The sequence below is a fragment of the Streptomyces sp. SID13031 genome (genome assembly GCF_010548305.1).
In the GTDB taxonomy this organism is placed as follows: domain Bacteria; phylum Actinomycetota; class Actinomycetes; order Propionibacteriales; family Kribbellaceae; genus Kribbella.
The window spans coordinates 108,154-158,226 of sequence record NZ_JAAGLV010000020.1 but is presented as its reverse complement, the minus strand read 5'-3'; the positions used below and the strand labels follow the sequence as shown (position 1 = coordinate 158,226).

General features: G+C 68.6%; 32 protein-coding genes and 1 pseudogene (1 of these 33 only partly in view). 22 read left to right on the top strand and 11 right to left on the bottom strand.

What is annotated here, in order from left to right; all coding sequences use genetic code 11:
* The first annotated feature begins 140 nt into the window (after window positions 1-140).
* Complete coding sequence (locus tag G3I17_RS32495; RefSeq protein WP_164601779.1) at window positions 141-1,931, top strand: HNH endonuclease signature motif containing protein; 1,791 nt, start codon at window positions 141-143, stop codon at window positions 1,929-1,931.
* Window positions 1,932-2,011: 80 nt separating this feature from the next.
* On the opposite strand, the gene G3I17_RS32490 is transcribed toward G3I17_RS32495, so the two are convergent.
* A complete protein-coding gene (locus tag G3I17_RS32490) occupies window positions 2,012-2,608 on the bottom strand; it encodes a TetR/AcrR family transcriptional regulator (protein WP_164601777.1) in 597 nt (198 codons plus the stop codon).
* A 111-nt stretch (window positions 2,609-2,719) separates the two neighbouring features.
* Between G3I17_RS32490 and G3I17_RS32485 the strand changes: the two genes are divergently transcribed.
* The gene (locus tag G3I17_RS32485) at window positions 2,720-3,502 is read left to right on the top strand and encodes an SDR family NAD(P)-dependent oxidoreductase (RefSeq protein ID WP_164601775.1); all 783 of its coding nucleotides are present in this window, start codon (window positions 2,720-2,722) and stop codon (window positions 3,500-3,502) included.
* Window positions 3,503-3,505: 3 nt separating this feature from the next.
* Here the strand turns inward: G3I17_RS32485 and G3I17_RS32475 are convergent.
* Both G3I17_RS32475 and G3I17_RS32470 read right to left on the bottom strand, forming a co-directional pair.
* A pseudogene (locus tag G3I17_RS32475) lies at window positions 3,506-4,458 on the bottom strand (GrpB family protein).
* A gap of 166 nt (window positions 4,459-4,624) precedes the next feature.
* Window positions 4,625-5,833 (bottom strand): aldose epimerase family protein, encoded by a 1,209-nt coding sequence (locus G3I17_RS32470; RefSeq protein ID WP_164601770.1) that lies wholly within the window; start codon window positions 5,831-5,833, stop codon window positions 4,625-4,627.
* 229 nt (window positions 5,834-6,062) lie between these two features.
* On the opposite strand from G3I17_RS32470, the gene G3I17_RS32465 reads away from it, so the two are divergent.
* From G3I17_RS32465 to G3I17_RS32455, 3 genes are all read left to right on the top strand, one after another.
* Entirely contained in the window at window positions 6,063-6,662 is a 600-nt protein-coding gene (locus G3I17_RS32465) for a cysteine hydrolase family protein (RefSeq protein ID WP_203591059.1), read from the top strand.
* 7 nt (window positions 6,663-6,669) lie between these two features.
* On the top strand, window positions 6,670-7,647 hold the full coding sequence (locus G3I17_RS32460; protein ID WP_164601768.1) for a DJ-1/PfpI family protein: 978 nt from the start codon (window positions 6,670-6,672) through the stop codon (window positions 7,645-7,647).
* Between the two features lie 85 nt (window positions 7,648-7,732).
* Window positions 7,733-9,874: an MMPL family transporter gene (locus G3I17_RS32455; protein WP_203591058.1), complete on the top strand. Its 2,142-nt coding sequence runs from the start codon at window positions 7,733-7,735 to the stop codon at window positions 9,872-9,874.
* A gap of 42 nt (window positions 9,875-9,916) precedes the next feature.
* On the opposite strand, the gene G3I17_RS32450 is transcribed toward G3I17_RS32455, so the two are convergent.
* Window positions 9,917-13,117: a glycoside hydrolase family 3 N-terminal domain-containing protein gene (locus G3I17_RS32450; protein ID WP_164601766.1), complete on the bottom strand. Its 3,201-nt coding sequence runs from the start codon at window positions 13,115-13,117 to the stop codon at window positions 9,917-9,919.
* A 198-nt stretch (window positions 13,118-13,315) separates the two neighbouring features.
* On the opposite strand from G3I17_RS32450, the gene G3I17_RS32445 reads away from it, so the two are divergent.
* The 4 genes from G3I17_RS32445 to G3I17_RS32430 all read left to right on the top strand — a co-directional run bounded on the left by G3I17_RS32445 (window position 13,316) and on the right by G3I17_RS32430 (window position 28,249).
* A complete protein-coding gene (locus tag G3I17_RS32445; protein ID WP_164601764.1) occupies window positions 13,316-14,539 on the top strand; it encodes an MFS transporter in 1,224 nt (407 codons plus the stop codon).
* A complete protein-coding gene (locus tag G3I17_RS32440; protein WP_164601762.1) occupies window positions 14,487-24,974 on the top strand; it encodes a non-ribosomal peptide synthetase/type I polyketide synthase in 10,488 nt (3,495 codons plus the stop codon). The genes G3I17_RS32445 and G3I17_RS32440 overlap by 53 nt, the downstream gene beginning before the upstream one ends.
* Before the next feature lie 170 nt (window positions 24,975-25,144).
* A complete protein-coding gene (locus tag G3I17_RS32435; RefSeq protein ID WP_164601760.1) occupies window positions 25,145-26,989 on the top strand; it encodes a S8 family serine peptidase in 1,845 nt (614 codons plus the stop codon).
* Window positions 26,990-27,286: 297 nt separating this feature from the next.
* Window positions 27,287-28,249, top strand: a complete 963-nt coding sequence (locus G3I17_RS32430) for an LLM class F420-dependent oxidoreductase (protein WP_164601758.1) — start codon at window positions 27,287-27,289, stop codon at window positions 28,247-28,249.
* Between the two features lie 68 nt (window positions 28,250-28,317).
* Here G3I17_RS32430 and G3I17_RS41835 read toward each other — a convergent pair whose 3' ends face one another.
* Together G3I17_RS41835 and G3I17_RS32420 are read right to left on the bottom strand one after the other, a co-directional pair.
* Window positions 28,318-30,162 carry a glycosyltransferase family 39 protein gene (locus G3I17_RS41835; protein ID WP_164601756.1) on the bottom strand — a complete coding sequence of 615 codons (1,845 nt, stop codon included), beginning with the start codon at window positions 30,160-30,162 and terminating at the stop codon, window positions 28,318-28,320.
* Window positions 30,163-30,403: 241 nt separating this feature from the next.
* Entirely contained in the window at window positions 30,404-31,783 is a 1,380-nt protein-coding gene (locus tag G3I17_RS32420; RefSeq protein ID WP_164601754.1) for a lytic murein transglycosylase, read from the bottom strand.
* 293 nt (window positions 31,784-32,076) lie between these two features.
* On the opposite strand from G3I17_RS32420, the gene hemL reads away from it, so the two are divergent.
* The 9 genes from hemL (at window position 32,077) to G3I17_RS32375 (ending at window position 40,727) form a co-directional block, all read left to right on the top strand.
* The gene (gene hemL / locus G3I17_RS32415; protein ID WP_343238493.1) at window positions 32,077-33,390 is read left to right on the top strand and encodes a glutamate-1-semialdehyde 2,1-aminomutase; all 1,314 of its coding nucleotides are present in this window, start codon (window positions 32,077-32,079) and stop codon (window positions 33,388-33,390) included.
* 40 nt (window positions 33,391-33,430) lie between these two features.
* Window positions 33,431-34,054: a histidine phosphatase family protein gene (locus G3I17_RS32410; protein ID WP_203591077.1), complete on the top strand. Its 624-nt coding sequence runs from the start codon at window positions 33,431-33,433 to the stop codon at window positions 34,052-34,054.
* Window positions 34,054-34,623, top strand: a complete 570-nt coding sequence (locus G3I17_RS32405; protein ID WP_164601807.1) for a TlpA disulfide reductase family protein — start codon at window positions 34,054-34,056, stop codon at window positions 34,621-34,623. Before G3I17_RS32410 ends, G3I17_RS32405 begins: the two co-directional genes overlap by 1 nt.
* Before the next feature lie 3 nt (window positions 34,624-34,626).
* Window positions 34,627-35,370: a cytochrome c biogenesis protein CcdA gene (locus G3I17_RS32400; RefSeq protein ID WP_164601750.1), complete on the top strand. Its 744-nt coding sequence runs from the start codon at window positions 34,627-34,629 to the stop codon at window positions 35,368-35,370.
* Between the two features lies 1 nt (window position 35,371).
* Window positions 35,372-36,997 carry a cytochrome c biogenesis protein ResB gene (locus G3I17_RS32395; protein WP_164601748.1) on the top strand — a complete coding sequence of 542 codons (1,626 nt, stop codon included), beginning with the start codon at window positions 35,372-35,374 and terminating at the stop codon, window positions 36,995-36,997.
* On the top strand, window positions 36,994-37,983 hold the full coding sequence (ccsB, locus tag G3I17_RS32390) for a c-type cytochrome biogenesis protein CcsB (protein ID WP_164601746.1): 990 nt from the start codon (window positions 36,994-36,996) through the stop codon (window positions 37,981-37,983). Before G3I17_RS32395 ends, ccsB begins: the two co-directional genes overlap by 4 nt.
* Before the next feature lie 2 nt (window positions 37,984-37,985).
* Window positions 37,986-38,237: a DUF4229 domain-containing protein gene (locus tag G3I17_RS32385; RefSeq protein ID WP_164601744.1), complete on the top strand. Its 252-nt coding sequence runs from the start codon at window positions 37,986-37,988 to the stop codon at window positions 38,235-38,237.
* Between the two features lie 262 nt (window positions 38,238-38,499).
* Complete coding sequence (locus G3I17_RS32380) at window positions 38,500-39,111, top strand: TetR-like C-terminal domain-containing protein (protein WP_164601742.1); 612 nt, start codon at window positions 38,500-38,502, stop codon at window positions 39,109-39,111.
* Window positions 39,112-39,173: 62 nt separating this feature from the next.
* Window positions 39,174-40,727 carry an MFS transporter gene (locus G3I17_RS32375; RefSeq protein WP_164601740.1) on the top strand — a complete coding sequence of 518 codons (1,554 nt, stop codon included), beginning with the start codon at window positions 39,174-39,176 and terminating at the stop codon, window positions 40,725-40,727.
* 61 nt (window positions 40,728-40,788) lie between these two features.
* Here the strand turns inward: G3I17_RS32375 and G3I17_RS32370 are convergent, their stop codons facing one another.
* Together G3I17_RS32370 and G3I17_RS32365 are read right to left on the bottom strand one after the other, a co-directional pair.
* Window positions 40,789-41,271, bottom strand: coding sequence for a GNAT family N-acetyltransferase (locus tag G3I17_RS32370; protein WP_343238492.1), 483 nt, complete (start codon window positions 41,269-41,271; stop codon window positions 40,789-40,791).
* 43 nt (window positions 41,272-41,314) lie between these two features.
* Window positions 41,315-42,331, bottom strand: a complete 1,017-nt coding sequence (locus G3I17_RS32365; RefSeq protein WP_164601735.1) for a M48 family metallopeptidase — start codon at window positions 42,329-42,331, stop codon at window positions 41,315-41,317.
* Window positions 42,332-42,436: 105 nt separating this feature from the next.
* Between G3I17_RS32365 and G3I17_RS32360 the strand changes: the two genes are divergently transcribed.
* Entirely contained in the window at window positions 42,437-43,558 is a 1,122-nt protein-coding gene (locus G3I17_RS32360; RefSeq protein ID WP_164601733.1) for a PLP-dependent cysteine synthase family protein, read from the top strand.
* Here the strand turns inward: G3I17_RS32360 and G3I17_RS32355 are convergent.
* Window positions 43,555-44,427 (bottom strand): 1,4-dihydroxy-2-naphthoate polyprenyltransferase, encoded by an 873-nt coding sequence (locus G3I17_RS32355; RefSeq protein WP_164601731.1) that lies wholly within the window; start codon window positions 44,425-44,427, stop codon window positions 43,555-43,557. The two genes, G3I17_RS32360 and G3I17_RS32355, sit on opposite strands and share 4 nt — an antisense overlap.
* A gap of 89 nt (window positions 44,428-44,516) precedes the next feature.
* Between G3I17_RS32355 and menE the strand changes: the two genes are divergently transcribed.
* From menE to menD, 3 genes are read left to right on the top strand one after another with little or no spacing between them, the layout of a single operon-like run.
* Window positions 44,517-45,620, top strand: a complete 1,104-nt coding sequence (gene menE, locus G3I17_RS32350; protein ID WP_164601729.1) for an o-succinylbenzoate--CoA ligase — start codon at window positions 44,517-44,519, stop codon at window positions 45,618-45,620.
* Window positions 45,617-46,543, top strand: a complete 927-nt coding sequence (locus G3I17_RS32345) for an o-succinylbenzoate synthase (RefSeq protein WP_164601727.1) — start codon at window positions 45,617-45,619, stop codon at window positions 46,541-46,543. The genes menE and G3I17_RS32345 overlap by 4 nt, the downstream gene beginning before the upstream one ends.
* Window positions 46,540-48,207, top strand: coding sequence for a 2-succinyl-5-enolpyruvyl-6-hydroxy-3-cyclohexene-1-carboxylic-acid synthase (gene menD, locus G3I17_RS32340; RefSeq protein WP_164601725.1), 1,668 nt, complete (start codon window positions 46,540-46,542; stop codon window positions 48,205-48,207). The genes G3I17_RS32345 and menD overlap by 4 nt, the downstream gene beginning before the upstream one ends.
* On the opposite strand, the gene mptB is transcribed toward menD, so the two are convergent.
* On the bottom strand, window positions 48,194-49,663 hold the full coding sequence (gene mptB / locus G3I17_RS32335; RefSeq protein ID WP_164601723.1) for a polyprenol phosphomannose-dependent alpha 1,6 mannosyltransferase MptB: 1,470 nt from the start codon (window positions 49,661-49,663) through the stop codon (window positions 48,194-48,196). The genes menD and mptB overlap by 14 nt on opposite strands.
* Window positions 49,664-49,768: 105 nt before the next feature.
* Window positions 49,769-50,073, bottom strand: partial view of an ABC transporter permease gene (locus G3I17_RS32330; protein ID WP_164601721.1) — the end only. 460 nt of this gene lie beyond the right edge of the window; 305 of the gene's 765 nt are visible here — the last part of the coding sequence; its start codon lies off the right edge, out of view; the stop codon is at window positions 49,769-49,771.

Below are 50,073 nucleotides of genomic sequence, written 5' to 3'. Positions count from 1 at the left end.
CCGAACCTAAAGCGCGAACACGTGCGCGTCGCTCATTTCACGGGCCAACACACCGCAAAGCCCAACCAGACAACAAAAAGACCCTCCTCGGTCACCGGCAGACCCACAGAAGCCCGAGGAGAGCCACGTATGCTCGATTCATGAGCAGGCATCCGAGCGATCAGCCGACCGGCGGGCCACCGCGCCCAGTGCGGCAGGTTGCCGGGCGGCCCCGGCTGGAGTGCTTGATGCGGTACGACGTGGAGGGCGACTCCGATCACGGATCGTTGCTGTATGCGGCCGTTGTCCACCAGGACACCGCGCAGCTGACCGGTCACGGGTGGCTCGACCGGCTAGAGGCGATCGGCCTGCTGAAGGCTCGCCTGGCCGCCTTGGAGGCCGAGGCGGTTGCCGGGTTCGACGACTCCCTGCAGGGTGTCTCAGCAGATCTGGGACACCGCCGCCCGGCACCGGGCGACCGGCCCGCAACCGCGGGTGAACGTCGCTGGATCGCCGGTGACTTGCGGTCGGTCGCCGACGAGATCGCCCTGGTCCTCCAGGTGCACCGTGGACACGCGATGCGCCGGATCCACACGTCTTGTGAGCTCGTCCACAACTTCCCGGCGACTCTGCACGCACTGACCGAAGGCATCCTGACCGAACGGGCGGCGTTCACCATCGTGGACGAACTGTCGGTCCTGGACGACATCGACGACATCCACGCCGCCGAAGCCGCGATCCTGGACTGGGCCCGGAACAACCAACTGGCGGGCATCAAGAAGGCCTGCCAGCGCGAGGCCGCCCAGCGGTCCCCGGCCGCGGCCGACAAGGTCCACCAGCGCGCCGATGACGAGCGATCCGTGCGGATGCACACCAACGACCTCGGCAGAGCCGACCTGGTCCACGACCACGATGCCGTCGACTCTGCCGCGGTAATGACCAGCCTGTCGCGCGCCGCGGTCCACCTGCGCCGCCAGGGCGACACCCGCACCATGGACCAGCTCCGCAACGACATCGCCCTCAGCCGTCTCCTCCCGCGCACCAAGCGCCCCAACCACACCTCTGCCGACGCCGAGCACCCCCAGAGCGCGGCGCGCCACAACGACGGCAATAGCAATAGCAATAGCAATAGCAATAGCAATAGCAATAGCAATAGCAATAGCAATCCTGGACCCTGCGCCGATCGCGGACCTTCGCCCGATCACGACCTGTCTCGCGATCGCGAGGTGATGGACGAGACAGTGGTCGGGGCCGACGCCGCTGTCGTCATCCATGCGACCGGGGCCGAGGTGCGCGCGCTGATCAACGGCGAGGAATCCACCGGAGGCGAGGCCGACCACCACGGCCCCATCCCGCAGAGCTCGCTGCACAAGCATCTCCTCAGGGCCCTCGCGCGCACCCTGCTGCCGAACCTTCCCGCCACCCCCAACAGCTCCCGCCCAGGCGCGGCGATCCACCGCGCCCGCACCGCCGACACCGAAGCCCGCATGGCGAACGCCGACGCCGGTACGACGCCTGCTGCTGCTCCCGCCGCCGCGACCTGCAGCGGTGGTTCACGCATCGAAGTCCAGATCACCGACCAACCACCCCCGAGTGATCCCGACCGATACACACCATCAGCAGCATTGGACAGGTATGTCCGGCTGCGAGATCGCGTTTGTCGATTCCCGGGCTGCAATCGGCCTGCGGAATTCACCGACCTCGACCACCGGACCGCATTCGCCGCCGGTGGACGCACCACCGCGGCCAACCTGTGGTGCCTGTGCAGGCACCACCACCGCCTCAAGCACGAAGGCGGCTGGCAGATCCACCCCAACCCCGGCGGCAGTCACACCTGGACCAGCCCCACCGGCCGGCGCTACCGCAACAACCCCGCCACCCCCTGGCTCCCGACCTGCCCCACACCACCACCATGGCCATCAACAGACGATCCACAACCGAACCAAACCTGACGTGCTGGGGAGCCAGCGCCCGGGAGCGTCCCGCTGAGCTCCCAACCCTTTGCTCCACGTCCCAGCGGGTCGCCGTCGGCTCAGAGCTGGGTGGCCGGGGTGCCGACGCCGTGCAGCAGGGTGTCGATCAGTTGGGTTGCGAGCGCATCGGTGTCGGCGTCGGCTGTGCCGGTGTTCGAGACGTCCTGGCAGACCTCGTGGATCAAGGCGTAGTACACGCGGCGCGCCCAGACCGGATCGACGTCCGCGCGGAGGATGCCGATCTCCTGGGTGCGGCGGAACAGCTGGTCGCAGCGTTCGACCACGCCGGCGTGGATCCGCTCGCTCTCGCTGCCCTGCGCGAAGGCGCTGTTCATCGAGAAGCCCCAGGAGATCTTGACCTGCAGGACGTTCGCCGTCGCCTGGTAGAGCGCGACCAGCGGCGGTGACGACTCCGGCCGGGCCGCGTCGACCGCGTCGGCGAGCTGCTGGGTCGCCCACGTCGCCATCGCCGCGATCAGCGCCTCGCGGGTCGCGAACCGCCGGTGCACGGTCGTCCGGGCTACCCCGGCCGCGGCCGCGATGTCTTCCATCGTCGCCGCCGGGTTCCGGCCGAGGGTCCGCTCGGCGGCCTCCATGATCGTCCGCACGGTCCGTTCGGCGTCCGCGCGCAGTGGACGGGCAGCTACTTCACTCATACCTCAAAGACTACTCCAAGGTCGCGCCTTCCTGGTTACTTGCAACAATGGTGTTGCATGTAGTACGTTTTCGACATCACTCCAGATGCAACTAGCGAGAGGCTTCCGCTCATGGATCTCCAGTTGAAGGACAAGACGGCTCTGGTCACCGGTGCGAGCCGGGGGATCGGCCTGGCTGTCGTCGAGCACCTCGTCGAGGAGGGCGTCCGCGTCGTCGCAGCGGCCCGCACCAGTACTGCGGAGCTCCGGGCGACGGGCGCGTTCGCAGTACAGGTTGACCTGTCGGACGCAGCTGGGCCGCAGCGGCTGGTGGCATCGGCGCTCGAGGAGCTCGGTGAGATCGACCTGCTGGTGAACAACGTCGGGGGTGGCGACGGCGATGGGACGGCCGGGTTCCTCGACTTCCAGGACGAGGCCTGGCAGCAGATCTTCGACCTGAACTTCTTCGCCGCGGTCAAGGTGACTCGGGCGGCGTTGCCGAGCCTGATCCGGCGGTCCGGCGCGATCGTCAACATCTCGTCGAACGGTGCCCGGATGCCCTCCGCCGGACCGGTCGCCTACACGACGGCGAAGGCCTCGCTCACCGCGCTGGGCAAAGCACTGGCCGAGGAGTTCGGACCGCAGGGCGTACGGGTCAACACCGTCTCACCCGGCCCGGTCCGTACTGCGCTGTGGGAAGACCCAGCCGGGTACGGCGGTCAGCTCGCGCGGCAGCTCGGGATTCCGCAGGAGCACCTGCTCGCGGGACTGCCGCAGCAGGTCGGCATGCTGACCGGTCGCCTGATCGAGCCCGCCGAGGTCGCGGCGCTCGTCGTCCAACTCTGCTCACCCCGGACGGCAAGCATCATCGGCGCCGACTATCTGATCGACGCCGGCTCCATCAAGACGGTCTGAGGCTCAGCTTTCCCAGACGGGTACGGCCGGCAGGCCGCGGCGCCGGCGGGCCTCGTCGGTGAGTTCCTGGATCAGGCCGGTTTTGGCGGCGGTGTAGTCGAAGCCGGTGAGGCCTTCGGCGGCGAGGCGGCGCTTCAGTTCGGAGTACCGGCGGACGGCGTCCGGGGTTCGGCGGAGGTGGTCGCGGAGGATGCGCTGGTTGAGGGTGTCCCAGACCTCGGTGGGGAAGACGTGCAGGTTGTGGGTGAGGATGCCGTTCTGGACCTTGGTGTAGGTACGGCGACCGGGTGGGCCGGCAGGATTGTGGTGGAAGCGGTGCTGCCGATGTGCTCCAGTTCGGTCACCGTCTCACCGAACGCCTTCCGCAAGTCCTCGGCCACTGGTGCGTACTGCGCCGCCCACGCTTCGTCGTACTCCGCCAGAAGTGTCATCCGGGGAGGCTGATCGGGGAGAAGGTTCTCCGGTACGCCGTTGGGGTGGTCGCCGGCGACGGTGGGAGCGGTGATGAACTGCGCCTGCCCACCATCGCGATGCGGCGCCATCACCAGCCGCCGCGCGACGTTCCCCGCCACTGCCGAGCCATGATCCCGACGTACCAGATGAAGACAAAGATCCAGCCCAGCGGTCACTCCCGCCGAGGTCAGCAGATCCCCATCGTCGAGATAGAGCACGTCAGTGGCCACCTCGACCTGCGGATACTCCCGAGCCAGCCTCTCCGCATGCGCCCAGTGCGTCGCAGCCACCCGGCCATCAAGCAATCCAGCCGCCGCCAACGTGAACGCCCCCGTGCAGATCGACGCGATCCTGGTCCCCCTGAGATGCGCCTCCCGCACGGTCGCCAGCACCTCGGCGGACGGAGCGTAGGAGGCTGGCACGATCAACGTGTCAGCCTCCAACGCATCGTCGAAGCTGTACGGCGCCTGCGCGCGGAAGATCTCCACTCGATGCGCCCGCATGGTCGTACCGGCCCGGTCACCACACACCCGTACGTCGTACAGCGGCTCGCCGCCGATCGGGTCGTGCGCCGCCGCGAAGACCTGGCAGGCGCCGGCTACCTCGAGCGCGACTGCGCCTTCGATGGCGAGCACCGCGACGATCTGCATGGCTCGAATGTAGTACCGGCTACTTGGTGCCGAAGGTGTAGATGGTGGTGGAGGTGAAGGTTTGGCCGGGGCGTAGGACTGTGGAGGGGAAGGTGGGCTGGTTGGGGGAGTCGGGGAAGTGCTGGGTCTCGAAGGCGAAGGCGTCGCCCTGGCGGTAGGCCTTGCCGCTGATTCCCGAGAAGGTGCCGTCGAGGAAGTTGCCGCTGTAGAACTGGGCGCCGGGCTGGCTGGTGTGCACGGTGACCGTGCGGCCCTCGCCGGGCTCCCAGAAGCGGGCGGCGAAGCGGAGGCCGTCGGCGCCTGCCTTGCCGAGGACGAAGTTGTGGTCGTAGCCACGCCCGATCACCAGTTGGGGGTGGTCGTCGCGCAACCGCTTGCCGATCGCCGTCGGGGTGTTGAAGTCGAACGGCGTACCGGCCACCGGCGTGAGCTCGCCGGTCGGGATCAGGCCGGCGTCGACGGGCGTGTACTTCGGCGCGTTCAGCTGCAGCACGTGGCCGTCGATCGACCCCGAGCCTTCACCGGCGAGGTTGAAGTAGACGTGGTTCGTCAGGTTGAGCACGGTCGGCTTGCCCGCGACGGTCGCCAGGTAGTCGATCCGGAGGTTGTCCTGGTTGTCGAGCGTGTACGTGACCGTGCTGGTCAGCTCGCCCGGGAAGCCCATCTCGCCGTCGGGGCTGACATACGTGAACGCGACCCCGACGGTCGAGGACGACTTGACGACCTTGGCCTTCCAGACCCGCTTGTCGAAGCCGATCGTGCCGCCGTGCAAGGCGTTCTCGCCGTTGTTGACGGGGATCTGGTAGTTGTGGCCGTCCAGGGTGAACTTGCCCTTGGCGATCCGGTTGCCGTAGCGGCCGACGGTGGCGCCGAAGTACGGGCTGAGTGCCGCGTAGTCGGGCAGGTTGTCGAAACCGAGGCTGATGTTCTCGGTCCGGCCGCGCCGGTCGGGCGTCTCGACGCGCTGGATGGTGGCACCCCAGGTCAGCATCGAGATCGTCGTCCGGCCGTTGGTGAACGTGTAGACGTCCACGGCCTGACCGTCGGGCGTGGTGCCGAAGGGATCCTTGCGGATCTCGAGCCGACCGTGACCGTGTTGCGAACCCATGGCGGCGACCTTATCCGGCGTGGCTTCGGCCCCACCGGCCAGCGCACCGGCGGCGGCAGCGCCGAGTCCGAGCGCACCGGCGGTTCGCAGAATTTGCCGTCGGGGCAGATTGTCAGGCATGGAATCCCCTCACTTGTACTGGGCGGTGTCGGCGCGGGAGAGCGTGCACATGGCCGACCCCGGCACTGTAAGCAGGGTTGTCCAGTGTTTGGAATAGTTTGTAACGGTTCGAATTCGTCCGATGACTGGCCGATAGCGGCCAAGGTGGCGGTCAGGCTGACCGGATCCGTCCGGTCCGGGGCTGGATGGAGCCTTACCGTGGACCGGATCGAGGGCCGACGATGGAGTCATGACTCAGACAGCGCTGCTTGTGATCGATGTCCAGGAATCCTTCCGCGTCCGGGAGAACTGGAGCGTGGTGAACCACCCCGATATCGCCGACCGGGTGAACCGCCTGGTCCACGCTGCCCGGGCGAACGGCGACCTGGTCGTCTGGGTGCTGCACACCGAGCCCGGTAGCGGCGGCGCCTTCGACCCGGCCAACGGGCACGTCCGCTTCATCGAAGGACTCGAGCCCGCCGAGGGTGAGCCAGTGGTCGCCAAGACCGCTCACAACGCCTTCACCACGACCAATCTGCAGCAGGTCCTCACCCAGCACGGCATTCGCGAGGTCGTCATCAGCGGCATCCGGACCGAGCAGTGCTGCGAGACGACCGCCCGGGTCGCCTCCGATCTCGGGTACGACGTCACGTTCGTGACCGAGGCGACCGCCACCACGCCGTTGCCGCACTGGACGATGCCGGCCGACGCGACGCTGGCCGAAGTACTGGCCGATCGGCGCACGCTCTCCCCGGAGTCGGTCGTCGAGCGGACTGAATACGTACTCGCGGGCCGGTTCGCCACCATCCGGACACTGGACGAGGTGGCTCCGCCGGTCATGGCATCCTGACCGGATCATGCCTACCCGGGTCGTCTTCTTCCTGCTGCCGAAACTCCACCTGCTGGACCTCGCCGGTCCGGCCCAGGTGTTCTCGACCGCGAACGACCTCGGCTACGGCTACGACCTGACCTACCTCGCGGAGGCGCCGGAGATCATCACCGCCCAGGGGGTGCCGATCAGGGCGCGGCTGGACTGGCCGGAGCTCCGGCCCGCCGACCTCATCGTCGTACCGGGCTGGCGATCGCCGCGGTTCACGCCGACCCCGCACATCTCGGCGCTGGCCAAGCAGCGGTTGCGGGCCCATCATGCGGCGGGTGGTTCGGTCGCGAGCGTGTGTTCGGGCGCCGACGCGCTGGGCGCCGCCGGTCTGCTGGACGGGCGGCGCTACACGACGCATCACGACCTGACCGACGAGCTTGCCGCGCGCTACCCGAAGGCGAACATCGTCCGCGACGTCCTGTATGTCGTCGACGACCGGGTGATCACGTCGGCCGGGATCGCCAGCGGGATCGATCTGGCCCTGCACCTGGTCGCTGCCGCGCGGGGAGCCGACGTGGCGGCGCGGATCGCGCGGGAGATGGTCGTCTACGCGCGCCGCAACGGTGACGAGCCGCAGGACAGCGCGATGCTCCGCCACCGCGGCCACCTCAGCGACCTGGCCCACCGCGTCCAGGACATCATCGACAGCCGGTACGCCGACCAGCTACGACTCTCTGACCTGGCGGCCGGTGTAGGCGTCAGCGAGCGGACCTTGACCCGCATCTTCACCCAGGCCACCGGCCTCACGCCGTTGCGCTATCAGCAGCTGTTGCGGCTGGAGCGGGCCGAGCACCTGATCGGCCACGGCTCGACCGTCGAGGCCGCGGCGCGCGCGGTCGGCTTCGAGGACGCCCGGATGCTCCGCCGTCTTCGTGCCCGCCCAGTCGCCGAGCCACTCACGGGGCCCCAGCCGGTCGCAGGGGTAGACGTAACTCCCCTATCCCACGGGGTCTGACACTCCTGAGATCTCTCCGGCTAGCCACCAGGCTTTTGGTGAACCGGGCAGAGCGCCCGGGCGGGTGCGGCGAGAGGTAACCAGGATGAGCAGGGGATCGATGACGGTGCGCGTCGCGCGCTGGAGTGCCACCCATGCATGGCGGGCGATCGGCCTCTGGCTGATGCTCGTCATCGTCGCGGTCGGGTTGATGATTGCGATCCCGACCCAGAAGACCAAGGCCCAGGACACCTGGATCGGTCAGTCCGGGACGGCGTCGGAGCTGATCCGCGACGCCGGGCTCGAGGGCAAGCCGAGCGAGACGGTCCTGCTGACCGATTCCGACGGCCCGCTGGACAAGGCGGCCGCCACCACTGCGTTCGCCCAACTCCGGCAGAAGGTGACGGCGATCGACGCGGTGGAGGCCGTCGGTCAGCCGGTCTGGGCCGCCAATGGGAAGGCAGCGCTGCTGCCGATCTCCTTGAAGGGCAATGCCGACGATGCCGCCGACAACGTCGACAAGTTGCTTGCAGCAACCAGTGAGGTACAGAAGGCCAACCCGTCGCTGACGATCGAGCAGGCCGGCAGTGCCTCGGTGGACAAGGGGATCTGGAAGCAGGTCGGCGCCGACCTGGCCCGCGCCGAGAAGATCAGTCTGCCGCTGACGTTCGGGTTGATGCTGCTCGCCTTCGGTGCGTTGATCGCGGCCGGAATCCCTGTCCTGCTGGCGTTCTCGGCCATCGGCGCGGCACTCGGCTTCTATGCGCCGCTGTCGTATCTCTTCCCCGACGGTGGTTCGGTGGCCAACGTCGTGCTGCTGATCGGCATGGCCGTCGGCGTCGACTATTCACTGTTCTACCTGAAGCGCGAACGCGAGGAACGGCAACGCGGTCACAGCACGGTCGACGCCGTCGAGATCGCCGCGGCCACGTCGGGACACTCGGTGGTGGTCTCCGGCCTCGCGGTCATCGTCTCGATGGCAGGCCTGTACGTCGCGCAGGACCCGGTCTTCTCCTCGATGGCCACGGCAACGATCGTCGTCGTCGCGGTGGCGGTCCTCGGGTCGCTCACGGTCCTGCCCGCGCTGCTGGTCAAGCTCGGCCATCGGGTGGACCGCCCGCGCGTCCCGTTGCTGTGGCGGCTCAACCGGCGCATCGGTCCGGCGGGGATCAGCCGTCGCATCCTGGCGCCTGTGCTGCGCTTCCCCAAGGTCGCGTTGCTGATCTCGGCCGTCGCGGTGGTCGCGCTCGCAGTACCGGCGCTCGGGATGAAGACTGAGCCGGGTGGTTTGAGCACGTTGCCGCGGAGCATTCCCGAGGTGCGCACGATGACGGCGCTGCAGCAGAACTTCCCGTCGCAGGGGATGGCCTACGACATAGTTGCTAAGGGCAACGGAGTCACCACGGGGCTGGCGAAGTTGCAGCAGGCCGCGGTGGCGAGCAAGGCGTTCGTGGTGACGCCGGGCAGCGAGATCCGGCGCGCGGGGGACACCGCAGTACTGACGCTGGTGTCGGTCCGGCCGGATACGAGTCAAGATGCGCGGGCGGCTCTGGAGCAGTTGCGCAATGGCCTTGCACCGCAAGCTCTCGGCTCTGTGCAGTGGGCGGTCGGCGGCGAGACGGCGCAGCAGGTCGACTACGGGCAGCATCAGCGCGACCAGTTGCCTTATGTGATCGCGTTCGTTCTCATCCTGACGCTGCTGATGATGGCCTTCACCTTCCGCAGCCTGGCGATCGCGCTCGTCACGACGCTGCTGAACCTGGCGTCGGTGGCGGCCTGCTTCGGCGTCCTGTCGCTGGTCTTCCAGCACACCTGGGCCGAAGGGCTGCTGGACTTCACCTCACCGGGGTTTGTGGTCTCGTGGATCCCGGTCTTCCTGTTCGTCATCCTGGTCGGGCTGTCGATGGACTATCACGTGTTCGTCCTCGGCCGGATCCGCGAAGGCGTCCGCGCCGGGCTGACGCCGCAGGAGGCGGTCCGCAAGGGGATCACCGAGTCGGCCGGCGTGGTGACGAGCGCGGCGGCCGTGATGGTGTCGGTCTTCGCCGTCTTCGCTTCGCTCGGGATGATCGAGATGAAGCAGATGGGGGTCGGGCTGGCCGTCGCCGTACTGATCGACGCGACCCTGGTCCGGATCGTGATGCTGCCCTCGATCATGGTCCTGCTCGGCCGCAAGGCCTGGTGGCCGAACAAGCTGCACAAGGCCCAGCCGGTGCCTGCCGATGACCGCGAGCTGGTCACGGTCTAGAGAAGCCGGGGCCGGCGAGGTGCAACTCGCCGGCCCCTCCTCCTACTTCAGGTTGTACGCGGCAGTCAGCTTGGTGATCGCCGTGCTGAGGTCACCCGTGAAGGCCAGGTGTTCCGCGTCGGCGGTGAGCTTCGACGTGGCTTCGTCGAGGTTCTGGCCGATCTGGTCCTGGGCGATCCAGCGGGCGCCGGCGACGACGGCATCGTCCTCGTTGGAGGTGTCCACCGTGGTGAGCTGCAGGTACTTGCCGGCCTGGCCGAGTGCGGTCAGAGCGGTCGTTGCCTGTGGCCCGGACCAGTCCTTCACCTTCAGCGCCTGGTCGAGCTGCGCGGCGGCAAGTACGACGTTCGGGTTCGCCGGAGCCCGGCGCAGCAGGTCCCTCCTCGTGTCCGAGACGTTCTCCCGGGCGGCGGCCTGCGTCGTCAGACCCCAGCCGTACGGGTACTGCGGGTCGTAGGCGGCATCCCCGACGTTGATCGGCTGCTGTGCTTCCGACTTCGGCCAGGTGACCGGCAACCGGCCACTGAACGGGCGCTTGCCGAACAGCACGTCGGCGACGCCGGCGCCCTCGGTGCCCGGCAGCCAGGACGCGACCAGTGCGTTGATCTTGCCGAGCTGGTCGGCGACCACCTGCGGCCGGCCGGACACGTCCAGCACGACACACTTCATCGCCGCGCACACCTTGTCCACCGCGGCCTTGTCGGCAGCGGACAGGGCGAGGGTGTGACCGTTGTTGCCGACATCACCGATGCCCTCGGCGTACGGCTTCTCGCCGACGACGACCACACCGACATCGTGTCCGTCCAGGGGAGCCGAGGCGTCCTGGCTGAACGTGGCAGTCGGTGCGACCTGCTTGATCCCGTCGAGGATCGTCGTACCGGTGGTGGTGTTACCGGAGCCGCCCTGCCAGGTGATGCTCCAGCCACCGAGCTGGTTGCCCAGGTCGTTGGCGTTGCTGCCGGCCACGTAGACCTTCGCAGTCGGTGCCAAGGGCAACAGGTTGCCGTCGTTCTTCAGCAGTACCTGCGACTTGGCCGCCGCTTCCCGGCCGACCGCGCGGTTGGCCGGCGAGCCGACCGTACCGAGCCGGGTCTGGTCGGAGTACGGGTGCTCGAAGAGGCCGAGCTTGAACTTCTCGGTCAGGATCCGGCTGACGGCGTCGTCCACCCGAGCCTGCGTGACCCGGCCTGCGGTGACCTCGTCGGTCAGGCCCTGAGTGAAGCCCTGGTAGTTGCTCGGCACCATGATCATGTCGAGGCCGGCGTTGATCGACGTCCGGATGTCGCTCGGGTAGTCACCGGGCAGCTGGTCGATCGCCGCCCAGTCGCTGATCACGAAGCCCTTGAAGCCCAGCTGCTGCTTCAGCGTGCCGTTGATGAGCGCCGCGTCGCCGTGCATCTTCTGCGGACCGCTGATGGTCGCGCCGTTGTCGTCGAGGATCTCGAGGCTCGAGTACGACGGCATCACCGTGCCCACGCCGAGGTCGACCGAGGTCTTGAAGGGCGCGAGGTGGATGTCCTCGAGCTGCTTCTGCGTCACCTTGGTGATGCCCTGGTCGATCTTGTAGCTGCCGGTGCCCGACGACCCGTAAGTCGTACCGCCGTCGCCGACGTAGTGCTTGGCGGTGGCGAGCACGTGCTTGTACTGGCCCAGCTCGCTGCCGTCGGCCTTGCCCTGCATGCCGGTGATGACGCTGGCCATCACGCTCACCAGTGCGGGGTCCTCGCTGTAACCCTCGTACGAACGGCCCCAGCGGTCGTCGCGGACGACGCAGACGCAGGGGGCGAAGTCCCACGGAATGCCGGTCGCCCGGACCTCTGCCGCGGTCACCTCACCGGTCTTCCGCGCGAGTTCCTGGTCGTGGGTCGCGCCGATCCCGATGTTGTGCGGGAGGATCGTCGCGCCGATCACGTTGTTGTGGCCGTGTACCGCGTCGACACCGTAGATCAGCGGCACCTGCAGTCGAGTCGCCTGCGCGTTGAGCTGGAAGCTGTCGATCATCGCGGCCCAGGCGGCGGGAGTGTTCGGCGTCGGCACCGAGCCGCCACCGGACAGCAGCGAGCCGAGCGCGTAGGTCGCGATGTCGGTCTTCGACTTGAGCGCGTTCCGCTCGGCCTGGGTCATCTGGCCGACCTTCTCGGCCAGCGTCATCCGGCTGAGGAGGTCCTGCACTCTGGCCTTCACCGGCAGGTTGGCGTTGAGGTACGGCAGGCCATGGGCGTTGACGACCACCTGCGGCGTGACGGCCGGAGCCTTCGCGCCGGTGACCGTGAGCTCCAGCGGGATGGTTTCGGCCACCTCGGCCGTGGTGTCCCGCTTGGTGATCACCTTGACGACCTGCGATGCGCCCGACGGCGTACCGGCCGGGAAGGTGAAGGCACCGGAGACCGGGCTGTAGTCGCCGGCTCCGGCGCTGCCCGTTCCCGTGCGGTACTCGACCGTGACGGGCTCCTCCAGCGGAACCGCGCCAGTGGTCGCGAGGCTGATCTTGACCTTCGCGGTACCGCCCTCGACGACCGGGTAGACGCCCGCGTCGGTGACGACACTCGCCTTCAGCGCCGGGTCGGCCTTGCCGTAGACCTCGACCTGGTCGATGGCGAACTCACCAGGAGCGCCGCCGGGCATGGTGAAGGCGTAGCCCCACATCTGGGTCAGGTTGAGGATCTGATCGATGCCGCCGACCGGCTGGTAGTCACCGCGGTAGCTGAGCTCGCTGAACGGGATCTCGACCAGGTGCCAGCCTTCCCAGTCGTCGGTGAAGCTCGTGTTCCACAGCTCCGACGCCTCGGCGTTCGCGCCACCGTCCTTGATCTCGAAGAAGATCCGCTTGCCCGAGCCGGGCGGCAGCGGCGCGGTGTTCTGCCCGTACCACCAGAACCGGATGCCCTTGTGGATCGACCAGTTGCCGGGGTTCTGGTCGAAGGTGACGTCATGGCTGAAACCGCCCCAGCCGCTGATGTTGTAGGTGCCGTGCAGCACTTTGCCGCCCACGGGCGCGTCGGCGCGCTCCTGGAGGTCCATCGTGGGCGGGTCGTCGGCGTCACTTCCCCAGCCGAAGATGCCGGCGTTCGGCGGCGAGGCGAACGGCTCGGCCCCCTCGAACGCGGCGAGCACCGTCGGCGCCGGGTCGTCGGCGTTGGCCTGCGCGGCCACTCCGAGCGGCAGCAGCCCCGTCACCAGCGCGGCCACCGTGATCAGCGTCGTACGTCGACTGGGTGGGCGGAATCCAGGCCACCTGGGCATGGGCGACTCCTCAAGTGTTCAGGCGCGTGCCTCACGCACGCGTCGCGCCCGACTCTTCGTCCTGTCCGCCCTCCCGGTCAATACCCCAGCGGTTCCGGAACTAGAGCGCTCTCACTCCGCAAGATGGCCCCGATCCTGCCTAGGCTCTCTGCTACCGACCGGGACCGTCCGCCGCGGTCGCGGGAGGGATTCCGATCGATGGGCACCGCCCCGGGGGACTCGCGCGGCTTCTGGCCGCTGCTGTGCGGATACGCGGTGTCGTCGTACGGCAACTATCTGAATCTGATCGCCCTGGGGCTGTTCAGCTACCACCTGACCGGGAGCGCCTGGGCCACCGGTTTGGTGATGGCGATCCGGCTGGGCGCGGGCTTCGTCACCGGGCTGACGGTCGGCCGGGTGCTGGACAGGGTGAGCCGGCGGCCGTTGCTGATCGGGCTGGACCTGACGCAGGCAGCGGCCATGGTCGCGCTCGTCCTGGTCCCGAGTCTCCCGGTACTGCTCCTGGTCGCGGTCATCCTGGGCGCGGGCAACACCACGTTCGTCGTCGCGCTGCGCAGCGGCGTACCGGAGCTGGTCGGCGCGGACGAGCGGGCCAGGGCGAACGGCCGGCTGGTGACCGCCCGCTCGCTGGCCACCGTTCTGGGGTTCGGGTCGGCCGGCCTGGTCATCGACCTCGGTGGCTACGACGCGGCCTTCCTGCTGAACGCTGGCTCGTTCCTGGTCTCCGCGCTGGCGCTGGCCTTCGTGGCCTGGCCCGAGCCCGAGCCCGGCCCGGCTGCTGAGCCGACTGGAGGTGGGCATCGAGCGGTTTGGCGGATGCTCCCGCCGCTGATCGCCGGCATGGTCGTGGTCCGTGGGCTGGACGCGCTGGCTTCGGCCGGGCACAACGTCGCGCTGCCGATCTTCGCGAGCAGTACCGCGCCCGCTCACCCGGCGACGGTGATGACCGAGTTCATGACCGCCTGGGCGATCGGCAGCCTCGGCGCCCACCAACTGGTCAGCAGACTGGTGAAGAGAATCGATCATCGCGTCTTCGCGGCCGCGACCTGCGTGATGTCGGTCTGCTTCGTGCTCGCCTTCACCGGTCTGCCGGCGGCCGCGCTGATCGCGGTCTGCCTGCTCGCCGGGATCGCCGACGGCGTCACCGAGATCGGTTATGTGTCCACGCTCCAGACCCTGCCCGGTCCGGAGCGGACCCGGATCTTCGGGCTGTCCGCGAGCGTGGAGAACTCCGCCTTCGGTGGCGGGATGGTGGTCGCCGCCGGGCTGCTCGAGGCCTGGCCGGTTCTTCCGGTGGTCGGTGGGTTCCACGGGGTCGCGCTGATCGGCGTACTGATCTTTCTGTTGGTCTCAGTGAGGAGAACATCTGATGGTGAACGCGTCGTCGATCAGTCACGGCCCGGTGCTGGTGCCGACGCCTGATGATCCGTCCGATGTGGTGGGAGCCCTGGTCAGGGCCGCCACCGAGTTCCCTGCGGTGGGGGTGCGGACACCGGTCGGTCTCCGCACCTATCCGGAGCTGCTCGACCAGGCCCGGAGGGTGCTGACCGGGCTGCGCGCCGCGGGGGTGTCCAGCGGCGACGTGGTGATCGTGCAGGGCCTTTCGCTAGAGGAGTTCTTTCCTGCGTTCTGGGGCTGTCTGCTCGGGGGGATCCGGCCGGCAGTGATCAGCGAAGTGGTTTCGGTGGGTTCCCCGGTGCTCGATCGGCTCCGGCACACCTGGCAGTTGCTGGACAGGCCACCGGTCCTCACCGACCGCTCCGGCGCCGCCGTACTGGCGAGTGAGGACTTCGGAGTCCTGGTCGCCGAGGAGTTCACGCTGCTGCCGCCGGCGGCGGACCTCCATCGGCCGGAGCCTGCTGAGGTGGCGCTCCTGATGCTCTCCTCGGGTAGTACCGGCGCACCCAAGGCAGCGGCCCTCACTCATCGCGGGCTGGTGGAGTTCGCCGCCGGGTCGCGGCGGCTGCTCGACCTGCGACCAGGCGAGACGATGCTCAACTGGCTGCCCGTCGATCACAGCGGAGCGCTCCTGCTGTACCACGTCCTGCCGGTGTTCGCCGGGGCTGGCAACATGCACCTGCCGACCGCCGATGTCCTCGCGGATCCCCTTCTCTGGTTGAGGAAAGCGGCGGAGTACGGCGTCGAGCACGCCTGGTCGCCGACGTTCGGGCTGCAGCTCGCGGCCGACGAGTGGGCGGCGCGACCGGACCTCGTTCTCGATCTGAGCCGCGTCCGGTCGCTGCTGTGCGGCGGCGAGCAGATCATCCTGCCTGTGGTCGACAAGTTCTTCGCCGCGACCTCGGGCTCGGGGCTCGGCCGGGACACCTTCCGGCCGGCCTGGGGGATGGCGGAGACCGTCACCGGGATCACCTTCGGGCGGCTGGCCGCTGACGGTGGCGTGGTCCGGGTGCTCACCTCGTCTCTGGCCGGCGAGCTGGTGCCGGCCGGGCCGGAGGTTCCGGACGCGGACTGTACGACGTTCGTCGCGGTCGGCCCGCCGGCGCACGGGGCATCGATCCGGGTGATGGACGACGACGGCGAGGTTCTACCGGAGCTGCGGATCGGGCGCCTGGAGGTCAAGTCGGCCCGCGTCACCCCCGGGTACGTGAACAACGAGCAGGCCACGCTCGCTGCTCGGCCGGACGGCGAGTGGTTCCGGACCGGCGATCTGGCCTTCGTCGCGGGCGGCCAGGTGGTGATCACCGGCCGGGAGGGTGACCGCGTCGTGCTGAACGGGAACACCCTGTTCTGCCACGAGATCGAGGAGGTCGTCAGCGGAGTCGACGGGCTGAGCCTGCGGGGAGTCGGTGCCTGTGGGGTGCCCAATGCGCGGACCGGTACTGAGGATCTGGTGGTGTTCTTCGAGGCTGATCAGGGGGTGCCGGCCGAGGTGGCGCAGGAGATCAAGGCTGCGTTGTTCCGGCGGTTGCGGTTGACGGCGACGCAGGTGGTGCGAGTGCCTGCTGATGAGTTCCCGAGGACGGCGAGCGGGAAGGTCCGCCGGAACGAGCTGCGCGAGCGCTTTCAGGCCGGGCGGTACGACGAGTCGCCCGCTGTGGCGCCCGTGGTCCCTGGGCCTGACACCGTGCCTGGCGCTGGGCCTGGCGGTGGGTTGCGGTTGGGTGAGGTGGCGGGGGAGGTGCGGCGGCTGTTGCAGGAGCTCGTCGAGGTGCCGGTGCGCGATGACGTGCCGCTCTACGAGCTCGGGTTGACCTCGATCAGCGTGGCTCGGCTGCGGTCCGGACTGGCCGCCCGGTTCGGGCTCGACGTACCGGCGACCGTGCCGTTCGAGCATCCGACCGTCGCCGCGTTGGCGGATTGGATCACCGCGGCTGCTCCGGCCGCCGCCACCAGCAAGACCACCCGCGCTGCCGGGAACGAGAACGGGAACGAGGTCGTGGTCGATCGGCGGGTGGCGATCATCGGGCTGGCGGCGCGGTTCCCGGGGGCGCGGACGGTCGACGAGTACTGGGCCAACCTGCTCGGCGGGGTGGACAGCGTCTCCAGCTTCACGGGCGTGAGCGCTCCCGACCAGGTACTGGCCGGCGGCGTCATCGAAGACGCGGACACCTTCGACGCGGAGTTCTTCGGCCTGTCGCCGAAGGAGGCGGCGCTCACCGACCCGGCCCATCGGCAGTTCCTCGAAGTCGCCCACGAGGTGCTGGAACACGGCGGCTGGCCGGGCAGTACGCCGAACCTCAGGATCGGCGTCTACGCAGGGGTAGGGATGAACCTGTACGGGCACCAGGATCGCCTGACCGGTGGCGGTACCGCGGTTGACGACGTTCCGACCGCGATGCAGGCCACCATCGGCGACACCGCGGACTTCCTGGCCACCCGGGTGGCGTACCGGCTCGGGCTGACCGGCCCGGCGATCGGCGTACAGACGGCCTGCTCCACGTCGCTGGTCGCGGTCCATCTCGCCGTCCAGGCGCTGCTCGACTCCGACGCCGATCTCGCCATCGCCGGTGCCGCGGCGGTCCGGCTGCCCCAAGACGCCGGGTATCGGCACGTAGCCGGTTCCATCCTCTCGCCGACCGGGCGCTGCCGTCCGTTCGATGCGGCTGCCGACGGAACTGTCGGCGGTAACGGCGTGGCCGCGGTACTGCTGAAGCGGCTGGACCGGGCCCTTGCCGACGGCGACACCGTGCACGCCGTCATCCTCGGCAGCGCGGTCAACAACGACGGCACCGGCAAGGTCGGCTTCACGGCACCGAGCGTCGGCGGCCAGGCCGAGGTGGTACGCCGCGCGTTGCAGCGAGCGGGCGTCGGACCGGAGACGATCTCGTACGTCGAGGCGCATGGCACCGGTACCGCCCTGGGCGATCCGGTGGAGTTCGCGGCCCTGTCCCGGGTCTTCGGCGAAGGCGCTCCGCGGACTGCCCGCTGCGGGCTCGGGTCGGTCAAGGCGAACATCGGTCACCTGGATTCCTGTGCCGGGATGGCCGGCTTGATCAAAGCGGTGCTGATGCTGCAGCACGGGCAGTTGGTGCCGACCATCAACCTGAACCAGCCGCATCCTGATCTGCGGATCGAGGACAGCCCGTTCGAGCTGATCACGGCGGCGCGCGACTGGCCGTCCACCGGTGTGCCTCGGCGGACAGGGGTCAGTGCTTTCGGAGTCGGCGGTACGAACGCGCATGTGGTGCTCGAGCAACCGCCGATGCGGGTGGCGAGCGGGCGTAGTACCGCGGCTGTGGTCGTGCCTGTTTCGGCTAGGTCGGAGGCCGCGCTGCAGGAGCTGACAGCCTCGCTGCGGGCTCATTTGTCGGAACATCCCGAGCTGGCGGCAGCAGACGTCGCGACCACGATGGCCTTGGGGCGACGTCAGTTCCCGTATCGCTTCGCGGTGACAGGGTCGGATGTGGGCGAATTGGCGGCGGCGCTGGCCGAGCCGTCGCGACAGGCTGCCGGCGGTCCGCTTACGTTCGCGTTCTCGGGTCAGGGGAGTGGCCATCCGGGGATGTCCGACTGGCTGTATCGCACCTTCGCGGCAGCCAGAGCAGTCTTCGACGAGGTCGAACAAGCTGTGGGGGTGCCGGTCGTCGAGACTGGCCGAGTCGGGTCGGCGCAGGTGGCGTTGTTCGCGCATCAGGTGGCGTGGACGCAGGTGTGGCGGTCGGTGGGGGTCGTGCCCGACTTCGTTCTCGGGCACAGCGTCGGGGAGTTCGCGGCGATGGTCGCGGCGGGGGCGCTGTCGGTGACGGACGGTGCGCTGCTCACCGCTCGCCGGGGAGAACTGATGGCCGCCTTGGAGCCAGGCGAGATGGTGGCGGTGAGTGCCGCGCTCGCTGCGGCCGAGCGGATCGCGGTTGAGTGCGGGGTGGAGGTCGCGGCGGTCAACGGGCCTGACCGGCAGGTGTTGTCGGGGGCGAAGGACGCGATGGCGCGGGCGGTCGCCGTACTGGATCGTGAAGGGCTGACCTGGCGGCGGCTGTCGGTGGACCGGGCGTTCCATTCCGCACTGGTCGATCCGGTGCTCGAACCGCTGCGGGAGTACGCCGGGAAGCTGTCCTTCGGGCCGCTGCGGACACCGTTCGTCAGCGCAGTGGACGGGACTGTCCTGTCCGGTGTGGACGAGTGGTACCTGGCGGAGCACGCGCGGCGGCCGGTCCGATTCGATCTGGCCGTTGCTGCTGTGGCGGAGCGCGGGGGCGGGCGGTTCCTCGAGATTGGCCCGGACACGGTACTGACCGCGCTGGGCCGGCGCGCGCTCCCCGGCAGCGAGTGGACCGCCAGCCGTCGCCGGGGATCGGAGGATCAATTCACAGACGCCCTCGCAACGATGTACCGAGCCGGCGCAGACATCGACTGGTCACCGGTATCCACCGGCCGGCGCATCCCACTACCGGGCCATCCACTGGCAAGACTCCACATCCCCTCACTTGGCGCGCCACTGGCCGTTGCCGAGCCGCCAACTGCTGCTGAGGGGCCGGCTGTTGCTGTGGGCCCGACTGCTGCCGTGGCGTTACTGAATGTCGCGGTGCTGGATCGCGTCCGCGAGCTGGTGGCACCGTCGTTGGGGATGGCCGCCGACGAGATCCGGGCCGACGTCTCGTTCGTCAGCCTCGGCGCCGACTCGCTGTCGCTGATGAGGCTGGTCGGCGAACTGAAGGAGACCTTCGGCATCACCATCGGCGTCCGCCGCCTCTTCGAAGACACCGACACCCCAGCCAAACTCGCCACCCTGCTCACCAACTCAGCCACCCCATCACCGCAGCAACCCCCGCAACCGCAGCAGTCTCCACAACCGCTGCAACCGGTGCTGGAGCAGCAGTCCCCGCCGGCGGGCTTGCCGGAGCTGATCGATCGGCAACTCCGCCTGGCCGAACGCATGGTCGACCGAGTCTCCAACCTGATGTCCGAACAACTGGCCCTCCTCAACAACACCCCCACGCCCACCCCTCCAGCGCCCCCTGTGCCGCAGGCGGACCTCGCGCCGCAGGCGAGCCTCGTGCAGCAGGCGCCTCTGACGTCCGCACCCGCACCCGCCCTCGTCCCCAGCGCGGAGGCGGGCTCCCTTCCCATCGCCGGTTCAGTGGTGGGTGGGAGGCGGCGCTGCGACTTCAGTTTGTACTTTTTCGGGGACTACCCCGACTCGGCTGCGCAGGACAAGTACGGGCTGATTCTGGAAGCGACGGAGTTTGCCGACCAGCGCGGGTTCCATACCGTCTGGTTGCCTGAGCGGCACTTTCACTCGTTTGGGGCGTTGTTTCCCAACCCGTCGGTGCTGGCTGCGGCGCTCGCTACCAGGACCGAGCGGATCAGGCTGCATGCCGGGTCGGTGGTGCTTCCGTTGCATCACCCGATCAGGGTGGCCGAGGAGTGGTCCGTGGTCGACAACCTGTCGGGCGGCCGGGCCGGTATCTGTGTGGCGAGCGGCTGGCACGCGCGGGATTTCGTGCTTGCCCCAGGCAACTATGGCAAGCATCGCGAGGAGATGTACGACCGGCTGGACACCGTGCGCAAACTGTGGGCCGGCGAAGAGCTCCAAGCCACCGCGGGTGACGGCACCCCCACCGAAGTACGGCTGTATCCCCGTCCGCTACAGGAGCAGCCGCCGTTGTTCGCCGCGGTGGTCGGCAATCCGGAGTCGTACAAACTCGCCGCCCGCAACGACATCGGCGTGGTCACCAACCTGATGGCGCAGTCGGTCGAGGACCTGGCCGCCAACATCGCGCTGTACCGGGCGACCCGCGCCGAGCACGGCCTCGACCCCGACGCCGGGCGGGTGGTGGTACTCCTGCACACCTACGTCGGTGACGACCTGGAGACGGTCCGGGCCCAGGCATACAAGCCGTTCTGCGACTACCTACGCTCGTCGCTGTCCTTGTTCGGCCAGGTGACCAACAGCCTCGGCTTCCAGATCGACCTCGAGAACACCCCGGAAGACGACGTCGACTTCCTGCTCGGCCAGGCGTACCAGCGCTATTGCGAGTCCCGCGCGCTGATCGGTACGGCGGACAGCTGCGCCCCGATCATCGAGTCGGTCCTCGCGGCCGGCGCCGACGAACTCGCTTGCTTCGTCGACTTCGGCCTGACACCGGAGCAGGTGATGCGAAGCCTGACAGCCGTCGATGCACTCCGCGAGCAGTACAGCACCCCCGCAGAAGCAGATCACGGGCGCCCGTTGACCCCGGCAGAGCGGCGGATCTGGTTCCTCGAGCAGCTCAGCCCCGGCGGTAACACGTACCACGAGCCGAAGGCGATCGAGCTGCGCGGCCCCCTGAACACCGAGGCCCTGCAAGGCGCTCTGCAGAAGGTGATCGACCGGCATCCGGCGCTCCGCACGACGTTCCGCGAGATCGAGGGGGAACCGCGCGCGTTCGTCAGCGACCACCAGCCGGTCGAGTGCCCGGTGGTGGATGCACCGGACGGCACCCTCGAAACAGTCCTGTACGACGTACGACTGGGCGAACTGGAGCTGACCAACGGATCGTTGCTCAGGGCAAGGTTGGTGAGGTTCTCCAGTGACCACCATGTCCTGCTGCTGGTCGCGCACCACATCATCTTCGACGCCTCCTCGACGCCCGTCGTCGCCGGTGACCTCGGCGCCTACTACCGCGCCTGGCCGGAGGACCCGGCCCTTCCAGCCACCTCCGACGGCATCGAGTTCGCCCAGGCGCCGGCCGACGCAGCGGTGGACTTCTGGGTCAAGCAGCTCTCCGGTGCGGAGGAGTTGCAGCTGCCCACCGACCGGCCGCGACCCCGCCGGCGCAGTGGTTCGGGAAGATCCGTGACGTATGACTTCGACGGCCGGCTGGTCGAGCGGATCACCTCGTTCGCCGGGCAGGCGGGCCTCACGGTCTTCAGTACTCTGCTGGCCGGATTCGGAGTCGTCCTGGCCAGGTTCAGTGGGCAGCGGGACTTCATCGTCGGGACCGGCGTCTCGTCGCGCGGCAAGCTGGCCCGCGATGCGGTGGGGATGTTCATCGACACGCTTCCACTGCGCGTCGTAGTACCGCAGGATGCCGACTTCGCCGGGTTCGCGCGCGAACTGGGGCTGTCGGTGATGGATGCCGTCGACCATCGCGAACTGCCGTTCGACCAGCTCGTCGCGGCGGTCAACCCGCCGCGCGTCGCCGGGCGCAACCCGCTGTTCGGTGTGGCCGTCGAGTTCGAGAACGGCGCCGGGCAGGTCTCCTTCGCGCCCCCCACGGTGGCGGCCACTCTGCTCGACCTGCCGAGCGAGCGAGCCCCGCTCGACCTGGTGCTGTACCTGACCGCTCGCCCCGATGGTCTGAGTTGCGTCGTCGAGTACGACCTTGAGCTGTTCGATGAGGCGACCATCGTGCGCCTGCTGGGCTATCTGGAGCTGACCCTCGACCTGGGCACTGCCGGTCCGGCCGTCACGCTGCCGGAACTGGCGGCCCTCACTCCGGAGGACACGACACGGCTGACCGAGCTGGAAGGCGAGCCAGGCGGGCAACCACTCCACTGCCTGCACGAACTGGTCGAGCAGCAGGTCGACCTGACCCCGGCCGCGGTCGCGCTCAAAGGCGCGTTCGGCGAACTGACGTACGCCGAGCTGGATCACCGTGCCAACCGGATCGCCGCCGAACTCATCTCCCGTGGTGTCCGAAGCGGTGAGCTGGTCGCGATCTGCCTGCCGCGTGGTCACGAGCAGATCGCCGCCGTGCTGGGCGTTCTCAAGAGCGGCGCCGGGTTCCTGCCGCTGGACTCCGGCGTACCGGTGGAGCGGCTGCGGTTCCTCCTCGACGACTCGGCTGCCGTCCAGCTCATCACGGCCCAAGGGATGCCCGATCTCGGCGCGCGGTCACACCTGTGGGTCGAGCAACTCGGCGACGGTCCAGCTGGACGACCGGCGATAGCGGTCGCGCCGGATGATCTGGCCTACTGCATCTACACCTCCGGCTCGACCGGTACTCCGAAGGGCGTGCTCGTCCCGCACCGGGGCACTGCCAACTACGTGCTCCAGTATCTCGCCACCCACCCGGCGACGGACGGGCTGCAGTGGGCGTCACCGATGTTCGATGGCAGCCTGCACGAGATCTTCACGACGTTGGCGGCCGGCCGTGCCCTGGTACTGATCGAGGACCGGGCGCGCTACGACTTCGGCGTACTGGCCGAGGAGCTCCGCCGCCACCAGGTGGAGCGGATCGCGCTCCCGTTCAGTGCTGTCCGTGCGCTGCTGGCAACCAAGCCGTCGTTGCCGTCCCTGCGCGAGATCTACGCTGCCGGGGAAGCGGCCACGCCGGGCGCCGTCGAGCACGAGTTCCTTGCCGCGCATCCGAACTGCGTTCTCTACAACGGTTATGGGCCGACCGAGGCTTCCATCGGAGTGACCGAGCACCGGCTGGCGGCAGGTGAGACCGCGCCGCCGATCGGCCGGCCGATCCCGGGCGTCCGGCTCCGGTTGCTCGACCCGGACCGTCGTCCGGTCCCGCTCGGTGCGCTCGGCGAGATCTGCGTCGAGGGCGTCTGCGTGACCGGCGGCTACCTGAACCGGCCGGTGGAGACGGCGGCGGCGTTCTTCGCGCCGGGCTGGTACGCCACCGGCGACCTCGGGCGCTGGCGGGCGGACGGCTCGCTGGAGTTCCATCGGCGCCGCGATGACCAGGTCCAGATCCGCGGTGTCCGGATCGAACCGGGGGAGATCCGCGAAGCCGTCCTCGGCCACCCTGGCGCGACCGATGCCGCTGTGGTCGTGAACGACGGCGAGCTGGTCGGCTATGTGGTCGGCCCGGTGGACTTCACTGAGCTGACCGACGCACTGGCGACGCGACTACCGCAGTACTCGGTACCGCGACGATGGGTCCGGCTGGGCCGGCTGCCGTTGACCACCACAGGCAAGCTGGACCGGGCCGCGCTGCCGGCGCCCGACGGTCCACAGCGCAGCGGTGCACCGGTGGGCCGGACTGAACAGGTCCTGTACGACGTATGGCGGGACGTCCTCGAGGTGACCGACCTCGGCGTCGACGACTCGTTCTTCGAACTGGGCGGGCACTCCCTGCTGGCCGTCCGGCTGCTCAGCCAGATCCACGCGGCGACCGGGGCAGAGCTCACCTTGACGAGGTTCTTCCGCGCTCCGACCATCCGCGCCCTGGCCGCCGAGGTCGACGGCACCGCCGGGATCGATCGCACAGCCGGGATCGGGGCCACCGCACCGGCGACCTTCGCGCAGCAGCGCGCGCTTGGCCGCCATCTGGCCCGGGCCGACGCGTCCATCTACAACGGAATCACTCGGGTCGACGTGCGTACAGATCTTGACCCGGTGCGCCTGCGAACAGCTCTGGAGACGTTGGTAGCGCGCCATTCCGCCTTGCGTACCAGGGTTTTCGAGGATCGCCAGGAAGTACTGGGGTCCGTCCCGATCGATCTCCCGATCACCGATCTGCCCGACGACGAGTCCCGGCTCCACGAGTGGTGTGTGGCCGTGGCTCAGCCTGCCCTGGATCCCGCCGAGGCTCCGCTGTGGCGGGTCCGCCTCGGCAAGGTCTCGCCTCAGCACTGGGTGTTCGTGATCGTCGTCCATCACCTGATCTACGACGGCTGGTCCGCCCGGCTGTTCTGGCAGGAGCTGTCAGCCCTGTACTCCGGTGCCGAGCTGCCCCCGCCGTCCGGTCAGTTCAGCGACTACGCCCACTGGGAGCGTGCCAGCCTCACCGGCCGGACGAGGACCGAGCTGGAGGGCTTCTGGCGGACCGAGCTGGCCGGTGCGTCACTCCGTCCCGACCTGCCGATCGACTACCCGCGACCCGACGTCCTGTCCGGACAGGGATCCACCCACCACGTGGACCTACCGCCGGAACTCGGCGAGCGGATCAGGTCCGCCGCGGCCGAGGCCAGGACCACGCCGTACGTCGTGATCGCGGCTGGGTTTGCTCGCTGGCTGGGTGAACTCTGCGGGCACGACGAAGTGGTGCTGCCGGTTTCCAGCGCGCGCCGTAGCCGCCCGGAACACGACGGCGTCATCGGCTACCTCGGTGAGGCCGTCCTGGTCCGAGTCCGATTGACGGCAGCGGACCTCCTGGCGGAGACGGCGAAGGCGCTGTACTCCGCACTGGACCATGAGGCCCTGCCGCTGGCCGAGGTCGTCCGCTGCGCCCTGCCGGGTCAGGCGAGCTTGCCCTACCCGGCAGTGCTCTTCACGGTCATCAACGGGCCGCGGTCCACGCTGACTCTGCCGACAGGTGAGTTCCCCGCCCGCGGGATCGCCGTACCGGGGCAGGCCCGTACCGAGCTCTATGTCGTCTTCACCCTGACCGAGGAGGAGTTCACGCTCGACATCGAGTACGCCACGGACCTGTTCACCCCCACCACGATCGCCGGCTGGGCGGCCGCCTTGACCGCCCAACTCGGCTACGCCCCGAGCGTGGCCGACGCGATCACCTGAGGACGCGGTTGTGGTCGCCGCCAGTGATCAACGGGGTGGCCTCGGTGAACAGTTGGACGAACTTGGCCGGGTGGATGGGGATTCCCCTCGTTGTCGGATGAAGGTCTGGACAGTGTCTTGCTGGTGGGTCACGGTGGTCCGAAGTTGTGTAAGGCAAGGGGAGGAACACTATGAGAAGGTCGACGCATCTGGTCGGCAGTTTGTTGCTGATCGTTCCGGCATTGGTTGCCGCGGCGGTCGTACAACCTGCCGCCGCCGCGCCTGTTGCGGCCCAGCCGTCCAAGATTCCGACGTTGTTGCGGGACAGCGCGGCACTCGCCGCCGCGGCATCGAAGGCGAAGGTCAGTACGGCCTCGCCCGAGGCACGGTCGCTCGGTATCAACAGCAGCGGGCGGATCGGCGTACAGGTCTACGCCGCTTCTCCGGTCACGGCTCAGCAGGAGGCTTCACTGACGTCGCTGGGGGTGTCGGTGCTGAAGAACACCGCCGACTTCCAGGCGGTACCGGGTGCTGACCTGCCGACGACCGGGCTGCTGTCCACGACGGTTCCGTACGACAAGCTCGACGCGGTCGCTGCCCTCGGGTGGGTGAGCGCGCTGCGGCCGTCGCTGCGGCCGGCCGTCGACGTCGGTCCGATCAACGCCGAGAGCGTTCCGCTGCACAAGGCGGACAAGGCGCAGGCCCGCGGGCTGACCGGCAAGGGGCAGAAGATCGGCGCCATCTCCGGTGACGTCGACCACCTTGCCGAGTCGATCGCGCAGGGGGAGCTGCCGGCCGACGTACAGGTGCTGCGGCAGGCGCCGACGTACGAGGACGACGAGGGCACCGCGATGCTCGAGATCATCCACGACATCGCACCGCAGGCGAAGCTCGCCTATGCCAGCACCCGGGACACCACCGCGGAGTACGTCGAGGCGTTCCACGTGCTCGCCAACGCGGGCGTCACGATGATCGCCGAGGACATCGCGCTGGACGACGACCCCGCGTTCCAGCAGGGCATCGGCGCGGCCACCGCTGAGGGCCTCGCCGCGCACGGCATCTGGGTCAGTTCGTCGGCCGGCAACCTCGGTGGCCGGCATGCACCGCGAGTCACCGCGACCGGTACCGGCGCTGGTGCGGACGGCGCCGTCGGGCCCTTCACCGGTTGCCCGAACGCGGTGGACAACGTGGTGAAGCTGCGCGGCGAGGACACGACGTACGACCTCAACCTGTTGCCCGGTGCGACGGTCATGCCGACGCTGCAGTGGAGTGAGCCGCGGGCCGTGTTCCCGACCGCTGGTCAGGGCGGATTCACCGACCTCAACCTGTACCTGATGGATGCCACCGGCACCAAGTGCCTTGCGGCCAGCAACGCGGTCCAGGCTGATGGGGTCGGCGACACCATCGAGCAGTTCATCTACGAGAACACGACCGGGGTGGCGCAGCCCGCCAAGCTCGTCGTCGACGTCCAGGGCACCTCGTCGGCCAAGAAGGCGCCGGTGCTCGACCTGCGCTGGCGCGCACTGTCGGCCGGCGTCCAGACGATCGACCCGCCGGAGCGGGCCGGTTCGATGAACCCGGACTCGAACTACCTCGGCTTCGCGACCAGCGCGGGCGCGGTCAACGCGAGCCTGTCGGTCGACCCGAAGGCGATCGCGCTGGAGGCGTTCAGCGCGGCCGGCCCGATCCAGATCATCACCACCACGCGCTGCGCGGGCGGCAAGCCCGGCCCGTGCAAGGGCACCAGCGGCCCGTCCTCACGCAGCTTCCCGGCGCCATACTGGGTCGCCTCGGACGGCGTCTCGGTCAGTGGCGTAGGCCCGTTCGGCTCAGGCACCTGCCCAACCGCGGTCCAAGGCCAATGCCGCTTCTTCGGTACTTCCGCCTCGGCCCCGTCCGCCGCGGGAGTGGCCGCGCTGACCCGGCAGGAGTTCGGCGGCCGCCTCCATCCCGTCCTACTCAACGCCGTCCTCGCAGCCCGAGCCGTCAAACGAGACGGAGCCGCCTTCGGAGCGGGGGTCCTGAGCGCCCGCTGATTCCTCCCCACGCAGGCTCCTCCGTCGCCACTTGACGGAGGAGCCCGCCGGCCCGCCCACCCGGCCCTCAAGTCGCAGCCCCGACGGCCCACTTAGTGCACGACCTGAGCGTTTTGAAGCCGGCGATCCACTCAGGTGGTGCACAAAGTCGCCAACCCGACACCCCAGAGGCGGCCGGCTCGCACCCGAGGGGCGACGGAGCTGCGGGGGATTCAGAAGGTGGGGTGGGGTTATTCAGTGGTTATTCAGTAGGTGAGGTGCTGGACCATTCCGGCATCGCACCGGTTGGATGGAGGTATGACTACACGGTTCGGAATGTTCGTTCCACAAGGGTGGAAGATGGATCTGGCGGGGTTCAGCGACCCCGTCGAGCAGTGGGAGGCGATGACTGATGTCGCCAAGAAGGCCGATGAGGGGTCCTGGGACTCGATCTGGTTGTTCGACCACTTTCATACGGTGCCGGAGCCGAGTACCGAGAGCACCTTCGAGTGCTGGACCACCACCGCGGCGCTGGCCCGGGACACCAAGCGGGTGAACATCGGGCAGATGGTCGGCTGCAACGGCTACCGCAACCCTGCGCTCTACGCCAAGATCGCGTCGACCGTCGACGTCGCCAGCCACGGTCGCCTGTACGCCGGCCTGGGAGCTGGCTGGTACGAGCACGAGTGGAAGGCCTATGGCTACGAGTGGCCTGAGCTCAAGGAGCGGATGGGCGCGTTCCGCGAGGCCACCGAGATCATCTACAAGATGTGGACCGAGGACGAGCCCGTCTTCAACGGCAAGTACTACTCGATCGACAAGCCGATCAACGAGCCGAAGGGCGTCCGCAAGCCGCACCCGAGCCTCTGGATCGGTGGTGGCGGCCCGAACGTCACACTGAAGCTGGTCGCCAAGTACGCCGACGCGGCCAACATCGGCGGCGGCAACCCCGAGGTGATCAAGGAGAAGGCGGCGATCCTGAAGGGTCACTGCGACGCGATCGGCCGTGACTACGACGAGATCATCAAGTCGACCGGGATCAATGCGTTCCCGATCGACGCCGGTGACGACCCGGACAAGGCCACCCAGAAGGCGCTCGGCCCGATGGACCGGGAGCGCTTCAACCGCGACAACCTGATCGGCACCGAGGACCAGATCGCCGACAAGGTGGAGGCTGCGCTCGAGGCCGGCGCCGACTACGTGATCTTCTACGTGCCTGGTGTCGCCTACGACCTCGACCTGGTCGACCGGATGGAACGGATCACCAAGCGCTTCGCCTGATCCGCGCGACAACGGAGAGATTCTCAAATAGGTGGGTGACCACGCATCAGGCGGCAGCGCAGCGATGACTACTCGGTGGTGAGGGTGTAGAGGGTGGCGGAGCCGAGGGAGGTCGGGGTGAAGGTGGTGGTGATCCAGGTGGTGATTTCGGTGGAGAGGTTGTTGCTGGAGCGGCCGGAGCCGTTCTCCTCGCTGCCGCCGGCAACGAAGTAGGCGATCTCGCCGCGGGCTACGTACTGCTGAAACTCCGCCAAGGTGGGTGCGGGGTCGTTGCCGGAGAAGCCGCCGATGCCGATGACGGGTCGTCCGCTGGCGAGTGCGAGGGGAGCGGCCGACTGGGCACCGCTGGTTGCCGCGGCCCACTTGGTGGTTGTGGACCGGAGTACTGCGATCAGCTCGGCGGGCGGAACCGCGGACTTGGCGGCCGCGATCTTCTCGAGGTTCGGATCGAGTCCGGGTGGGCCTGCGACCGGGTCGTTGCCTACATGTGGTGCGCCGGCCGTCGCCACTGAGTAGACCGAGGTGGCGAGAAACGCAGTCGCCAGTGCTGTCACCAGCCCGATCCGCAGGGTTCGTCCGCCGGTCAGGAAGGCGATCATCGCGACGACGGTGCAGGCCGCGATGGTGTAGCGAAGCTCTGGGTGCCATTCGGGGGTACGGGCGAGGAGCACGTAGCCCCAGGCGCCGGTGGTGAAGGTGAGGGCGGCAAGTCCGTATCTGCCGGTTGCGGTGGTTCGGCGGTTCCACAGGTCGCGGGCGGTGACGGCGATGATCGCAGCGATGGCCGGCGCCAGAGCGACCGTGTAATAGGTGTGGAACTTGCCGGTCATGCCGGTGAAGACGCCTGCGGAGACGACCAGCCAACCGCCCCACAGCAGCAGCGAGCCGCGAAGGCGGTTGTCCCGGGGGGAGCGGCCGGCCAGGACCAGACCGAGTACGAGCGCGAGCAGCGCGGTCGGCAGCAACCAGGACGCCTGGGGGCCGACAACGGAGTCGAAGAGCCGCCAAAGCGTGGCAGCCGGGTCGTTGCCGCCGCCACCCGCCCCCGCGCCACCCGCCCCTGCACCGCCCGACCCCGCACCGCCGTCGTTCGAGCCGCCGACGAGGCGGCCGAGGCCGTTGTAGCCGAGAGCTAGTTCGAGGGCGCTGTCGCCTACCGATCCGCCGATGTAGGGGCGCGCGGACGCAGGCCAGACGGAGACCAGCGCGATCCACCAGCCGGCCGACACGATCACTGCACCGCCGGCAGCAGCAATCTGCAGAACCCGTCGGCGCAACGGTGTCGGGGCCAGCAACAAATAGACGAGGACGAAGGCCGGCAGTACCAGGAACGCCTGCAGCATCTTGGTGAGGAAGCCGAATCCCACGGCTACGCCGGCAAGCAGCAGCCACGTGGTACGAGCGGATTCGCAGGCACGCACCATGCAGTACGCCGCTGTGACCAGCAGCAGTACCAGGAGAGCGTCGGGGTTGTTGAAGCGGAACATCAGCACGGCGACCGGGGTCAGCGCGAACATGCCCCCGGCAAGCAAGCCCGCTGTGGCCCCGTGCCAGCGCCGTACGGTCAGATAGAGCAGGGCGACGGAGGCGACGCCCATCAGGGTTTGCGGGACGAGCATGCTCCACGAGCTGAAACCAAAGATCCGCGCGGACAGGCCCATCACCCACAGGGACGCCGGAGGCTTGTCGACGGTGATCACGTTGCCCGCGTCCAGTGATCCGAAGAACAGCGCCTCCCAGCTCTGGCTGCCCGCCTGTACCGCGGCCGCGTAGTACTCGTTGGCGGTGCCGGACGCGCCGAGCTGCCACAGGTACAGGACCGCGGTGCCGAGCAGCAGTGCGGCGAGCGCGGGCTTCTCGATCCGACGGGGCTTGCCGCCGACTTTCGGTACGTCGGTGAGCAGCGTCGTCATACAGAGCCTCCAGGTCGCTGTGGACTGTCGCCCCAGCGTCCCGGCAAAGATTGTGGCTGGCTTAAGAAGTCGCACCTTCAAGTGCTGGGCCACGACCCTTGAGCTGCAGCAAACTGAGAAATTCTCAAGTAAGCGCTTGACCACAGTAAAAGGCGACGCCACGAAACCGGGGGGAGTAGTTCCGTGGCGTCGCCAGAGGCGCGCCTAGGGAGGGGTGGGGCTGGCGCGCCGGTCAGGATGCTCAGTTCCCGAGGATTCCTCCCCCGAGAAGTCCGAGCAGACCCAGCAGTGAGAGCAGATTGCGGATCACCTGATCGACGGCCTTGACGCCGCCGGTCTGGAACGCGGTCACGCAGTTCTGCAACTGCTGCTGGGTCGGATGGGTGATCGTCACCTTCGACAGCTCCGACTGGCAGTAGGTGGTCGCCCTGGTCAGCTCGGTCAGCGTGCTGCCGACCGTGCCGACGATCAGGCCGACCGACGTCTGCAGCTTCGCCACCACCGGCGGCACGGCCGGTGGCTTGGTCGTCGGAGGTTTGCTGGTCGGCGGAGTGCTGGGCTTGGACGTCGGCGGCTTCGTCGTACCGGGCGGGGTGCCCGGCTCGGTCGTCGGTGGCCGCTTGGTCGGGCTGGTCGTCGGCTTGCCGTCGCCGCCCTGGAGCTCGGTCGGCGTCGGGGTCGGCTTGACGCCACCTGGGTACGTCGGCAGGTCGACCGCCTGCGGCAGGTTGTCGTCCGCCGGGGCGTCGATGTTCGGGTCGTCGACCTGGCCACCGGCCCGGTCGATGCCCTGGCCGTCGGTCTCGGTGCCGTTGTCGACGGCGATCCAGCTGCCACCCGCGTACGCCTTGGCGATGCTGACCACCAGGTCGACGTACTGCTGGGAGTGGTTGTAGCGCAGGACGGCCGCGTTCAGGTCGGAGGCCTTCGACAGGTTGCCGGTGCCCGAGCACAGGTAGACGGCGGTCGACATCGCCGCGTCGTCGATGTCCTGCGGGTTCTTCACCCCGTCGCCGTCACCGTCGACGCCCATCAGCTGCCAGGTCTGCGGGATGAACTGCATCGGCCCGACCGCCCGGTCGTAGGCGGCGTCGCCGTCGAGCTTGCCGCCGTCGGTGTCGGTGATCCGGGCCGTGCTCGAGCCGTCCAGCCGGGGACCGAGAATGCCCGGCGTGGCCACCCCGTTCGTCATCAGCGAGTTGCCGCCGAAACGTCCGTGGTTCGACTCGACCCGGCCGATCGCGGCCACCAGTGTCCATGGCAGCTGACAGGTCGGATCAGCCTGTGCCAGCACCTGTTGTGCGCGCGAGTAGGCCTTCAGTGCGGCATTGGGAATACCGTTGCGGGACAGGCCGGAGACCACCTGGGTCGGCTGCTCACCGGGATCGACGCCGTTGCCGACCAGACCGGGCACGGCGATGTTGGCCGGGTCCCCGATCGGTTGCACCGGTACGACGACCGGGCTGTTCTTCGCTACTCCCTGATCCAGCGCCGCCGTCGCGACCGCCGGGTCGTCGGTGGCACTGACGGTGAACGCGCTCGCGAACAACGCCAGCGGGATCAGCGGCGCCACCTGACGCCACCCGCTCCCGCCCATGGCGCGACGCTTGCCCTTCGCCATCGATGATCCCCTCCGTGACTCATCGACCTGCCCCGCCCCACGCTGCGGACAAATCTTCTGGCCGAGTTGGTGATACCCCGTGCCGGCCACCGTCTGTCATTGGTCTAACGCCCGTCCCCGTGCGTGGGTTACGAGGGAGGCGCAGAGAGTGCACAGCCGGTCACCGGGTACCCATACTGGCGCGTAACAACGCACCTGTGAACCCCCTGGAGACTCCTTACTGGCAGAACCACCCGATGAGAGCGCGGTCCCCGCCCACCCGGCGCACTGGTCTGTCGGGGAGAATGGCGGCCGTGCCCGACCACACTGAGCTCTCCGCCGCTTTGTTCGACCGAGCCTCCGCCGTCACGCCGGGCGGGGTGAACTCCCCGGTCCGCGCCTTCCGCGCCGTCGGCGGGACTCCGCGCTTCATGGCCTCCGGTGACGGATGTCACATCACCGACGTCGACGGCAACACCTACGTCGACCTGGTCTGCTCCTGGGGACCGATGCTGCTCGGTCATGCGCACCCGGAGGTGACGGCGGCCGTCCAGGCAGCGGTCAGCCGCGGTACGTCGTACGGGACGCCGACCCAGCCCGAGGTCGAGCTGGGCGAGGAGATCGTGGCCCGGACGCCGGTGGACAAGGTGCGGCTGGTCTCCTCCGGTACCGAGGCCACCATGTCGGCGCTGCGGCTGGCCCGCGGCGCGACCGGCCGGGCGAAGATCGTGAAGTTCGCCGGCTGCTACCACGGTCACGTCGACGCGCTGCTGGCCCAGGCGGGCTCCGGGGTCATCACCCTCGGCATCCCCGGTACGCCGGGTGTCACCGAGGCGACCACGGCCGACACGATCGTGCTTCCGTACAACGACCAAGCGGCCGTGACCGAGGCGTTCGCGCAGTACGGCGACCAGATCGCCGCCGTGATCACCGAGGCCTCGCCGGGCAACATGGGCGTCGTCCCGCCGCTCGGCAACTTCAACGCGTTCCTTGCCAGGACCTGTAAGGACAACGGCGCGCTGTTCATCTCCGACGAGGTGATGACCGGCTTCCGGATCACCAGATCAGGCTGGTACGGCGTGGACGGCGTCGTGCCGGACCTGATGACGTTCGGCAAGGTGATGGGTGGCGGCTTCCCGGCGGCGGCGTTCGGCGGCCGGGCCGACCTGATGAGCCAGCTGGCTCCCGAGGGCTCGGTGTACCAGGCCGGAACCCTGTCCGGGAACCCGATCGCCACCACTGCCGGTCTGACCACGCTGCGACTGGCGACCGACGAGGTCTACGCCAAGCTCGACGAGACGGCGAACACCCTCCAGCGGCTGGCCGCGACGGCGCTGGACAAGGAAGGTGTGCCGTACGTCATCCAGAACGCCGGGAACCTCTTCAGCGTCTTCTTCGTGGAGTCCTCGGAAGGTACGGGACAGATCCGGGACTTCGCCGGGGCCGGTGCCCAGGTGCTGCCCAGGTTCGCCGCGTTCTTCCATGCCATGCTGGACGCCGGTGTCTACCTGCCGCCGAGCGCCTTCGAGGCCTGGTTCGTGAGCGCCGCCATCGATGACGACGCGCTGGCCAAGGTCGAGACCGCACTGGCGTCGGCCGCGCGCGCCGCCGCGGCTGTAGAGAACTGAAGGGTAGGGCTCGGTGACCGAAACGACGGTCGTGCACCTGATGCGTCACGGCGAGGTGCACAACCCGACCGGCGTGCTGTACGGCCGGATCCCCGATTTCCACCTGTCCGAGCTCGGCCGCAAGATGGCCGACCGGGTCGCCGAGCACGTGGCCGGCCGCGACATCGTGCACCTGGTCAGCTCGCCGCTGGAGCGCGCGCAGGAGACGATGGAGCCGATCGCCCAGGTGTTCGGGCTGACCCCGGACATCGACGAGCGGGTGATCGAGGCGGCGAACCTGTTCGAGGGCAAGAAGTTCGGTGTCGGCGACGGCGCGCTGCGGCAACCGAGTGCCTGGTGGCTGCTGCGGAACCCGTGGAAGCCGTCCTGGGGTGAGCCCTACAGCCAGCTGGTCCGCCGGATGCGCGACGCGATCGAGACCGCCCGGCAGAAGGCCGCCGGGCACGAGGCGCTGATCGTGTCGCACCAGCTGCCGATCTGGATCGTCCGGTCCGCGATCGAGAACCGCCGGATGCTGCACGACCCGCGCAAGCGGCAGTGCAGCCTGGCCAGCCTGACCTCGTTCACCTTCCACGGCGACTCGATCGTCTCGGTCGGCTACGCCGAACCAGCCAAGGACCTGCTGCCGGTCAAGAACCCCAAGAAGTTCGCCGGCGGCGCGTGATGCGATTCGTCCGTACTACGGCTGCCGCGGTCACTGTGCTCCTGGCCGCGACGGCCTGCAGCTCGGGGCAGGACGTGAAGGACAGCCGGCAGGGCCAGACGGGATTCGTCAGTGGTAGCGGCCGGGTCTCCAGCTTCGCGCCCGCCGACCGGGAGAAGGCGCCCGACTTCGGCGGCACCACGCTCGACGGTAAGAAGTGGAACTCCACCGACGCGGCCGGCAAGGTCACGGTGATCAATGTCTGGGGATCGTGGTGCGGTCCGTGCCGCGAGGAGGCGCCGGACCTGAGCGACGCGGCCAAGGAGCTCGGGGCGAGCGTGCAGTTCATCGGGCTGAACGTCCGCGATCTCGACCCGGCACCGCCGCTCAAGTTCGTCGAGGCGTTCGGGGTGACGTATCCGAGCGTCTACGACCCGTCCGGCAAGCTGCTGCTGAAGTTCCGCGGCCAGATCTCGCCCAGCTCGATCCCGTCGACGCTGGTGCTCGACAAGCAGGGCAGAGTGGCCTCCAGGGTGCTCGGTCCGCTGACGAAGCAGACCCTGCTCGGTATGGTGAAGGACGCGAGTTGACCTGTGGGTGAGTGGTTCGCCCAGTCGATGACTGGCTCGATGCTGGTGGCACTGCCGATCGCGGTGCTGGCCGGTGCGATCTCGTTCTTCTCACCCTGCGTGGTCCCGCTGTTACCGGGCTACCTCTCCTACGTGACCGGGCTGTCCGCGGCCGAGCTCGGCTCCGAGCGGCGGGGCCGGATGCTGGCCGGGACGAGCTTGTTCGTGGCGGGTTTCTCCGCCGTGTTCATCCTGACCGGTGTGCTGTTCGGTGCCGTCGGCAACGCCCTGCTCGACCACCAGTCGCTGATCACCAAAGTGCTCGGCGGCGCGACCGTCGTCCTGGGCCTGATCTTCCTTGGTGGCTTCGGTTTCGCGCAGCGCGACGTCCGGGTGCACCGGGTGCCGGCCGTCGGGATCGCGGCGGCGCCGCTGCTCGGCGTTCTGTTCGGCTTCGGCTGGACGCCTTGTATCGGGCCGACGCTCGGTACGGTGATGAACCTGGCCGCGACCGAGGGCAGTACCGGGCGGGGTGCGATCCTGGCGCTGGTGTTCAGCCTCGGGCTGGGCATCCCCTTCATCATCGCGGCGCTCGCCTTCCGGCGGATGCTCGGCGCGGTCGCCTGGGTGCGCAAGCACCAGGTGATGGTGATCCGGATCGGCGGCGTGCTGATGATCGCCGTAGGGCTACTGCTGCTGACAGGAGTGTGGGACTCGATGACCGCCGAGCTCAGGCAATGGGTCGCCAACTTCGGATCGGCGGTGTGACGTGTCGGATGTGAAGGACCGCGTCGAGGCGCCGACCCCACCTGATCAGCCCGAGCTGCCCAAGCTCGGTCTGATCGGCTGGCTGCGCTGGACCTGGCGCCAGCTGACCTCGATGAAAACAGCGCTGGTACTGCTCTTCCTGCTCGCGCTCGGGGCGGTCCCGGGGTCGCTGATCCCGCAGACCGCGATCGACCCGGTCAAGGTGTCGAACTTCCTCGAGCAACACCCGAAGCTCGGGCCGTTCTACGACAAGCTCGGGCTCTTCGACGTCTACAAGTCGGCCTGGTTCTCAGCCATCTACCTGCTGCTGTTCATCTCGCTGATCGGCTGCGTGGTGCCGCGGCTTCAGGTCTACCTGAAGGCGATGCGGGCCCGCCCGCCGAAGCCGCCGCGCAACCTCAACCGCCTGGCGGGGTACCAGTCCTTCGAACCGGCCGGCACCGATGGCGACGTGCTGGAGCTGGCCGCGCGCGAGCTGCGCCGGCGCCGGTTCCGGGTCGAGCTGTACGACGGCGCGGTCGCGGCCGAGCGCGGGTACCTGCGGGAAGCGGGCAACCTGCTCTTCCACTTCTCCTTGATCCTGGCGCTGATCGGTGCCGCCTGGGGTGCGCTGCTCGGTTACCGCGGTACCGTTTTGGTTGTCGTGGGCAATGAGTTCTCGAACTCGATCGCGCAGTACGACGACTTCAGCCCGGGCCGGATCTTCACGCCGGACGAGCTGCCGCCGTTCTCGCTGAAGGTGAACAGCTTCACGGTGAAGTTCCAGACCGACGGCCCACAGCGCGGTGCGGCGCGCGAGTTCAGCGCCCCGATCACCTACCAGGAGACGCTGGACTCGCCGGCGAAGTCGTACGACCTGCAGGTGAACCACCCGCTCAAGGTCGACGGCACCAGCGTGCACCTGCTCGGCCACGGCTACGCGCCGAAGGTGACGGTCCGCGACGGCAAGGGTGACGTCGCCTTCTCCGGGCCGGCGCCGTTCCTGCCGCAGGACGGCAACTTCTCCTCGTTCGGCGTGATCAAGGCCCCCGACGCCCGGCCCGAACAGCTCGGCTTCGAAGGCTTCTTCCTGCCGACCGCGGTGATCGACCAGCGCGGCCCGGTCTCGGTCTTCCCCGACGCGCTCAACCCGGTGATGGCGATGACGGCGTACTACGGCCGGCCGGCCGTCGAGACCGGCAAGCCGCAGTCGGTCTACCAGCTGGACAAGTCGAAGCTGACCCAGTTCGGTGACGGCAAGGGCGACAAGCTGCGGTTCCAGCTCGCACCGGGGCAGACCTTCAAGCTGCCGGACAACCGTGGCTCGATCACCTTCGACTCCTACGACCGCTGGGTGAAGCTGCAGATCAGCCACACGCCCGGGCTGCACCTCGCGCTGGCCGGGATCCTGCTCGCCATCCTCGGCCTGATGGGCTCGTTGTTCATCCACCCACGGCGTACCTGGGTGCGGGTCCGGACCCAGGACGGGCGTACCGTGGTCGAGGTCGCCGGGCTGGACCGGGGACCCGAACGCGGCCTCGGGGACGAGATCCTGGCCATCACCGCCGCCTTGCAGCCAGCAGACGCCCTGAAGCCAGTAGAGAAGCCAGCAGAACCGCCGGCAGAACCGAAGCAGGAGAAGTCATGAGCCCGGAGACGTACGCGCACATCTCCAACCTGGTCATTCCGACGGCGACCGTCGTCTACGCGATCGCGATGATGTCGCACGCGCTCGAGTGGGCGATGGGCCGCGCTGTCGTCGTTCGCGCGGAGGCCGAGAAGCCTGCCGAAGTACTGGTTGCTTCTGGTGGCGCCGACGTCGTACAGACTGCTTCCGGTACTACGGGAGCCGACGACGCCGCACGATCCGAGCGAGTCGAAGCGGCCAGCCGGATCGGGTTGATGCTGACCTGGCTGGCTTTCCTGCTGCACCTGACCGGTGTGGTGACCCGTGGCCTCGCGGCCGGGCGGGTGCCGTGGGGCAACATGTACGAGTTCACCATCACCTCCTCGCTGGCGGTGGCGGTCGTCTACCTGCTCTTCGTCCACCGGTACAAGCTGCAGTGGCTGGGGCTTGGCGTCACGCTGTTCGTCGCCGCGGTGCTCGGGCTCGCGACGCTGGCGCTCTACACACCGGCCGGACCGCTGGTACCGGCGCTGCACTCCTACTGGCTCGTGATCCATGTGTCCGCCGCGGCGATCTCCGGTGGCGCGTTCACGATCGGTGGGCTGGTGTCCCTGCTGTACCTGATCAAGGCGCGCGCCGAGCGGCGGGTGCTGGCCGGCGGGACGATGTCGGCGTCGCTGAAGCGGCTGCCGAGTGCTGAGGCGATGGACGGTACGGCGTACAAGGTGCTCGCGTTCGCCTTCCCGCTGTGGACCTTCGGGGTGCTGGTGGCGGGGCCGATCTGGGCCGAGTACGCCTGGGGCCGGTACTGGGGCTGGGACCCCAAGGAGGTCTGGTCGCTGGTCACCTGGGTCGTCTACGCGGCGTACCTGCACGCCCGGGCGACGGCCGGCTGGCGTGGCCGCCGGGCCGCGACGATCGCGATCGTCGGCTGGTTCGTCTTCATCTTCAACTTCGTCGGCGTGAACCTGCTCGTCTCGGGCCTGCACTCCTACGCCGGGGTCTGACGATGAAGGAATTCGCCATCTACACGGGCCTGCGGCTGGCCCTCTTCCTCGTCTCCTTCGGCATCCTCTGGGTCGCCTTCCACACCTGGCTGAGTGCCTGGCCGATCGCCCTGATCGCCCTCCTCATCACCTCGATCCTCTCCCTCTTCGTCCTCCGCGCCGCCCGGGACCGCCTGGCCGGCAGCATCGAGGCCCGCGCCGGCCGGATGACGTCCCGGATCGAAGCGGCTCGCAAGGCCGAGGACGAGGACTGATCCACCCCGTAGTACTGACCGGCCTTTCGTAGTACTGGTCGACAGCCGGCTCGCCATTTGATGGCGGGCCGGCTTTTGCGTGTGTTCAGGCGGGGCGGCGTGATACCAGTGCCCCGGTGGTACTGAGAGTGACGTAGGACACGTCGGGGAATGGAAGAAAATCATTTGTGCACGCCTTCACATGAGTCGTAACGTAGTTGATGAAACGAAACAGTTTCGTTCTATCAGCAATCAACTGACTACCGAGGGTGATGTAGAGACCATGACGGATGTCGCCGATGCAGGGCCGCGGCAGCGGCCGCGGGTCGAGGGCGGGCGCGAGGAGGAGATTCTCGACGCGACCGTCGCGGCTCTCGCCGAGCTCGGTTACGACCGGCTGACGATGGACGCGGTGGCCACGGCCGCCAAGGCCAGCAAGGCGACGCTGTACCGGCGCTGGTCGACCAAGGCGGAGCTCGTGGTCGACGCGATCAGCCGGGCCAAGGGCTGTCCGGTGCCGGACGACGTCGACACGGGCAGCCTGCGCGGCGACCTGATCTCGATCTCGTGTGGTGAGGGTGGTTTCACCGAGGAGATGCCGCTGTCGGTGATGGCCGGTCTGCTGACCGCGCTGCACCGCGACGAAGATCTCAAGACGGCTTTCCAGGAGCGCTTCCTGGCGCCCCGGATCGCGGTCACCGACGCGATCTACCGCCGCGCTGTCGAGCGTGGGGAGATCGCCGCCGACATCGACGTCGAACTTCTCTCGGTGACGCTTCCCGCCGTCATCGTCCATCAGTCCTTCGTACTCGGCATCGTGCCGACCGACGACCTCGTACTCCGCGTGATCGATCACGTGATCATGCCTGCGGCGCGGGGGTCGCAGGTGAGCTGAACCGGCCAGGGGCCTGGAGCAGCGACCAACAAGCCAGTAACACCTAGAGGGGATATTCCAGCATGTCTGAAGACGTCATCAAGGCCGATCCGCCGGCCGGGCGGCCGGCCGACGAGGTGGCTGAACCGGCTGCGCACGGCCACCGCAATCTCGGGATCGCGCTCGCGCTGATCTCCATGGCGCAGCTGATGGTCGTGCTCGACGGCACCATCGTCAACATCGCCCTGCCGCACATCCAGACCGACCTCGGGTTCAGCAACGGATCGCTGCCGTGGGTCGTCAACGCCTACGCGCTGGCCTTCGGTGGTCTGCTGCTGCTCGGCGGCCGGATCGGGGACATCCTCGGCCGCCGCAAGGTGTTCATCTTCGGCGTCGTGCTGTTCGGCCTCGCGTCGTTCATCGGCGGAATCGCGCAGAGCGAGGGCGTACTGCTCGCCAGCCGGATCCTGCAGGGCCTCGCGGCCGCGGCGGCCTCGCCGAACGCGCTCGCGCTGATCACCACCACCTTCCCGGCGGGCAAGGAGCGCAATCGCGCGATGGGCGTGTACGCCGCGATGTCCGGGGCCGGCGCGGCCGTCGGACTGATCCTGGGTGGCGCGCTGACCGAGGCGTCCTGGCGCTGGACCTTCTTCATCAACACCCCGATCGGCCTGATCGTCGCGGTGCTGGCCTTCCGGTACCTGGGTGAATCCGCCCGCCAGCGTGGCAAGTTCGACATTCCTGGTGCGATCACCGGGACGGTCGGTCTGACCTCGCTCGTCTACGGTCTGACCAACGCCGGCTCCAAGGGCTGGGGCGACACCCTCACGCTGCTCTACATCATCGGCGGTCTGGTCCTGATCGGGGTGTTCCTCTTCATCGAGGCCCGCTCCCGGCACGCCCTGATGCCGTTCCGGATCCTCGCGAACCGGACCCGTGGGGTCAGCTTCTTCGTGATGCTGATCGTCGGTGCGGCGATGTTCTCGATGTTCTACTTCCTCGGCATCTACATCCAGAACGTGCTCGGCTACAGCGCGCTCAAGACCGGCTTCGCCTTCCTGCCGTTCAGCTTCGGCATCATCGTCGCCGCGCAGGTCGCCTCGACGCTGATCGCCCGGATGGACCCGCGCTGGATCTCCGGCGCCGGTAGCGCGCTGATGGCGGCCGGTATGTTCGGCTTCAGCCGGCTCGACGTGGACTCCACCTACGCCAGCCACCTGCTGCCGTACATCCTGGTGCTGGCGTTCGGGATGGGCCTGATCTTCGTGCCGCTCACGCTGACCGCGGTCAGCGGCGTCGCGGACGAGGACTCCGGGGTCGGCTCGGCGGTGCTGAACACCGTCCAGCAGATCGGTGGCGCGATCGGCCTGGCCCTGCTGGGCACGGTCTCCACCAACGCGATCAAGGACAAGTTCACCGAGCTCGCACCGGGCCTGGCGAAGGCGTCGCAGGCTACCCCTGACCAGGCCGGCGAGCTGGCCAAGCAGGCCCAGGCCGTCGCCACCACGCACGGTTTCACCACCGCGTTCCTGGTGTCGGCGATCATCGGGGTCGGCGCGGCGATCATCACCCTGATCGGCCTCTCGGTCAAGCACCAGGACCTGGCCGGAGACGGCCAGCCGGTCCACATGGGCTGACCTCACCGCAGTACTCGAAGGGCCGCTTTCCGGAGGGGGAGGCGGCCCTTCGTGCTCGAAACTACAGGGGTTTGCGCATCACGATCTCGTGGTGGATGCCGTCGGGCATCAGGTCACCGGGCAGGTCGGTGTCGCGGAAACCGCTGCGCAGGTAGAGATCGCGCGCCCTGTCGTTGCCATTGGCAACTGCCAGCTGGAGGGTGTGGGCGGCGCTGTCGCGGGCCCAGTGCTCGACCTGGGCCATCAGCTGGTCGCCGATACCGCGACCTCGGCCGGCCGGGGCGATCCACATCGAGATGAGCTCGACGACGCCGTTCTCGTCGGTGCGTACGCCGCTCGCCATGCCCACCGGCGTACCGTCGAGGACCGCGACGAAATTGCGGGAGCCGGGCAGGTCGAGCCGGGCCCGCCAGCGCTCCTCCTCGGCGTCCACCCAGTCGGACAGCTGCGAGCCGAACGCGTACGGCGCTTCTTCGAGCGCGGCCAGCCGCAACTCCCGCCAGGTCTGCCAGGCGTCGGCGGTCAGTTCATGAAGTTCGATCACCCCGCCACCTTCTCGCGGCGACGGGGCTGCCATCAACTGACTATCAGCGCGGGGGGAACTTGGAGCTGACCCAGTCGCGGACGCCGCCGAGGCCCTCGCCCATGTCGCGGACGAGTTTGGCCAGCGGGTCCTGGGAGCGGGCGAAGGCGTCGGAGTACGACTTGGCCGCGTTCTTCGCCTCCTGCGTCATCGAGGCGTCGTTGTCGTCCTGGCGCTTGGGGTAGGTGCCGGAGACGATCGCGGTGTACTCACCCTCGTCGACCCAGCGGCGCAGCTCGTGCGCGCGGATGACGGCCAGCGGGTGGGTCTGCGCCTCGAGCAGCAGCAGCTTGAGCACGCTGTCGCGCAGGTCGCCGGAGCTCTCGTACTCCGTGCCCTGGGCAAGGAAGGCGGTCGTGTCGAGCTGGTCGAGCTGCCCGCCACTCGCAAGCTTCATCTGCACGCGCAGCGCCGCCGCCGGGTCCTGTACTGCGAGGAGGCCGGCCCGGTCGCCCGACAGCTCGGCCTTGCGGGACCACTCGTGCAGCGCGGCGATGATCGCGCGGAGACCGAAAGCGCCGATCGGCATCCAGTTGACGGCCCCCGTGAGGCGCATCAGCCAGAGCAGCAACGACTGGTACAGCGCGTGGCCGCTCTGCGCATGCCCGAGCTCGTGGCCGAGGATGAACCGGGTCTCCTCGTCGTCGAGGCCCTGGACGAGCGCGCTGTTGAGCACGATGAACGGCTTGTCCATGCCGATCGTGACCGCGTTCCAGATCGGGCTGTTGGTGACGTACAGCTCGGGCAGTTGGCGGACGTCGAGCGTCGTCGCGGCCTCGGTGTAGAGCCGGTGGATCTTCGGGAACTGCCGCTCGTCGACCCGGATCGCCGAGCCGAGGTACTGCAGCCGGAAGGCGCGCTCGTTGATCAGCCCGGACATCTTCCGAAGGACGAAGTCGAAGCCCTTGAGCTGCCGTAGCGCGACCAGCGCGCCGCGGTCGGCGGGGTGCTCCCAGGCCCGCGAGCTGATGTCGGTCAAGGTCGCCCGCTGCCGCGTCGGCCGCTCGTCGTTCTCGCTCATCGTTCCCCCACCGGGTCGTTGTGTGACGTCCAACTTAGCTCGCCAAAGGTCCGGTTGCAGAGAGTAGGAATACCGAAACAGAGCGTCCTGTCCTAGCCTGACCAGATGAGTAACCGCCCAGTGCCCTCCCGGGAAGTGGATCGGCGCGACGACAAAGCTCGGATCTGGGGCTCCGAAGCGATCCGGCTCGTCGAAGCCGATGCCAACCGCAGCGCCGACACGCATCTGCACGTGTTCCCGATGCCGGCCGCGGCCGGGGTCGAGCTGTATCTGAAGGACGAGTCGGTGCATCCGACCGGCTCGCTCAAGCACCGGCTCGCCCGGTCGCTGTTCCTGTACGCCCTGTGCAACGGCTGGATCGGCGAGGGCGCCACGGTGATCGAGGCGTCCAGCGGCTCCACCGCGGTCAGCGAGGCGTACTTCGCCCGGCTGCTCGGGTTGCCGTTCATCGCGGTGATGCCGGCGTCGACGAGCCCGGAGAAGATCGAGCTGATCGAGTTCTACGGCGGCCGCTGCCACTTCGTCGAGCGTTCCGGCCAGATCTACGGCGAGGCCAAGCGGCTCGCCGAGGAGACCGGCGGGCACTACATGGACCAGTTCACCTATGCCGAGCGCGCCACCGACTGGCGCGGCAACAACAACATCGCCGAGTCGATCTTCAGTCAGCTGAGCCTCGAGCAGCACCCGGTGCCGACCTGGATCGTGGTCGGCGCGGGCACGGGCGGGACGTCGGCGACGATCGGGCGCTACGTCCGGTACCAGCGGCACGACACCTCGGTGGCCGTGGTCGATCCGGAGAACTCGGCCTTCTTCCCCGCCTTCGAGTCCGGTGACGGCGACTTCGCCACCGGCCGCCCGTCGCGGATCGAGGGGATCGGCCGGCCCCGGGTGGAGCCGTCGTTCGTGCTCGGCGTGGTCGACCGGATGATCGCAGTACCGGATGCCGCCTCGATCGCGGCGATGCGGTTCTGCTCGAAGGCGATGGGCAAGCTGGTCGGCGGCTCGACCGGGACGAACCTGTGGGGTTCCTTGCGGCTGGCGGCGGAGATGCGGCGGACAGGCGTGCAGGGGAGCATCGTGACGCTGCTGTGCGACAGCGGCGACCGGTACGGCGACACGTACTACGACGACGACTGGCTCAAGCGCAACGGGATCGACCTCGCGCCGTACACCGAGACCCTGGAAGGCTTCGCCCAGTCGGGCCGCTGGCGCGAGCCGGTCCGCTAGTTTCCTAGGAAGAGACCGGTGGTAAGGCCGACTGCGTAGAGGAGTTCGGTGAGGCCTGTGCCCTGGAGTACTGGGATGAGCGCTGGGCCGACGGCGTCGCTCATGACTGTCTTGACGGCTTTCACGGCCAGCGGCAGAGCGATCAGTGCCAGGAGGGTCCAGGGAGTCGCCAGGGCCGACAGGATCGCCAGGATGAAGGCGAGCGCGATCAGGCCGGCGTACAGGCGGCGGGAGCGGGCAGCACCCAGTACTACGGCCAGCGTGCGCTTGCCGGTCACCGAATCGGTGGGGATGTCTCGCAGGTTGTTGGCGACCAGGAGTGCGCAGGCGATGCTGCCGATGGCCACGGCGCCGGCTACAGCAGTCCAGTGCAGCTCCTCGGCCTGGACGTAGGTAGTACCGAGTACTGCGACGAGGCCGAAGAACAGGAAGACGCTGATCTCGCCAAGCGCCCGGTAGCCGTAGGGCTTCTTGCCGCCCGTGTAGAACCAGGCTCCGAGGATCGAGGCGGCTCCCGGGACCAGTAGCCACCAGGTGGTCGTTGCGGCCAGCACCAGGCCGAGCACTGCGCCGATGCCGAAGCAGGTGAACGCGACGGTCTTCACCTGCTGCGGGCTGGCCACCTTGGCGCCTACCAGGCGCAGCGGGCCGACCCGGTTCTCATCGGTGCCTCGGATGCCGTCGCTGTAGTCGTTGGCGTAGTTGACGCCGATCTGCAGCATCAGGGCGACGCCGAGCGCGAGCAGGGCCTTCCACCAGACGAAGTCGTCGAGGTAGGCGGCTGCGCCGGTACCGACGAGCACGGGGGCGATCGCGGCGGGCAGCGTGCGAGGGCGTGCGCCTTCGATCCACTGGGCAGGGGTAGCCATGGCGAACGATTCTGTCAGCCCGCCGGTAAGGGCTTGCAGGCGGCACAGGCTGCGGCCTCGCCGGGGTCGCGCCGTACGCTCGGAGAGACATGTCTACGTTGCGCCTGGTCCCTGGCACCCCGGATGCCGTGCTGGCGGCCCTGACCGCCCTGCTCGATGGCACCGGTACTGCGTTCGCCCCGTTGCCTGGAGACCCCGCCGCGGCGGCGCGCGTGCAGCAGGCGGTGGCACCGGAGGAACCACTCGAGCCCGACGTCGGGGTGGTACTGGCCACCTCTGGCTCATCCGGCGAACCCAAGGGCGTGCTGCTCTCCACCAGCGCGTTGATCGCCTCCGCCACGGCCACCCACGACCGACTCGGCGGCCCCGGCCAGTGGTTGCTCCCCATGCAGCCGTACTTCGTAGGCGGACTGCAGGTGCTCACCCGATCGGTGCTCGCGGGCTATGCGCCGGTGATCGCGGGAGATCACCCGACCTTCGCCGAAGGCGTGCTGGCGCTGACCGCGGAACGGCAGTACACGGCGATGGTGCCGACCCAGCTGGCCCGCTACCTGGAAACCCCCCAGGACCAGGACATGCTCCGAAGGTTCAACGCGATCATCATCGGCGGCGCCGCAATGCCGGCCGACCTGAAGGCGAGAGCGATCGCAGTGGGTGTGACGGCGATCCCGTCCTACGGGATGACCGAGACCGGCAGCGGCTGCGTCTACGCAGGCGAACCACTCCCGGGGACCTCGCTGCGGCTGGACGACAACAGGATCCTGATCAAAGGACCGACGCTTTTCTCCGGGTATCGGTTGCAGCCGGAGGTGACTGCCGCGGTACTGCGGGACGGGTGGTTCCGGACGCAGGATCGGGGGGAGATCGTGGACGGCCGGTTGCGGGTGGTTGGGCGGGTGGACGATGTCGTCATCTCCGGTGGGGTCAATGTGACGCTGACTGCTGTGCAGGCTCGGTTGGTGGAGCATCCGGAGGTGAAGGATGCCGTTGTGTTGGGGGTCCCTGATGCTGAGTGGGGTTCGCGGGTGGTTGCGTTTGTTGTGGGGGAAGTAGGGCGGGACGAGTTGCGGGACTTTGTCAGCGAGGTGTTGCCGCGGACCTGGGCTCCTCGGCAGGTGGTCGGGTTGAGCGAGTTGCCGATGCTTGCTTCGGGCAAGGTTGATCGGCAGCGGTTGCTGGAGGGTGTGCGGTGATCACCTACGCGATCGGGCTGAAGGACAAGTTCCGTGGGATCACCGTGCGCGAGGGGATGCTGTTCGAGGGGCCGGCGGGGTGGGCCGAGTGGTCGCCGTTTCTGGATTACGACGATGCGACCTGTGTGGCTTGGCTTCGAGCGGCGAGAGAGGCTGCCTACGACGGGTGGCCGGAAGCTGTCCGTGACTTCGTGCCGGTGAACTGCACGGTGCCGGCGATCGGTCCCGAGAAGGCTGCTGCGATCGTCCGGGCGTCCGGGTGCGCGACGGCCAAGGTCAAGGTGGCTGAGCCGGGGCAGACGCTGCGGGACGACCTGGAACGGGTGGAGGCCGTCCGGGACGCCATCGGCAACGGGCAGGTGCGGATCGACGCCAACGGGGCATGGTCTGTGGATGAAGCCCTGCATGCGTTGAAGGAACTCAAGCGCTTCGACCTGGAGTACGTCGAGCAGCCCTGTGCCGCAGTGGAGGATCTGGCGGCCGTGCGGCGGCGTACCGACGTACTGGTTGCCGCAGACGAGTCCATCCGCCGGGCGGCGGATCCCATGCTGGTGAAGAAGCTAGAGGCCGCCGACATCGCCGTACTGAAGGTGCAGCCGATCGGTGGCGTCCGGGCCTGCCTCGACATCGCTGAGCAGATCGGGCTGCCGGTAGTGGTCTCGTCGGCGTTGGAGACCTCCATCGGGATCGCTGCCGGTGTAGCGCTCGCGGCGGCTCTTCCCGAGCTCCCCTACGCATGCGGCCTCGCCACTGTCTCTATGTTCACGGCAGAGGTCGTCGAAGACCCGCTGCTGCCGGTCAACGGCTTCTTGCCGGTGAAGCGCCTCGTACCGACTCCAGAGTTGCCAACCGCAGACCAAGCGACCACAGCCAAGTGGGAAGCACGGCTCGCGAGGGTAGAAGCATTGAGAGGAAGCAAATGAACCCGTCCACGGCGTTCGCGACAGTGGTGGTCGACGAGCTGATCAGGTCCGGCGTCCGCGAGGCCGTGCTGGCTCCCGGCTCTCGCAGCACCCCACTGGCCCTCGCCCTGGCCGCCGCAGACCGCGACGGGCGTCTGCGCCTGCACGTGCGGATCGACGAACGTACTGCGGGCTTCCTGGCGCTCGGCCTGATCCGCGGTACCGGTCTGCCGGTGCCAGTGGTGACGACCTCCGGTACTGCGGTCGCCAACCTCTACCCGGCAGTGCTCGAGGCTTCCCACAGCGGCTTGCCACTGATCGTGCTGAGCGCGGATCGCCCGCCGGAGCTCCGGGGGACCGGGGCCAACCAGACCACCGACCAGCTGAAGGTGTTCGGCGACGCCGTCCGCCTGTTCCACGAGCTCGGTACGCCGAGCAAGCAGGTGGGCCAGGTCGCGTACTGGCGCTCGCAGGTCGTGCGCGCGGTGTCGACGGCTGTCGGCGCACGGACGTCCGACCCTGGTCCGGTGCAGCTCAACTGCCCGCTGGTGGAGCCGCTGGTGCCGACTGATGATAGCGACTGGCCGGAGCCGCTCGACGGGCGCAGTACTGGGCCGTGGACGAGTGTGCACGCCACTGGGGCGCAGCCGTCCGCAGTGGCGCCCGGGCCCAAGACCGTGGTGGTCGCGGGCGACGGCGCCTCGCAGGCCGCTCGGCTTGCAGCGGAGGCGGGTGGCTGGCCGCTGTTCGCCGAGCCGTCCAGCCGGGCGAGGACCGGGCCCGCCGTCATCTCGGCTTACAGATTGTTGCTGGCAGCAACGACAATGGGTGACGAGATCGAGCGGGTGCTCGTGTTCGGGCACCCGACCCTCTCGCGGCCGATCTCGAAGCTGCTCGCGCGCCCGGACGTCGAGGCGATCGTCGTCGCGCCGACCGGTCTCTGGCCCGACGCCGGCCGCCGGGCCACCTCGGTCGTCACCGGGCTGGAGGTGATCGGCTCCGACCAGACCGATTGGCTCGATCGCTGGCAGCAGGCCGACCAGCTGGCCCGGGCCGCGATGGACAAGGTCCTGACCGGTGGCCTCGCCGGATCAGTGGCTTCCGGTGGCTTGTCCGGGCCGGTGGTCGCTGCTGTAGTCGGTGAGGCGGTCGGTGCCGATGGCATGCTCGTCGTCGCCTCGTCCAACCCAGTGCGCGATCTCGACCTGGCTCCGGTGGTCCCGATCCGCACAGTGGCCAACCGTGGCCTGGCGGGCATCGACGGCACGCTCTCCACCGCCGTCGGCGCCGCATTGGCCAATGCCGGCGCGACGTACGCGCTGGTCGGTGATCTCGCCTTCCTGCACGATGCCAACGGCCTGGTGATCGGCCCGGCCGAGCCGCGACCCGACCTGCGCATCGTGGTGCTCAACGACAACGGCGGTGGCATCTTCGCCACTCTGGAGCAGGGTGGCGCTGACCAGGCCGACCACTTCGAGCGGGTCTTCGGTACTCCGCACAACGTCGACCTGGCGGCCCTCTGCGCATCCACGGGAACGCCGCACCGGCTGGTGGAGACGGTGGACGAACTGCGCGAGGTGCTGGCGCGCACAGTGGCCGGCATCGACGTGGTGGAGGTCAGGGTGGACCGGTCCACCCGCCGCGACCTGCATGCCGACCTGCACCAGGCAGTCAGCCGGCTGTAGCCACGACCTTCGCAGGAGGCTCGGCGGGGACCTTCTTCGCCGGGACCTTGGCAGGGACTGCTGGTTGCAAGGTGCGGAGGCGACCCAGCAGGCAGCCGACCACGACGAGTACCAGCGCTGTGGTGACGAGGATGGGGATGACCGCGCCGCGCAGCGAGGAGTTGAGCGGCGAGGCGATGGTCAGGACGATGCTGACGCCGATCAAGGCGGTGGTGAGCTTGCGGCCGGGGCGTGCCACTGCCAGGAACGGCAGGCACCAGATGAAGTACCAGTCGTGCGCGGTCGGCCCCAGCTGAACCAGTGCCAGCAAGGCGATTCCCACCGCCCGCGCCGCGTTGTGGATGGACGACCGCAGGCCCAGTACCGCGATCAGGCCGATCGCGATGAGCATCGCCAGCAGCCGCACGATCTGCAGGGCCTGCTGGGCAGCAGTGTCTTCACCCAGCCACGCCAGTACGCCGGAAGCGCCCAGCGCGATGAGGTTGGAGATCGAGAGCGGCGACTTGATGAGCCCTGGTACGTCGAGGGCGCTCAGCCAGCCCGACCCCACCCCGGTCAGCTCGCCGATGGTCACCAGGGTCAGTACTGAGATGGCACCCGCGATGGTCAGGCTGGCCAGCCGCAGCCGGGCGCGCCCGGCCAGGGGACTCATCACTGCGGCAATGGCGACGACCACGAGCCCACCGGGCAACTTCACGGCGGCTGCGGCACCTGCCAGCACGGCAGCCGTGCCCCAGTGGCCGGTCAGGGCCAGGGCGAAGGCAGCGCAGGCCAGTCCCAGCATGAGGATGTCGTTGTGAGCCGCGCCCAGGCCATGCGCGATCAGCATGGGGTTGGCGACGACCAGCCAGGTCGCGGTCGTCGGATTCACCCGGCAGGCGGTGGCGAGGCGCGGTACGGCCCAGGCGATCAGCACGATGCCCAGTACTGCGAGCAGGCGGTGAGCCAGCATGAGGAGATACGGGTCGAGGGTCAGCCGCGCTGCGAGGCCGCCGTACGCGAGTGGCAGTGGCCCGTACGGCGCTGGTGTCTGCATCCACATCGGGTCGACCGCTTCGATCACGGGGCCGGACAGGACGCCGGGGCCGACGCTGTACGGGTCGAAACCCTTTGCTACCAAGGCGCCTTGCGCTGCGTAGCTCCAGACATCCCGGCTGAACAACGGCGGGGTCAGCAGCAACGGCACACTCGACCACACGATGAACGGGGTCAGGCGGTAGCGGACGCCGGCCAGCACCTGGCGGCCGACCGAAAGCCAGGCCCACACCATCAGGCCCAGCCCGGCGACCATGAAGGTCAGCCCGGTCATCCGGCCCGGCAGGGTCGACCGCAGGTCACTCGCGATCGGCAATGACGCCACCCAAGAGGACTCCGGCACCACCGACGTCACCAGGGACGCGGCGGCGACGACACAGGAGCCAACCACCCCACGAATCAGCGCCGACGGTACTCGCATACCGCCGACGCTAGTCACGCAAAGCGACCCCCTGATGAACACCACCTTGCGTCCGAAGAAGTGACGATGACGTCCCTCCAGTTCTTCGGACGCAAGGGTGGGGGACTAGGCGGATTCCTTGCGGAAGGTGCGCGCGCCGACTGTCAGGCCGACGGCCGTCAGGAGGACTACCCAGAAGAGACCCCACAGGGAGGCGCTGCTGGAGATGTCGCCGCGAAAGAGGGCGCGGACGCCGTTCACGACGTGCTTCAGCGGGCTGATGTCGGACAGCCGCTGCAGCCAGGTCGGGCCGATCTGCATCGGGAGCAGGATGCCGGACAGCAGCAGGAGCGGCATCGCGATGCCGTTGAGCAGCGGCGCCAGGGCGTCCTCGCTCTTGGTGATGAGGGCGACTGAGTACGACAGGGAGG

What these genes read in the sequence shown, in the direction of transcription:
- G3I17_RS32375 (WP_164601740.1), top strand. Translation starts at nt 39,174, where the DNA reads ATGTCTGAAGACGTCATCAAGGCCGATCCGCCGGCCGGGCGGCCGGCC.
- G3I17_RS32470 (WP_164601770.1), bottom strand. Translation starts at nt 5,833, where the DNA reads ATGCCTGACAATCTGCCCCGACGGCAAATTCTGCGAACCGCCGGTGCG.
- G3I17_RS32380 (WP_164601742.1), top strand. Translation starts at nt 38,500, where the DNA reads ATGACGGATGTCGCCGATGCAGGGCCGCGGCAGCGGCCGCGGGTCGAG.
- menD (WP_164601725.1), top strand. Translation starts at nt 46,540, where the DNA reads ATGAACCCGTCCACGGCGTTCGCGACAGTGGTGGTCGACGAGCTGATC.
- G3I17_RS32355 (WP_164601731.1), bottom strand. Translation starts at nt 44,427, where the DNA reads ATGGCTACCCCTGCCCAGTGGATCGAAGGCGCACGCCCTCGCACGCTG.
- G3I17_RS32495 (WP_164601779.1), top strand. Translation starts at nt 141, where the DNA reads ATGAGCAGGCATCCGAGCGATCAGCCGACCGGCGGGCCACCGCGCCCA.
- G3I17_RS41835 (WP_164601756.1), bottom strand. Translation starts at nt 30,162, where the DNA reads ATGACGACGCTGCTCACCGACGTACCGAAAGTCGGCGGCAAGCCCCGT.
- G3I17_RS32435 (WP_164601760.1), top strand. Translation starts at nt 25,145, where the DNA reads ATGAGAAGGTCGACGCATCTGGTCGGCAGTTTGTTGCTGATCGTTCCG.
- G3I17_RS32385 (WP_164601744.1), top strand. Translation starts at nt 37,986, where the DNA reads ATGAAGGAATTCGCCATCTACACGGGCCTGCGGCTGGCCCTCTTCCTC.
- G3I17_RS32450 (WP_164601766.1), bottom strand. Translation starts at nt 13,117, where the DNA reads ATGCCCAGGTGGCCTGGATTCCGCCCACCCAGTCGACGTACGACGCTG.
- G3I17_RS32440 (WP_164601762.1), top strand. Translation starts at nt 14,487, where the DNA reads ATGGTGAACGCGTCGTCGATCAGTCACGGCCCGGTGCTGGTGCCGACG.
- mptB (WP_164601723.1), bottom strand. Translation starts at nt 49,663, where the DNA reads ATGCGAGTACCGTCGGCGCTGATTCGTGGGGTGGTTGGCTCCTGTGTC.
- G3I17_RS32405 (WP_164601807.1), top strand. Translation starts at nt 34,054, where the DNA reads ATGCGATTCGTCCGTACTACGGCTGCCGCGGTCACTGTGCTCCTGGCC.
- G3I17_RS32455 (WP_203591058.1), top strand. Translation starts at nt 7,733, where the DNA reads ATGAGCAGGGGATCGATGACGGTGCGCGTCGCGCGCTGGAGTGCCACC.
- G3I17_RS32430 (WP_164601758.1), top strand. Translation starts at nt 27,287, where the DNA reads ATGACTACACGGTTCGGAATGTTCGTTCCACAAGGGTGGAAGATGGAT.
- ccsB (WP_164601746.1), top strand. Translation starts at nt 36,994, where the DNA reads ATGAGCCCGGAGACGTACGCGCACATCTCCAACCTGGTCATTCCGACG.
- G3I17_RS32490 (WP_164601777.1), bottom strand. Translation starts at nt 2,608, where the DNA reads ATGAGTGAAGTAGCTGCCCGTCCACTGCGCGCGGACGCCGAACGGACC.
- G3I17_RS32445 (WP_164601764.1), top strand. Translation starts at nt 13,316, where the DNA reads ATGGGCACCGCCCCGGGGGACTCGCGCGGCTTCTGGCCGCTGCTGTGC.
- G3I17_RS32465 (WP_203591059.1), top strand. Translation starts at nt 6,063, where the DNA reads ATGACTCAGACAGCGCTGCTTGTGATCGATGTCCAGGAATCCTTCCGC.
- G3I17_RS32365 (WP_164601735.1), bottom strand. Translation starts at nt 42,331, where the DNA reads ATGAGCGAGAACGACGAGCGGCCGACGCGGCAGCGGGCGACCTTGACC.
- G3I17_RS32410 (WP_203591077.1), top strand. Translation starts at nt 33,431, where the DNA reads ATGCGTCACGGCGAGGTGCACAACCCGACCGGCGTGCTGTACGGCCGG.
- G3I17_RS32485 (WP_164601775.1), top strand. Translation starts at nt 2,720, where the DNA reads ATGGATCTCCAGTTGAAGGACAAGACGGCTCTGGTCACCGGTGCGAGC.
- G3I17_RS32420 (WP_164601754.1), bottom strand. Translation starts at nt 31,783, where the DNA reads ATGGCGAAGGGCAAGCGTCGCGCCATGGGCGGGAGCGGGTGGCGTCAG.
- G3I17_RS32360 (WP_164601733.1), top strand. Translation starts at nt 42,437, where the DNA reads ATGAGTAACCGCCCAGTGCCCTCCCGGGAAGTGGATCGGCGCGACGAC.
- menE (WP_164601729.1), top strand. Translation starts at nt 44,517, where the DNA reads ATGTCTACGTTGCGCCTGGTCCCTGGCACCCCGGATGCCGTGCTGGCG.
- G3I17_RS32460 (WP_164601768.1), top strand. Translation starts at nt 6,670, where the DNA reads ATGCCTACCCGGGTCGTCTTCTTCCTGCTGCCGAAACTCCACCTGCTG.